The organism is Mycobacterium sp. IS-836 (assembly GCF_001954275.1).
In the GTDB taxonomy this organism is placed as follows: domain Bacteria; phylum Actinomycetota; class Actinomycetes; order Mycobacteriales; family Mycobacteriaceae; genus Mycobacterium.
Genome location: NZ_MBEU01000087.1, coordinates 1 through 56,534 on the forward strand (window position 1 = coordinate 1; position 56,534 = coordinate 56,534).

The window sequence follows — 56,534 nt, forward strand, 5'->3', positions numbered from 1 at the left end:
CCCCCCCCCCCCCCCCCCCCCCCCCCCCCCCCCCCCCCCCCCCCCCCCCCCCCCCCCCCCCCCCCCCCCCCCCCCCGGGCCCCCCCCCCCCCCCCCCCGCCCCCCCCCCACGCCTCAGGAGCAGCCGGTCCACACGCGACGTGGCAAGCCGGTCATTCCCGCGTGGGAGGACGTGCTGCTCGGGGTGCGCTCCGGCGGGCAGCGCTAACTACGACACCGCCAGCGCGAGCAGCGTCAGCCACGCTCCCGTCACACCGACGCCGGCACCCAACACAAACCACCGCAGCACCGGGGTGCGTCGCCATCCCCACAACGTCGGTGCCAGTCCCCCGGCCGCCACGACGTTGAGCCCGACGGCCAACAGCGGATGTACTCGCACCAGCCCGAGGCTGAGCACGACGATCGCGACCGCCGTGACCGCCGCGACAAACCCGGCCACCGTCAACCCCGTTGCCCACGGCACAGACTGGGAGCGCTGGTCGCTCACGGGCCGAGCCTAACCCGCTCGTAGAACGCCAAAGCCGCCGCGGTCGCGACGTTGAGCGAGTCGGTACCCCGCGACATCGGGATGCGTACCCGCACATCGCTCAATCGCAGCGTGGCCGGCGTCAACCCCGGCCACCGGCGCCACCGGCCGCAGCGGACGCTCGAAGTTCGGGTCGATCAGCTCACTGGCCGCGTCGTCGATCGCGGTAACCGTGCCGCCGTGAGCGCCCGGCGTGAAGCAGAAGTGTGCGTTGTTGTCGGAGCGGCCGGCCTTCCACGCGAGCTGCACCGTCCATCGGTTGTCTTCGTTGCGCCAGGCGTCCCAGCTGAGCTTCTCGTGGTCGAGGCCACGCGTCACCAGCGCGGCGCTGACGGTCTCGAGCAGGGTGAGCACCGCGGGCCCGTCGTCGAGCATCGGATGTGCGGCCGTTGCCAGCTCCGCCGCGCGAAAACGCTCCAGCAGCACCGGGTGGGCGAAGCGGCGGATGCGCGCGATGTCGGAACCCGACGCCGCGGCCACTTGCTCGACGGAGGCGCCCGCACGGATCTTGGCCTGAATTTCTTTGGGGCTCAGCATGTTGGTGACGTCGATCTCGAGGTGCGGTTGCTCCGGCTGCGGGGTCTCGCCGTTCAGCGCGGCCCGCAATCGGTCGTCGATCGCCAGCCTGAACTCCTCTGCGGGATCATCGCTCTCGCAGACGATGTATTTGCTGTCGGCATCGAGCCTAACCATTTTGAGTTCTCGCATGGTGTTCTCCTCGCAGGCTCCGTGCAGGTCAGCGACGGACCCGTCACGTGCGCACTCTAGTCCAGCCGACGCCCATCACCTGTGCTGACACGCTGGGCGGTTGCGTGCGGATTGCCGGCGGGTTAAAGCCGTTCGACCACCCAGTCGACGCACTGCGTGAGAGCGCTGACGTCGTCGGGCTCGACCGCGGGGAACATCGCAACCCTGAGCTGGTTGCGGCCGAGTTTGCGGTACGGCTCTGTGTCGACGATGCCGTTGGCCCGCAGAATCGACGCGACCGCCGCGGCGTCGACGTCGTCGACGAAGTCGATCGTGCCCACCACCTGGGAACGCAGCCCGGGATCGGCGACGAACGGCGTCGTGTACGGCCGCTCCTGCGCCCAGGAGTACAACCGCTGCGACGAGTCGGCCGTGCGCTTGACCGCCCAGTCCAGCCCGCCGTTGCCCAACATCCAGTCGAGCTGTTCGGCCAGCAGCGCCAGGGTGCCGATCGCGGGAGTGTTGTACGTCTGGTTCTTCAAGCTGTTCTCCACCGCGATCGGCAGCGACAGGAAGTCGGGAACCCAGCGACCGGACGCGGCGATCGACTCGACCCGGGCCAGCGCGGCTGGGCTCATGATCGCCAGCCACAGGCCGCCGTCGCTGGCGAAGTTCTTCTGCGGCGCGAAGTAGTACGCGTCGGCTTCGGTGATGTCGACGGGCAACCCGCCGGCGCCCGAGGTCGCATCGATGACGACCAACGCGTCGCCCGAATCCGCCGGGCGCTGGACCGGGACCGCGACCCCCGTCGAGGTCTCGTTGTGGGCCCACGCGATCACGTCGACCGACGGATCGCTCCGCGGCTCCGGTGCGCTGCCGGGATCCGCCTTGACGATGATGGGTTCGCCGATGAATGGGTTCTTGACGACGGCGGAGGCGAACTTCGAGCTGAACTCGCCGTAGGAAAGGTGCAGCGAGCGCTTGTCGATCAGCCCGAAGGCCGCGGAATCCCAGAACGCCGTCGCGCCGCCGTTGCCCAGGATGACCTCGTAGCCGTCGGGCACCGAGAAAAGCTCCGCGAGCCCCGACCGAACCCGCCCCACCAGATTCTTGACCGGCGCCTGCCGGTGCGAGGTGCCGAACAGCGCGGCCGCGGTGGTGCTCAGCGCCTGCAATTGCTCGGGTCGGACCTTCGACGGACCCGATCCGAAGCGGCCGTCGCGGGGTTTGAGGTCAGCGGGAATCTGGAGCTCGTCAGCCATGCCAGCCAGCGTAGTGAGCGCCGCGCGACCGGTGGTCGGGCGGCCCGGCCGCCGCGTCGCGGTGTGAGCCAGGACACACAATTTGCCTGACCACTGGTCAGCCCACACTGCTCCGCGGGGTCTGGAACATTCCCGGTACCCGCGGTACTGTCTAGACACAGCACGTCCAAATGTAAACCTCGTTGGGGAGGGCTTGGATATGGCCAGGACGCGAACGGTCCGGCGGTGGCGCCGCAACATGGAAGTCCGCGACGACGTCGACTACGTCAACATGCTTGCCACACTGTCCGAGGGGTCGGTGCGGCGAAACTTCAACCCGTATACCGATATCGATTGGGACTCACCGGAATTCGCGGTCACGGACAACGACCCCCGCTGGATCCTGCCGAAGACCGACCCGCTGGGCCGCCATCCCTGGTATCAGGCCCAGTCCGACGAGCGCAAGATCAAGATCGGAATGTGGCGCCAGGCCAACGTGGCCAAGGTGGGGCTGCACTTCGAGTCCATCCTGATCCGCGGCCTGATGAACTACACGTTCTGGGTGCCCAACGGATCACCCGAATACCGGTACTGCCTGCACGAGTCGGTCGAAGAGTGCAACCACACGATGATGTTCCAGGAGATGGTGAACCGCGTCGGCGCCGACGTGCCGGGGATGCCGCGGATGCTGCGCTGGATCTCGCCCCTGATCCCGCTGGTCGCCGGACCGTTGCCGGTGGCGTTCTTCATCGGCGTGCTGGCCGGCGAGGAGCCGATCGACCACACGCAGAAAAACGTTCTGCGCGAAGGCAAGTCACTGCACCCGATCATGGAGCGGGTGATGGCGATCCACGTGGCCGAGGAGGCCCGGCACATCTCGTTCGCTCACGAGTTCCTGCGAAAGCGGTTGCCGCAGTTGAGCAAACGACAGCGGTTCTGGGTCTCGCTGTACTACCCGCTGACGATGCGGGTGCTGTGCCAGGCGATCACCGTGCCGCCCAAGGCGTTCTGGCGGGAGTTCGACATTCCGCGCGAGGTCAAGAAGGAGCTGTTCTTCCGGTCGCCGGATTCGCGAAAGTGGTTGAGCGACATGTTCGCCGACGTCCGGATGCTGGCCAACGACACCGGGTTGATGGAAACCCGTTCGGCGCGGCTGATGTGGCGCCTGTGCAAGATCAACGGCAAGCCGTCGCGCTACCGCAGCGAACCGCAACGCCAGCACCTGGCCGCGGCGCCGGCCGCCTAGCGTTTCCGGGAGTTCAATGCCGCACGTTATTACCCAGTCGTGCTGTAACGACGGGTCCTGTGTCTTCGCGTGCCCGGTGAATTGCATTCACCCGACACCGGACGAGCCTGGCTTCGCGACCTCGGAGATGCTCTACATCGATCCGGTGGCGTGCGTGGACTGCGGCGCCTGCGTGAGCGCCTGCCCGGTGGGCGCGATCGCACCCGACACCCGGTTGGAGCCCAAACAGCTGCCGTTCGTCGAAATCAACGCGTCCTTCTACCCGCCGCGGCCCGCGGGCGAGAAACTGCCGCCGACCTCGACGCTGGCCCCGGTGATCCCCGCGGCCGAGGTGCGTGTGCGCCGTCATCCGCTGACCGTCGCGATAGTCGGGTCCGGGCCCGCGGCGATGTATGCCGCCGATGAGCTGCTCACCCAACATGGCGTGCGCGTCAACGTCTTTGAGAAGCTGCCCACGCCCTACGGGCTGGTTCGCGCGGGCGTGGCGCCGGATCATCAGAACACCAAGAAAGTCACCCAGCTGTTCGACCGGGTCACCCGTCATCGCCATTTCCGGTTCTACCTCAACGTCGAGATCGGCAAGCACCTGAGCCACGCCGACCTGCTGGCCCATCATCACGCCGTGCTGTACGCCGTCGGTGCGCCCGACGACCGCCGCCTGGACATCGAAGGCATGGGGCTACCGGGCACGGGAACCGCCACCGAATTGGTCGCATGGATCAACGGACATCCCGACTTCACCGAGCTGCCAGTCGATCTCAGCCACGAGCGGGTGGTGATCATCGGCAACGGCAATGTCGCCCTCGATGTGGCCCGCGTGCTCACGGCGGACCCGAACGACTTGGCCCGCACCGACATCTCCGATCATGCGTTGGAGGCATTGCGCGGCTCCGCGGTCCGCGAGGTGGTGATCGCCGCACGGCGCGGCCCGGCGAATTCCGCGTTCACGTTGCCCGAACTGATCGGGCTCACCGGCGCCTCCGAGGTCGTGCTCGATCCGGGCGATCAGCGGTTGGTGGCAAGCGATCTCGCGTCGGCCTCCGACACGTTGACCCGGAACAAGCTGGAGATCGTGAGCAAGCTCGGCGATGCTTCGGCGCCGCGTGCGGGCAGGCGGCCACGAGTCCGGCTGGCCTACCAGCTCACGCCCCAGCGCGTGCTGGGCCAGCAACGCGCCACCGGTGTCGAGTTCTCCGTCACCGGCACCGATGAGGTGCGCCGGCTGGACGCGGGCCTCGTGCTCACGTCGATCGGCTACCGCGGCAAGCCGATTCGCGATCTTCCGTTCGACGAATCCGCGGCCGTCGTGCCGAACGAGGGCGGCCGCGTCGTCGATCCCACCTCAGGACGCCCGGTGCCCGGCGCTTACGTCGCGGGATGGATCAAGCGTGGACCGACCGGCTTCATCGGCACCAACAAGTCCTGCTCCTTGCAGACCGTGCACGCGCTAGTCGCCGACTTCAACGAAGGCAGGCTGGCAGATCCGCTCGCCAAGCCGGACGCACTGGACCGGCTGGTGCACGCCCACCAGCCCGACGCCGTCGACGCCGCGGGGTGGGGCGCCATCGACGCCGCCGAGATCGCCCGCGGCAGCGACGAGAGTCGACCGCGCGTCAAGTTCACCGACGTCGGCGACATGCTCGCCGCTGCGGCCACGGCCCAGCCGGCGCCCCCGAGGCGACGCCGGCTGCTGGCCCGGCTGCGCGACTTCTAGCCGGCCTGCCCGGACATCGCCGCTTGAATGTCCTCGGGGCTGACCTCGCGCACCGGCTGACCCAACGACCAGTGATGCCCGAACGGGTCCTCGACCACGCCGTAGCGGTCGCCCCAGAACTGGTCGTCCAACGGCGTCACCACGGTGGCGCCCGCGTCCAGCGCCTGCTGGAACTTGGCGTCGACGTCGGTAACCGTCAGATGGATGGTGACTGGCGTGCCGCCGAGTGACTTCGGCGTCATCGACTTGCCGCCGCACACTTCCGGGAAGTCGTCGTTGAGCATCACCAGCGAGCCGTTGATGCGCAGCGCGGCGTGGACCAGTTTGCCGTCGGGGCGGGGCACCCGGCCCAGCTCAACGGCACCAAAAGCCTTGACGTAGAAGTCGATCGCCGCTGCGGCGTCGCCAACGACGAGGTGTGGGGAAACTGCGGGTTCGATATCGATTGCCATGGCGGCCTCCTTGGTTGTGGGTGTCCAGGCCAGTCCCGGACCGGCTCACGGATACTGACCCCGGCCGCGACGCTAACTCATCGCGGCGATCGCCATTTAAACGCCGGGCACCGACAACTAGTGGACGCGAGCGTAACGCCAGGGCGAAAAATTGGGCCGAAGTTCGCCGTGACGTTACGCCCGCGAGCGGAAGCTCAGGCCGTGGTGAGGACCCGGTCCCACCCCTGCACGGACTCCGGGCTGCGCGGCCCCGGGCCCACATAGATCGCCGACGGGCGAACCAACTTGCCCAGCCGCTTCTGCTCGAGAATGTGCGCGCACCAACCGGCGGTGCGGCCACAGGTGAACATCGCCGGCATCATGTGGGCCGGCACCTGGGCGAAGTCCAGGATCACCGCGGCCCAGAACTCGACGTTGGTCTCGATCGGGTGGTCCGGACGCCGCTCGCGCAACTCGGCCAGCGCGGCCTGCTCGAGCGCGACCGCCACCTCGTAGCGCGGCGCGCCCAGCCGTTCCGACGCTGCCCGCAGCACCCGCGCCCTGGGGTCTTCGGCGCGGTAGACCCGGTGCCCAAACCCCATCAGCTTGTCGCCGCGGTCCAGGATCCCCTTGACCAGGCCCCGGGCGTCGCCGGTGCGCTCGACCTCCTCGAGCATCGGCAGCACCCGGGCCGGCGCACCACCATGCAGCGGACCGCTCATCGCCCCGATCGCCCCGGACAGGGCCGCCGCGACATCGGCGCCGGTCGAGGCGATCACTCGCGCCGTGAACGTCGAGGCATTCATGCCATGCTCGGCCGCGGACACCCAATAGGCGTCGATGGCCTCGACATGCCGGGGATCGGGCTCGCCCTGCCAGCGGGTCATGAAACGTGCTGTCACCGTGGAGCATTCGTCGATGACTCGCTGCGGGACCGCGGGCTGGTAGATTCCGCGCGCCGACTGCGCGACATAGGACAGCGCCATCACCGATGCCCGGGCCAGTTGCGTGCGCGCGGTGGCATCGTCGACGTCCAGCAAGGGCTTGTATCCCCAGATCGGCGCCAGCATGGCCAGGCCGGCCTGCACGTCGACGCGGACGTCGCCGGTGTGGATCGGCAGCGGGAATGGCTCGGCCGGAGGCAGTCCGCGGCCGAACTCACCATCCACCAACAAGCCCCACACCTCGCCGAACGTGACCCGCTGGCTCACCAGATCCTCGATATCGACGCCGCGATAGCGCAACGCGCCGCCGTCTTTATCCGGTTCGGCGATCTCGGTGGTGAACGCGACCACACCGTTGAGGCCAGGGACGAAATCTTCCGGGACCACAGTCATAGGAAAATTCTCGCACCCCGCTTCCGGGCGGACGCTACCGGCCGGTAGCAAGCGCCGGTAGCGTTGGCGCGATGGCAGGACCAGACGACGACCACCTGCAACGAATGCGAGTCGAGTACGGGTCGGTCGAGCGGGACGGCGGCCCCGACCTCGACGCGGACTGGCTCGATGACGGTTGGCTTGCGTTGCTGCGCAAGTGGATTGACGACGCCGAACACTTCGGGGTGCCCGAACCCAATGCGTTCGTGCTGGCCACCGTGGCCGAGGGTAGGCCGATGAGCCGGTCGGTGCTGTGCAAGGGCGTGGACGAGACCGGGATCACATTCTTCACGAACTATGACTCAGCCAAAGGCATCGAGCTGGCGGCGACGCCGTACGCGTCGGCGACCTTCCCCTGGTACCTGCTGGGGCGACAGGTGCACGTCCGCGGCGCGGTGACCAAGGTCGACCCGCGGATCACCGCGGAGTATTGGTCCAAACGGCCGCGCGGCTCGCAGCTGGGCGCGTGGGCGTCACACCAGTCGCAGCCGATCGCGTCGCGCGCGGCGCTGCTCGACCAGCTGGCCGACGTGACAGCGCGCTTCGCCGACGACGAGCGCATCCCGGTGCCACCGGGGTGGGGTGGCTACGTCATCGCGCCCGAAGTGGTGGAGTTCTGGCAGGGCCGGGAAAACCGGGTGCACAACCGGATCCGAGTCATCGGGTCGCAGGTCGAGCGCCTCCAGCCCTGACCGACGTGAGCCGCGGCCGGGCCATAAAGCGCCCGTTGTGACGGGCCGCCTGATGATTGCCTAAGGAAGATCGTCGAGACCCACCCCGGGCAGGCGCCCCGCCGCGATAACGACTACCTTCAGCTATAAGCACCTAGTCAGGGCAGCCATATCAGCCAGAGCGCAAAGGGGTTCTCGTGGCCGACACCGACGACACCGCAACTCTCAAGTACCCGGGAGGTGAGCTCGACCTCGAGGTCGTCCACGCCACCGAGGGAGCTGACGGCATCGCGCTGGGCTCGCTGTTGTCCAAGACCGGCCACACCACGTTTGACAACGGGTTCGTCAACACCGCCGCCTGCAAGAGCTCCATCACCTATATCGACGGCGACGCCGGGATCCTGCGCTACCGCGGTTACCCCATTGAGCAGCTCGCCGAGAAGTCGACCTTCATCGAGGTCAGCTATCTGCTGATCTACGGCGAGCTGCCGGACAAGGACCAGCTCGCCGAATTCACCACCAAGATCCAGCGGCACACCATGTTGCACGAGGACCTCAAGCGGTTCTTCGACGGCTTCCCGCCCAACGCCCACCCGATGCCGGTGTTGTCCAGCGTGGTGAACGCGTTGAGCTCCTACTATCCGGATTCGCTGGATCCGATGGACAACGGGCAGGTGGAGCTGTCCACGATTCGTCTACTCGCGAAGCTGCCCACCATCGCCGCGTACGCCTACAAGAAGTCGGTCGGGCAGCCGTTCCTCTACCCGGACAATTCGCTTTCGCTGGTGGAGAACTTCCTGTGGATGACCTTCGGGTTGCCCGCCGAGCCGTATCGGGCCGATCCCGAGATCGTGCGGGCGTTGGACATGTTGTTCATCCTGCACGCCGACCACGAACAGAACTGTTCGACCTCGACGGTCCGGCTGGTCGGCTCGTCGCGGGCCAACCTGTTCACCTCGATCTCCGGCGGCATCAACGCGCTCTGGGGCCCGCTGCACGGCGGCGCTAACCAGGCGGTGCTCGAGATGCTGGAGGAGATCCGCGAGAGCGACGACGACGTCAGCGAATTCGTCCGCAAGGTGAAGAACCGCGAGGCCGGCGTCAAATTGATGGGCTTCGGTCACCGCGTCTACAAGAACTACGACCCCCGCGCGCGGATCGTCAAGGAGCAGGCCGACAAGATCCTGTCGAAACTCGGTGGCGACGACGACCTGCTCAGCATCGCGAAGGAGCTCGAGGAGAAGGCGCTCACCGACGACTACTTCATCGAGCGCAAGCTCTACCCCAACGTCGACTTCTACACCGGCCTGATCTACCGGGCACTCGGTTTCCCCACCCGGATGTTCACCGTGCTATTCGCGTTGGGCCGGCTGCCCGGGTGGATCGCGCACTGGCGCGAGATGCACGACGAGGGTGACAGCAAGATCGGCCGCCCGCGCCAGATTTACACCGGGTACACCGAACGCGACTACGCCACGATCGAGCAGCGCTAGGTTGCCGGGCAGGGCCCGGCGAACACTGCGGTAAGTACCGCCATCGCGGCGTTGTGGCCCGCGATGCCCGATACCGCTCCGCCGCGGCGCGCGCCTGACCCGCACAACATGATTCGCTCGTGCGCCGTGGCGACGCCCCATTGCCCCGCCGGTGTGTCTAGCCCGTCGTCGTCGTCCGCGAACGGCCACGACAATGCGCCGTGGAAGATGTTGCCCGCGGTCATCCCCAGTTTGCGGTGTAGGTCCAGGGTGGTCGTCGTCTCGATGCACGGCCGCCCATGCGCGTCGCTCATCAACACGTCCTGGATCGGTTCGGCCAGAACGGAATTCAGCGACGCCAGCACCGAATCGGCCAGCCGGTCACGCAGCGCCCCGGAGTAGGTGCCGTCGAATAGCGAATGCGGGGTGTGCAGGCCGAACACCGTCATCGTGTGAGCGCCCGAGTCACGCAGCCCGGCCGGCAGGATGCTCGGGTCGGTCAGGGAGTGGCAGTAGGCCTCGCACGGCAGCGGGTCCGGTAGGTGTCCGGCGGCCGCGCGCGAATACGCCGTATCCAGCTGTGTCCACGTCTCGTTGACGTGAAAGGTCCCGGCAAATGCTTGTTCGGCGGTGACGCTGTCGTCGCGCAGGCGCGGCAACCGCCGCAGCACCATGTTCACTTTGACCTGCGCGCCCTGGGCCGGGCTCGCCGGCCGTTCTCCGAGCAGCCCGGCCAACACCGTCGGAGTCACGCCGGCCAGAACGAAGCGGCCGCGGATAGTGTGCTCCTCGTCGCCGCTGCGGTAGCGCACCAGACCGTCCGGATCGACGGCGAGAACGTCTGCGCCGGTGGTGATTTCGGCGCCGTGGGCGACGGCCGCCGCGGCCAGGGCGGCCGTCACCGAGCCCATCCCGCCGATGGGGACGTTCCAGTCTCCGGTGCCGCCGCCGAGCACGTGATACAGGAAGCAGACGTTCTGGCTCAGCGACGGCTCGTCGAGGCGGGCGAAGGTGCCGATCAGCGCGTCGGTGGCGATCACGCCGCGAACGAGGTCGTTGCCCACCGCGCCGGCGATCGCGTGCCCTATCGGCTCGTCGACGATGGCCCGCCACGCCGACGCCGCATCGGGATCGCCGCCGTCGAGGACGTGCCGGCGGGCCTGTTCGCGGGTGCGCAGCGGTTCGAGCAGCGTCGGCCACAGGCGTTCCGTGACTACTCGGCAGCGCCGGTAGAACGTCGCGAAACCGTGTTCGTCGTCGGCTGCGCCGATCGCTGCGAACGCGTCGGGGCGCCCAACTAGCAGACCGGTGCGGCCGCCGGAGCCGGGGTCGGGCGTGTACGACGAGAATCGCCGCCGGGCCAGCGGCGCGGCGGCGCCCAGGTCATCGAGGATCCGTGGGGGGAGCAGGCTGACCAGGTACGCGTAGCGCGAGACCCGGACGTCGACGCCGTCGAACGGCTGCGCGGAGACCGCGGCTCCGCCGACGTGTCCTAGCCGCTCCAGCAGCCGCACCCGGAGGCCCGCCCGGGCCAGATAGCCGGCCGCGACCAGGCCATTGTGGCCGCCGCCGACGACGACAACGTCGCAATCCCGGATGCCGTCGACCGCCATATTCCGGATGGTTTCCTAGCCGAGGTATCCCTCGACCTGGCCGGGTGGACGAACGGCCGCTTCCTTTGGGTCGCCACCCGTCTCGCGCAGCGCCCGGCGCTGCCGCAGCAGGTCCCAGCACTGGTCGAGTTCGATCTCCACCTGGCGCAGGCGTTCGTGCTCCTCAGACTCGGTGATGTCCCGGCGCTGCAGCTGCGCGCGCAGGGCTTTCTCCTCGGCGACCAGCTCGCGGATGTGCGCCAAGGCGTCGCTGTCGGTTGGTGTGTTGCCATCGGCCATCGTCCTAGTGTGCCCGAGACCGGCGGCGCGTGACGGCGACGCTAGCTCGGACCGGGCAGGCGCAGCACCAGCCGCGCGCCGCCCAGCGGGCTGTCTTCCAGCGATGCCGTTCCGCCGTGCAGGTGCGCCTGCTGTGCCACCAACGCCAGCCCCAAGCCCGAGCCCGAGTGTGAGGCCGTCGACCCGCGGGAGAATCGCTCGAACACCACCTCGCGCTCGCCTTCGGGCACCCCGGTGCCGTTGTCGTCGACGGCGATCTCCACTCCGGCCCGCGAGCTGACCGCGGACAGCTGGACCTTGGTGGCGCCGCCATGCTTGACGGCGTTCGCGATCGCGTTGTCGACCGCGAGGCGCAACCCTGCCGGCAATCCCACGATGATGCAGGTTGGCGACGGCACCAGCGAGACGTCGACGGTGGGGTAGATCCGTGTCGCGTCGTGGGCGGCGCGGTCGAGCAGGTCGGTGATGTCGACCGGTACGTGATCGTCGGACGTCGACAGTTCGCCCTGGGCCAACCGCTCCAGGGCGCTCAGGGTGGCCTCGATGCGCGACTGGGTGCGGATGACGTCGTTGAGCACCTCTTTGCGTTGGTCGTCGGGCAGATCCAGGGTCGACAGCACCTCGAGGTTGGTGCGCATCGCGGTCAGCGGGGTCCGGAGCTCATGGGAGGAGACCGCGGCGAAGTCGCGCGCCGAAGCCAGCGCCTCTTTGGTCCGGTTCTGCTCGTTCCAGATGCGTTGCAGCATTCCCCGCATCGCCTCGGCGATTTCGACCGCTTCGCTGGCGCCGTGCACTTCGACTCGCGGCGCCTCGTCTCCCGCGTCGATCGACCGGGTCTGCTGGGCGAGCTGCTTGAACGGGCGCACCGCGAAAGCGGCTAGCAGCCAAGCGAATACGGCCGCGGCGCCGATGGCGAAGCCACAGATCAGCATCACCCGTCGATGCAAATTGTTGGTCTCGGCGAGGGTGGCGTCGTAGGTGGCGCCGACGGCGAGCGAGGTCGGCCCCGGCCCGGGAATCTCCACCGTCCGCACCCGGTAGCGCACCCCGTTGATGTAGGTGTCGGCGTAGCCGTCGTCCAGCTTGGGCAGCGTGACATCGGAATTCGACTTGATCAGGTTGCCGCTGCGGATCGTCATGATGGCGTCACGGTCGTTGGGCGAGCGGGGGATTTCACCAAGACCGCGGGGCAGGAACGGGATCGCGAAGCCCGCGGCCTCGTCCAGACGGCGATCCAGCCGCTCCTTGCGGTCGTTGGTGATGCCGACCCAGACCACGGCGCCGACGATGAGCACCGGAATCGCCGCCCCGATGGCCGTCGCGACCACCACCCGGGTCCGCAGCGACGGCGTACGAGCAACGATTCGCGACAGGATGTTCATGGCCTGCTTCGATCCGGTTACTGCATGCGCAGCACGAACCCGACTCCTCGAACGGTGTGCAGCAGCCGGGGCCCGCCGTTGGCCTCGAGCTTGCGGCGCAGGTAGCCGATGAACACGTCGACGACGTTGGTGTCGGCCGCGAAGTCATACCCCCACACCAGCTCCAGCAGCTGCGCGCGTGACAGGACCGCGGTCTTGTGCTCGGCCAGCACCGCCAGCAGGTCGAACTCCCGCTTGGTCAGGTCCACGTCGACGCCGTTGACCCGGGCCCGCCGGCCCGGGATGTCCACCTCCAGCGGCCCGACCGTGATGGTTTCCGAGGACGACGTCGCGGTGGCGCCGCGGCGGCGCAGCAGCGCCTTCACCCGGGCCACCAGTTCGGCCAGCACGAAGGGTTTGACCAGGTAATCGTCGGCGCCGGCCTCCAGCCCGGCCACCCGGTCGTCGACCGAGCTGCGGGCGGACAGCACACAGACGGGCACGTCGTTATCCATGGCGCGCAATGCCGTGACGACGCTGACGCCGTCCAGCACGGGCATGTTGATGTCGAGGACGATCGCGTCGGGCCGGGTCTCGGTCGCGCTGCGCAACGCCTCGGCCCCGTCGACCGCGGTCGATACCTCGAATCCGGAGAGTCGCAGTCCGCGTTCGAGCGAGGCGAGCACGTCGGAGTCGTCGTCGACGACCAAGACGCGAGGTGAGCTCACACCGGTGTCCATGTCGCCCATTTTGCCGGATTGTTCCCTATCGCGGTGGGAGGCGCGACTCTGCTCACCGGCGGTCGAGGCCGCTGAGCTGAACCGCAATCTGCCGGCGCACCGCGGGAACTCCCGCGGCCAGGCGCATGGCCGAGTTGCGGACCGGGCGCACCGGGCGCGGCAGGGTCGCCATCTTGGTCAGGCGTCCGGTCAGTTTCAGAACCTGCGCGGCATATCCGCGCTGCACGGTGGCGTAGGTGTCCAAGGCGGTGTCCGAGCCGCCCCCCACGACCTCGGAGAGCGCGCGGGCAAGCGAAATCGCGTCGAGGATACCGAGATTCATGCCCTGGCCGCCGGCGGGGCTGTGCACGTGGGCGGCGTCACCGGCCAGCAGTAGTCGCCCGGCCCGGTAACTGTCGGCGACACGGTGGTGGATGTGGAACCGCGTTCCCCACAAGAGCTCGGTGACGACCGACTCACCGGGTCCGAACCCGCGGCTGTCAAGCAGCGCCTGCACGAACTCTGCCGAGGGCGCCTTCGGGGCGTCCGCGGCCGGCGCGACGATGCGGAAGATGTCGCCGGGCAACGGCGCCAGCACGGTCAGGCCTTCGTTGGCGTAGAACAGGATCACCTCGTCGCGGGGTGCGGCACCGGCCAGCCGCACGTCGGCGAGTGTGAACGATTCGGCGAATTCGCTTCCGGCAAAGCCGATCCCGGCCTGCTCACGAACCACGCTCTTCATACCGTCGGCACCGACGACATAGCGGGCTCGAATGGTCTCGCCGTCGTCGAAGGTGGCCGTGACGCCGTCCGCGTCCTGGGCCACGCGGCGCAGCGTCTTGGGTCGGATCACCTGACCGCCGAGTTCGTGCAGCCGCTCCAGCAGGAGCTGTTCGGTGTCGGCCTGGGAGAGCATCAGGCTGTACGGATATTTCGTCGGCAGGTCGCTGAAGTCGATCGGGACGAGTACGTGCCGGCCCTCGCGCATGGTGAACCGCGGCGCGATCAGTCCCGCGTCGACCAGCCGCCGGGAGACGTCGATGTCTTCGAGCACTTCCAGCGTGCGGGCGTTCACCACGGCCGCACGGGTGGTGTTCTGGCCCTCGGCCAGCGCGTCCACCAGGACGGTGCGGACCCCGTGGGTGATCAGGGAAGCGGCGGCGGCGAGGCCGGTGGGACCTGCGCCAACGACGAGAACGTCGGTGTCGTGCATGGCTGGCTCCTTTGCTGCGGATAAGTCAACGCTTGTTGGCATAACTCCATGCTGGCGCGTCTTGCGTGCTATGTCAACAGTTGTTGGCCTACAATTGTTGACATGAGGCGATCATCCGAAAAGACAAAAGCGGCGATCCTGGCGGCGGCCCGCGAAAGGTTCGGTGCGGCCGGTTTCCAGGCGGCGACGATCCGGGCGATCGCCGCCGATGCCGGCGTGGATCCGGCGATGGTGATGCGCTACTACGGGAGCAAGGACAAGTTGTTTGCCGCCGCGGCGGAGTTCGACCTCAGGTTTCCCGACTACGCAGCGACCGACCCGGCACAGGTCGGACGCTCGCTCGTCCGGCACTTTCTCGAACGCTGGGAGGGCGACGAGGCGCTGGTGATCCTGCTGCGGTCCAGCGCCACCAACGGCGAAGCGGCGCAACGGATGCAGCGGATCTTCGAAAGCCAGGTGGAGCCGTTGGTTGCGGCCCTGGCGCCGGCGGCCGAACACGAAGTTCGCGCCGGGCTGATCGCTACGCAGATCATCGGTATGGCGTTCTGCCGCTTTGTGCTACGGCTCCCGCCCGTCGTCGAGATGACGCGCGACGAGATTGTCGAGTGGCTCGGCCCGACGATACAGCGCTATTTCGGCCTGCCCTCCGAGGACGCCGTCGCCGAGACATAAACCGTTGCGACGTGTCGCGGGTTGGGCTCAAGGCAATCCGATGCGGCGGTAACGTTGCAACCGCGCGGCCAGGCGCTCGGCATCGGCAATTCCACGCAGTGCGTGCAGTTCGGCAGCGATGGCGCGCGACAGTCGCTGGGAGAACTCAACGGGCTCGTCGGCGGCGTCGGGGTATTCCGGCACGATGACGTCGACGATGCCCGACCGCACCAGCTCGGCCGACCGAATGCCTTGGGCCGCAGCGAGTTCGGGCGCATGCGCGGTGTCGCGGAATACGATGGCGCTGGCTCCCTCCGGCGGGAGCGGCGCCAGCCAGCCGTGCAGCGCGGCCAGCACCCGGTCGGCGGGCACCATCGCGAGCGCGGGGCCGCCGCTGCCCTGGCCCAGCAGTACCGACACCGTCGGGGTCTCCAGCGTCACGAGCTCGGCCAGGCACTGGGCGATCTGGCCGGCCAGCCCGCCCTGCTCGGCGTCGGCCGACAACGCCGGGCCGGCGGTGTCGATCACCAAGACCAGCGGCCGGCGCAATTCGGCGGCCAGCGCCATGCCGCGCCGGGCCTCTCGCAGCGACGCGGGCCCGACCAGCCCGCCGGTGACCCGCTGCTGGCCGAGCACGACCGCGGGCTGACCGCAAAACCGGGCCAACGCCAGCAGCGTCGTCGCCGCCTCGCCCTGACCAGTGCCGGAGAGCAGCACCCGGTCGGTCGTTCCGTGTCTCAGCAAGTGGCCGACGCCCGGCCGGTCGGGTCGCCGCGATGCGACCACCGACTCCCACGCCGGCACGTCGGGGATCGGATCGGCCGGCTGCGGCGAAACGGGCGGCTCGGGCGCATCGGCGATCACCGTCAGCGCGCGATCGACCATGCGCCGCAGCCCATCCAGCGGCACGACGCCGTCGATCACCCCGTGTCGCTGCAGGTTCTCCGCGGTCTGAATCCCAGCCGGGAACGGCTCGCCGTAGAGCAGCTGGTACACCCTCGGCCCGAGGAAGCCGATCATGGCGCCCGGCTCGGCGACCGTGACATGGCCCAGCGAACCCCACGAGGCAAAGACCCCGCCGGTAGTGGGATGGCGCAGGTAGACCAGGTAGGGCAGGCCCGCCTGTTTGTGCAGCCGGACGGCCGCCGCGATCTTCACCATCTGCAGAAATGCGACGGTGCCCTCCTGCATGCGGGTCCCACCGGAGCTCGGCGAGGCCAACAGCGGCAGCCGCTCGGCGGTCGCCCGCTCCACCGCGGCGGTGATCCGCTCCGCTGCCGCCACGCCGATCGAGCCGGCGAGGAAGCCGAACTCGCAAACGACCACCGCCACCCGGCGCCCGTGCACGCGCCCCTCGCCGGTCAGCACCGATTCGTCCAGGCCGGTGGCGGAGCGGGCGCCGGCAAGCTCTCGCGCGTACGAGTCGGTCACCGGCACGGCCAGCGGCTCTCGATCCCAGCTGACGAAGGAGCCCTCGTCCAGGACCGCGTCGCGCAGCTCTTCGGTCGTGATACGACTCACGCGACGAGGCTATATACAAAGCGGCTATATAGGCTGGGCCCCATGATCGGTGTCACACAGGCCGAAGCCGTCATGACGATTGAGCTGCAGCGCCCCGAGCGTCGCAATGCCCTGAACTCCCAGCTCGTCGAGGAGCTGCGGGAGGCCGTGTTGAAGGCGGCGGCGGGGTCAATCCGCGCGATTGTCCTGACCGGTCAGGGCACGGCCTTCTGCGCCGGCGCGGACCTCAGCGGCGACGCGTTCGCCGCCGACTACCCCGACCGGCTCATCGAGCTGCACAAGGTATTGGACGCCGCCCCGATCCCGGTGATCGGCGCTATCAATGGGCCCGCCATCGGTGCCGGCCTGCAGCTAGCCATGCAATGTGACCTCCGGGTCGTCGCGCCGGATGCCTTTTTTCAGTTTCCGACGTCGAAATACGGTCTCGCCCTTGATAACTGGAGCATCCGCCGGCTTGCATCGCTCGTCGGCCACGGCCGGGCCCGAGCGATGCTGCTAGCCGCCGAGAAGCTGACCGCCGAGACGGCGCTGCAGACCGGGATGGCCAACCGCATCGGCAACCTCGAAGACGCCCAGGCCTGGGCCGCCGAGATCGCCGGCCTGGCTCCCTTGGCGATCCAGCACGCCAAGCGGGTGCTCAACGACGACGGCTCCATCGAGGAGGCGTGGCCGGAGCACAAGGAACTGTTCGACAAGGCCTGGGCAAGCCAGGACGTCATCGAGGCGCAGATCGCCCGCGTGGAGAAGCGACCGCCGAAGTTCCAGGGAGCCTGACCGTCATGGTCCGTGCAGCGCTACGACTGGCCGCCGGCACGGCCACACTGGCGGCTGGCGGTTGGGCCCTGCGCGCCCTGCACGGCGCACCGGCGGCGCTGGGCGCCCATCCGGCCTCGATCCGTGCGGTGGTGCAGCGGTCGCCGAACTATCGCGACGGCGTCTTCGTAAACATCGACCCGGCCACGATCAATATGGATCGCGAGCAGCTGGGGATGATCGCGTGGGAGTTCGTGGGGGGACGCAACAGGAGCCGCCCGGCGGCGCCGATCCCGCTGGCCGCGCCGCGACTCTTCGAAGGCGACCCCGGCCCGCTCGCGGTCAGCTGGCTCGGCCACTCCACGGCGTTGCTGGAGATCGACGGTTACCGGGTGCTCACCGATCCGGTATGGAGCGACCGATGCTCCCCGTCCGACGTGGTCGGCCCGCAGCGACTGCATCCACCGCCGATAGCACTCGAAGCGTTGCCCGCCCTCGATGCCATCGTCATCAGCCATGACCACTACGACCACCTCGACATCGACACCGTGCTGGCGCTGGCCCGGACACAGCGGGCCCCGTTCTTCGTCCCCCTCGGCGTCGGCGCCCACCTGCGCTCGTGGGGCATACCCGAGCACCGCATCGTCGAACTCGACTGGAACGAGAGCAGGAAGGTCGACGAGCTGACCCTGATTTGCATGCCGGCGCGCCACTTTTCGGGGCGGTTCATGGACCGCAACACCACGCTGTGGGCGTCGTGGGGCATCATCGGCCCGAGCCATCGCGCCTATTTCGGCGGCGACACCGGCTACACGAAGAGCTTCGCGCAGATCGGCGCCGACCACGGACCGTTCGACCTGACCCTGCTGCCCATCGGGGCCTACAACCCGGCGTGGCCGGACATCCACATGAACCCCGAGGAAGCGGTCCGCGCTCATCTCGATGTGACGGTGTCCGGGTCGGGACTGCTGGTCCCGATCCACTGGGGCACCTTCCGGCTGGCCCCGCACCCGTGGGCCGAACCCGTCGAACGCCTGCTCGCGGCCGCCGAAGCCGCCGATGTCAAGGTGGCCGTCCCCGCGCCGGGGCAGCGCATCGATCCGTCCGGGCTCACCCGATTCAACCCGTGGTGGCGGCTCTGATCCGGTAGCCGCCGGGGCTAAAGTTTGCGGCCATGACGAAACGCGCGGCAACGGCCGCTGTCGTGGTGGCCTTGCTGGCGCTGACGGGATGTGGGCCCGCCCCGGCATCGAGCCCGCTGTCCGACGCGTCGCCCGATGAGTTTTCGGGCTTGGACATCCCCGCGGGCCGTATCGACGGCGCCGTCGCCAAGGTCGACGGCCTGGTGAACGACCTGATGAAGAACTCCGGTGTCCCGGGCATGGCAGTGGCGATCGTTCACAGTGGAAAGACGTTGTACGCCAAGGGATTCGGCGTAAAAGACGCAAGCAAGGGTGACGGCCGAGGCAACAAGGTCGACGCCGACACAGTCTTCCAGCTGGCGTCGATCTCCAAGTCGGTCGGAGCGACGGTAGTGGCGCATGAAGTGACGGACAACGTGATCGGCTGGGACACGCCCGTCGTCTCCAAGCTGCCGTGGTTCGAGCTGTCCGATCCCTACGTCAGTAGCCACGTGACCGTCGCCGACCTGTACTCGCATCGCTCCGGGCTGCCCGACCACGCCGGTGACCGGCTCGAGGATCTGGACTACGACCGCCGCCAGACCCTCGAGCGGCTGCGGTATCTGCCGCTGGAGCCCTTCCGAATCAGCTACGCCTACACCAACTTTGGGCTGACGGCCGCCGCCGAGGAGGTCGCGGCCGCCGCAGCCAAGCCGTGGGCGGACCTGTCCGACGAGGTGCTCTATCGCCCGCTGGGGATGGCATCGACGAGTTCGCGGTTCGCCGACTTCCTGGCCCGGCCCAACCGCGCCGTCAACCACGTCAAAGTCGGCGACAAGTGGGAGCCGCGGTTTCAGCGGGATCCTGATCCGCAGTCTCCCGCCGCCGGGGTGAGTTCGTCGGTCAACGACATGGCCCGCTGGTTGACGATGTTGCTCGCCAACGGGACGTACAACGGGCAGCGGATCACCTCGCCGGAGGCGCTGCTGCCCGCCGTTACCCCGCAGGCCGTCTCGAGGCCCCCGACGACGCCGAAGTCGCGGGCGAGTTTCTACGGCCACGGGTTCGCGGTGTCGGTGAACTCGTCGGGCCGCACGACGTACAGCCATTCGGGCGCGTTCACCTTGGGGGAATCGACGAACTTCGTGGTGATGCCGTCCGAGGACCTCGCCATCATCGCCCTGACCAACGCCGCGCCATTCGGCGTGCCGGAGACGCTGACCGCGCAATTCATGGATCTGGTGCAGTACGGGCAGATTCGCGAAGACTGGGCGTCTGTGTACAAGAACGCGATCGCCCCGATCAACAACCCTGAGGGTTCGCTGGTCGGCGAGAAACCCCCGGCCAACCCCGCACCGGCGAGGCCGCTGAGCGATTACGCGGGAACGTACAGCAATGACTACTGGGGCCCGGCGATCGTGAGCGAACGTGACGGCGCCCTGCAGTTGGAGCTCGGGCCGAAAAACCAGAAGTTCACCCTGACCCACTGGGACGGCGACACCTTCACCTTCGCGCTGACGAACGAAAATGCCCCGCCCGGAACGGTTTCCAAGGCAACCTTCGCCGGAAACACGCTGAACCTCGAGTATTACGACGCAAACAAGCTGGGGACGTTTACCCGATGAGCTCATCCGTGATCGAAGGCCTGACCGCTGCCGAGGTGGCGCAGCGGGTGGCCGAAGGCGCGACCAACGCTGTTCGGCAACGTGCCGCACGAAGCGTCGCGGACATCGTTCGGGCCAATGTCTTCACCCGTATCAACGCCATTCTGGGCGTGCTGCTGGTGATCGTGTTGGCGACGGGCTCGGCGATCAACGGGTTGTTCGGCCTGCTCATCATCGCCAACAGCGTCATCGGCGCGGTGCAGGAGATCCGGGCCAAGCAGACGCTGGACAAGCTGGCGATCATCGGACAGGCGAAACCGTTGGTGCGCAGGCAATCCGGGACACGAGCGCTGCCACCCAGCGACGTGGTGCTCGACGACGTCATCGAGCTCGGTCCCGGGGATCAGATCGTCGTGGACGGCGAGATCCTCGAGAAGGAGAACCTGGAGGTCGACGAATCGCTGCTGACCGGCGAGTCGGACGCTATCGACAAGGACGTCGGCGACGCGGTGATGTCGGGCAGCTTCGTCGTCGCCGGCACCGGGGCATACCGCGCCACCAAGGTCGGCCCGGACGCGTATGCCGCCCAGCTCGCGGAGGAAGCCAGCAAGTTCACCCTGGTTAAATCCGAACTGCGCAACGGCATCAACCGGATTCTGCAGTTCGTCACCTACGTGTTGGTGCCCGCCGGATTGCTGACCATCTACACCCAATTCTTCACCACGCATGCCGGGTGGCGGCAGTCCGTGCTGCGGACGGTGGGCGCGCTGGTGCCCATGGTGCCCGAAGGCCTTGTCCTGCTGACCTCGGTCGCCTTCGCGATGGGCGTCGTCAGGCTCGGTCAGCGCCGGTGCCTGGTGCAGGAATTGCCTGCGATCGAGGGGTTGGCCCGCGTCGACGTGGTCTGTGCCGACAAAACGGGCACGCTGACCGAAAGCGGCATGCGGATCTCCGGCGTCGAGCAATTCGGCCCGGCGGAACAATCCGTCGCCGATGCGCTGGCCTCGCTGGCCGCCGCCGATGCGCGCCCCAACGCGAGCATGCAGGCGATCGCGGAGGCCTATGACCAGCCGCCCGGCTGGATCGCCACCGCGACCGCGCCTTTCAAGTCGGCCACCAAGTGGAGTGGCGTGTCCTATCGCGACCACGGCAACTGGGTGATCGGCGCGCCCGATGTGCTGCTCGAACCGGCGTCGGCAGCCGCGGAGCAGGCGGACCGTATCGGCGCCCAGGGGCTTCGGGTACTTCTCCTGGGTACCTGCGCGGTGGCGGTGAATCATCCGGACGCTCCGGGCAAAGTCACGCCGGTCGCGCTGGTGGTACTTGAGCAGAAGGTGCGGCCGGACGCTCGTAAGACCCTGGATTACTTTGCTGCCGAGGGCGTTTCGGTCAAGGTCATCTCCGGTGACAATGCGGTATCCGTGGGCGCCGTCGCCAACAGCCTCGGGCTACACGGCGAGACGATGGACGCGCGTCGACTGCCGGCGGAGCCCGACGAACTGGCCGATGCGCTGGAGTCGCACACCACCTTCGGCCGAGTGCGGCCAGACCAGAAACGTGCCATCGTCCGTGCCCTGCAATCGCGTGGTCACACGGTGGCGATGACCGGCGATGGCGTCAACGATGTGCTGGCCCTCAAGGACGCCGATATCGGCGTCGCGATGGGCGCCGGGAGCCCGGCGTCGCGAGCGGTGGCGCAAATTGTATTGCTGGACAACCGATTTGCCACACTTCCGCACGTCGTTGGCGAAGGCCGGCGGGTGATCGGCAACATCGAGCGGGTCGCGAACCTGTTCTTGACCAAGACCGTGTATTCGGTGCTGCTGGCGCTGTTCGTGGGCATCGAATGCCTGTTTTCCAAACCGCTCAAAGCGGACCCGCTGCTGTATCCGTTTCAGCCGATCCACGTGACCATCGCGGCATGGTTCACGATCGGAATCCCGTCGTTCATCCTTTCGCTCGCACCCAACACCGAGCGCGCACAACCCGGCTTCGTGCGGCGCGTGTTGACGTCAGCGCTCCCGTCCGGACTCATCGTCGGTGTCGCGACCTTTGTCTCCTACCTGCTGGCCTACCACGGTCGCCATGCCACTTTTGCCCAACAAGAGCAAGCCTCGACCGCGGCGCTGATCACGTTGCTGGTGACGGCGCTGTGGGTGCTGGCGGTGGTCGCGCGTCCCTACCAGTGGTGGCGGATAGGCCTAGTAATTGCCTCCGGACTGGCGTACGTGGCGATCTTCAGCATCCCGCTGGCTCGGGAGAAGTTCCTGCTCGACCCCTCGAATGTGGTGGTGACGTCGACCGCCCTCGGCATCGGGGTGCTGGGTGCCGCCGCGATCGAGGCGACGTGGTGGATCAGGGCCAGGATCCTCGGCGTGCGACCGCAGTTGTGGCGGGAGCCGCCGCGGGCTGCCAAGTAGAATTCCTGGCAATCAGCGGGGAAGGAACGGCGCATGGGATTCTTGGACAAGGCGAAGGACGTGTTGTCGCAGAACGCCGACAAGGTCGGGGAGGCGATCGACAAGGCCGGCGACTTCGTCGACGAAAAGACGCAGGGCAAATACTCCGACACCATCCACAAGGTGCAGGAGGAGGCCAAGAAGGCCGCCGACTCGGCCGCCAAGGGCGACCAACAGAACTGAGCGCATGGCCAAACTCTCCGGATCAATCGACGTACCCCTGGCGCCCGAAGAGGCCTGGAAGCATGCCTCCGATCTCTCCCGGTATCGGGAGTGGCTGACCATCCACCGGGTGTGGCGCAGCACGCTACCCGACCAGATCGAGAAGGGCACGGTCGTCGAGTCGATCGTCGAGGTCAAGGGCATGTACAACCGGATCCGCTGGACGGTCGTGCGCTACAAGCCGCCGGAAGGCATGACCCTCAACGGCGACGGCGTCGGCGGGGTGAAGGTCAAGCTGATGGCCAAAGTCGCGCCGAAGGACGACGGCTCCGTCGTCAGCTTCGACGTGCACCTCGGTGGGCCCGCGCTGTTCGGTCCGATCGGCATGATCGTCGCCGCGGCGCTGCGAAGCGATATCCGCGAATCCCTGGAGAACTTCGTCACCGTGTTCACCGGACCCAATCCGCGCCTGAACGGGGATCGTGGCTCCGGTCGCTAATCGCCTGGCGGATCTGCTTCGAACCACCGCCGGCGTCGACCCGCCCGTCTGCATTCGCGCGTGGGACGGAAGCGAGATCGGCCCGGACGACGGCCCGGTCCTGGTATTGCGGTCGCGGCGCGCCCTGCGCCGATTGCTGTGGCGCCCAGGCGAACTCGGCCTCGCTCGCGCCTATGTGACCGGTGACATCGATGTTGAGGGTGACCTGACCGAGGGATTGCGGCGGGCCTGGCGGCTGGCCCGATCGCGCCCCGGTACCAGCGCGACGCTTCCGCCCCAGGCTCGGGCGCTGGCGGCGCTGCACGCGGTGCGGCTGGGGGTAATCGGCCCGCCGCCCAAGGCGCCGGCCAGCGAGGCGCGGCTGTCGGGCCGGCTGCATGCCCGGCGCCGCGATCGCGCCGTCATCGCGCACCACTACGACCTGTCCAACGATTTCTACCGGCTACTGCTCGACGAGCACATGGCGTACTCGGCGGCGTATTTCACCCGTCCGGGCCAGTCGCTGCACGACGCGCAGACGGCGAAGCTGGACATGATCTGCCGCAAGCTCGACCTCAAATCGGGGATGCGGCTGCTGGACGTCGGCTGTGGTTGGGGATCGCTGATCCTGCACGCGGCGCACCGCCACGGGGTGCGCTCCGTGGGGATCACGCTGTCGGCGCAGCAGCGCGATTTCACCCTCGCCCGCGCCGCCGAGCGTGGTCTGGCCGACCGCGTCGAGGTCCGACTCCAGGACTATCGCGATCTGAGCGATGAGACGTTCGACGCGGTCGCGTCCGTCGAGATGGGCGAGCACGTGGGCGAGCGGCTATATCCCAGTTACATCGCGATCCTCGATCGCGCGCTGCGGCCCGGCGGCAGGCTGTTGCTGCAGCAGATGTCCCGGCGCGCCGATGCCGCGCCGGGCGGAGGAGCGTTCATCGAGGCCTACATCGCGCCCGACATGCACATGCGGCCGCTCTGGCAGACCCTGCGTTACCTGCAGGACGCGGGCCTGGAGATCCGTTCGGTCGCGGCGATGCGCGAGCACTACGCGCGCACCGCCGAACATTGGCTGAACACGCTGGAGAGCCGCTTCGACGAATTCGTGGCGTTGCAGGGTGAAGAGGTCGCCCGGGTGTGGCGGCTGTACCTGGCCGGCGGCGGCCTGGCCTTCGAGGAAGGCCGGATGGGTGTGGATCAGATCTTGGCAGCCAAGCCTCGATGAGTTTCCGGTTTGCCGCGAGTCGATATGTGAGAACCCGCGACCGCGGGGCACTGCGACACCTGATGGAGGAGATCGTGCCCATTCGTGACGGCGCGCCGCTGGGCGCTCCCTGCTGGATCGATTTGACGACGTCGGACCTCGACCGCGCCCAGGACTTTTACGGCACGGTGTTCGGCTGGACCTTCGAGTCCGCCGGTCCCGAGTACGGGGGATACGTCAACGCCGCCAAGGACGGCCACCCCGTGGCCGGGCTGATGGCCAACCGGCCCGAGTTCGGCGCTCCGGACAACTGGGCCACCTACTTCCACACCGCCGACGTCAACGCGACGATGGCGGCCGCGACTGCGGCGGGCGGCATGGCGTGCATGGGGCCGATGGAGATCCCCGCCAAGGGCCACATGGGCCTGGCGAGCGATCCGTCGGGCGCGGTCTTCGGGCTGTGGCAGCCGTTGGAGCACCGCGGGTTCGAGGTGATCGGTGAGGCCGGCTCCCCGGTGTGGCATCAACTGACCACCCGCGATTACCGCGCCGCGGTCGACTTCTACCGCGAGGTCTTCGGGTGGCAGACCGATCAGGTTTCCGACACAGACGAATTCCGGTACGCCACAGCGTCGTTCGGCGATCAGCAGTTGCTCGGAATGATGGATGGCAGCGGCTTCCTCCCCGAGGGGGTGCCGTCGAATTGGAGCATCTTCTTCGGGGCCGAGGATGTCGACAAGACGCTGCGCGTGATCGCCGACAACGGCGGGGCCGTGGTGCGGGGCGCCGAGGACACCCCCTACGGTCGGCTGGCCGCGGCGACCGACCCGACGGGTGTGATCTTCAACTTGTCGTCGCTGGAGAGCTAGCCGCGGTCGTCACGCCGCGTGGCGAGCGACGAGTGGTTCGAGGTCCTATTACTGTCGAAACCATGACTCGCCGCCTGCACCCCGGTTGGCTGGTGGCGTTTTTCGCCTTGTTGATCTCGGTCAGCGCGTGGATGCCGTGGCTGACGACGGCGGTCAACGGCGGCGGCTGGGCCAACGCCATCGGCGGTACCCACGGCAACCTGGAACTCCCGCGGGGGTTCGGGGCGGGGCAGCTCATCGTGTTGCTGTCCTCGACGCTGTTGGTCGCCGGGGCGATGGCGGGCCGCGGGCTGTCGGTGCGGGTCGCTTCGATTGCCGCGCTGGTTATTTCGCTGCTGCTGTTGGCGCTGACGGTGTGGTACTACAAGCTCAACGTCAACCCGCCAGTGTCCGCCGACTACGGGCTTTACGTGGGTGCGGTCAGCGGGGGTTGCGCGGTGGTCTGCTCGCTTTTCTCGGTGATCGCCGCGCTCGCGTCCGGTCGGCTTCCCCGCTGAACCTCAGGCGGGCGGGAAGTCGTGCTTGCCTGAGGCGGAACTGCCGTCGGGTTCGTTGACGCCGAACACGAAGGGCGCGAACACGACTTCGCGTCCGTCGGGGTCGCGGTAGGTGACCGCACCCGTCGCCTCCCAGTACGGGTGCTGCTCGACGGGCTCCTGCCCCGCCTGCTGCAGGCGTGCGATCGCGGCTCGCTGGGCGTGCTTGTCCGGGAAGTACAGGCACAGCTGCTCGTGACCGTCCACCGCGATGTCCTCGTCCGCCTCGACGATTTCCATCGTCAGGTTCCAGCTGGGCAGGCCGAAGATCGCGCCGTTGCTGCCGTAGCTGGCCTCGAACGTCTCGTAGAGCGGCAGCCCCACCAGCTCGCGGTAAAAGCGCACTGTCTCTTCGAAGTTCGACGAGCGCCGGGCGAAGCGAAGGGCGCCGATCGACGCCAATTCCAGTGGCCAATGCGTCGTCCGGCGCTGCTTGTGCTGGTCCACTCCTACTCCGATTCGCCGAGCCTGTAATTTTGCAGGCCGCTACTCGCACTTTTCCTGCCGTATTACAGGCTCGGTGAGCGGCCCGATCGCATCATAGCCCGATGGCGGCCGCCGCCGACTCCGCCGTGTCCCAGCGCCGCAGCTGTTCACCGGGAGCCCATGTCGAATGCGTGCCGCTGGAAATGCGTTCGGGCAGTTGAAGTTTGCACACGGGCCCGTCGCCGATCCGGGCGGCGTCGAAGATCACGCAGTAGGAGGCATCGGCGTTCATGTCGGTGGTCAGAGTGATCAGGTAGCCGTCGTCCTCGCTAGTAGATCCCACGCGTGGCGCCATCGCGGTCTCGCTGCCGTAGACACCGTCGCCGAAGGAGAATCCCTCCTGGCTGCCGGTGCGCACATCGTGTTTGACCAGCCCGTCGAACAGGAACCAGCCGGGCTTGCCGGTGGCGGCGTAGGTGTAGCGGTAATCTGTGGCGGCGTAGGCGGGGTTGATCGTGCCGAATTCGGTGATGGACTCCGACAGCCGCTCTTCCTTGACCTCGCCGGTGACCAGGTTGAAGCGCCAGCGGTGCAGCCGGGCCTGCAGGCGATCCAGCGCCAAAAAGCGAAAGAGCTTCTCCCATTTGGTTCCGCCGGTGTCGAGCGGCTGCGGATCGCCTTCGAAGAAGCCGTCGAGCACGATCTCGTCGCCGTCTTCGTAGGCGTTCGTGAAGTGCAGCACGAACGTCGGGTCCGCCTCGAACCATCGGATGTCGTCGGTGCCGCCGCGGCGCGGAATCACCGCGAAGCGCGACGGAATGTCGGGGTAGAAGCGCGGCAGGTGCACGTCGTGTCCGAGCAGCCTCGGATCCCAGAAAAGCGGGAAATCGTTGAGGATGGCGTAGTTTTCGGTGAACGCCATGTCGTGCGGCAGCCGCGGTCCGGGTAGCGGGATGTCGACGTAGTGGGCCAGGTCGTTGTTCTGGTCGACGACGCCGTAGCGCATGTACGGGTCCTGCTTGCTGTAGCTGAAGAACAACAGTTCGCCGGTCTTGTGGTCGACCTTCGGGTGCGCGGAGACACCCCAGTCGACCGGGAAGCGTCCGTTCCAGGTTTCCTTGCCGAGGGTGTTGGCCGAGTACGGGTCGATCCGGTAGAGGTCGCCGCACTGGTAGAAGCTGGTCAGCGCGATGCCGCGGTGAACGATCACGTCAGTGCTCGACGCGTCCTTCATCCGGGTGCGCGCGCCCCAGCCGTCGTCCCGCTTGGCCAATTGCACCGGCTCGGCCAGCCCCGGCCACAGCGGCTCGCCGGCCTCGTTCTCGGCCAGAAATCCGTCGGTCCGCACAAAGCGGTTGCGGTAGAACGCTTTTCCGTCGCGGAAACCGACCACATGCAGCATCCCGTCGCCGTCGAACGGGTGGTACGTCTTCAACGCCGGGTGCAGCGGGTTCTCGGTGTTGCGGAGGTAGACGCCGTCCAGGTCGCGCGGGATCTCGCCCGCTACGGCGACGAGATCGTCGGCGTCCCACTCGGTGGTCTGCGGCCGCCACGGCCCGGTCCGGTACGGGTGGTCGTCGTCCTCGGGCAGTGTGGACAGGAACTTGCCGACGATCTCAACATCCATGTCACGAGCCTTCGGTGGTGCTGACAACGAAACTGACCGTGGTGGCGGTGCTGCCGCCGAAGTTCAGGGTGCCAAAGGTTTTCGCGTCTTCGACCTGGTACTCGCCGGCCGCGCCGCTGACTTGCTTGGCCGCATCCAGCAGCATCCGCACGCCGGAAGCCCCGACGGGGTGTCCGCCGCCGATCAGGCCCCCGCTGGGGTTGATCGGCAGCCGGCCGCCGATCTCGATCTCGCCGTTTTCGATCGCCTTCCACGATTCGCCGGGACCGGTGAGCCCGATGTGGTCGATGGCCAGGTACTCGCTGGGGGTGAAGCAGTCGTGGACCTCGATCCCGTCTAGGTCGTCGAGGGTCACCCGGGCGCGGCGCAACGCGTCGAGCACCGCGGCCCGCACGTGCGGCAGCACGTAGGGATCGTCTGCGGTGCGGTCGAGTTTTTGTCGCAGGCCGAGCCCGACGGTGCGATGTCCCCAGCCGTCGATGCGGCCGATTGGGCGCGCATCGGGATGATCGCGCAGGTAGTCGTCGTTCACCAGGACCACTCCCGCGCCGCCGTCGGTCATTTGGCTGCAGTCGAAGCGCCTTAGCCGGCCCTCGGTGATCGGGTTGGTCGCGTCGTCGTCGGTGATGGGTTCAGGGACAGTCCAGCCGCGGGTCTGGGCGTTGGGGTTGCGGCGGGCGTTGGCGAAGTTGAGCTGGGCGATGGCCCGCAGATGGGTCTCGTCCAAGCCGTAGCGCCGCTCGTATTCGTCGGCGATCTGCGCGAACATCGACGGCCACAGGTAGCGCGCGCCGGCGCCCTCGTGTCCGGTCCATGCGGCGGCGCCCAGATGCTTGGCGGCGGTGTCGCCGGGCACGGTCTTTTCCAGTTCGATCCCCACCACGAGCGCGCTGTCATAGGAGCCCGAGCGCAGATCGGCCATCGCAGCCAACGCCGCCACGCTGCCGGACGCGCATGCGGCCTCGTGCCGAGCGGCCGGTGTGTCCCAGAGGTCGTCGCAGACCGTGGCCGGCATCGCGCCGAGGTGGCCCTGGCCGGCGAACATCTCGCCGAAGGCATTTCCAACGTGGACCACTCCGATGTCGGCGGCGTCCAGCTTGGCCGAGGCGAGGGTGCATTCGACGACCTCGGCGGTCAAGGCCGCGAAATCGCGGTTTTCTTTGGAGAGGTTGCGGGCGAAATCGCTTTGGTAGCCCCCGAGAATCCACACGTCTGCCGAGCCATCCATACGCCGCACGCTACTCCTGATGGCGCGGCCGAACGGCCGTATGCGAAGCGCTCAGGAGCTCAAATGCGGACCCGTCGGCTCTCGGGCTGAACCGACGGGACCTAGGTGTGCGCGTAGGCCGGCCAACACGCTCACCCGTTTGGGGCATTACCACCCCTGACGAAAGGCAAACACACGAGCCAGCCTGCGAAGCCGGGCTGCCCCTTCCGAATGCGGGCTTTCCACTGCTCAGCGAGGTGTTTGGAGGCTAGACAGCGCCTTCGACAAGGTTGGCGATTCCGGCGCGTCGGCGGCGGTGTCGGATCGATTGGGCTGCAACTCATTACGCATACTCACCTCGGGTCGCCGTCGTTGGCGGACTCGTCTACCCGGAGGTCCCGATCGGGTCCGTCGCAGGTCATAGCGGCGATATCCACCTCGCAGCGAGAAGCTGGTGCAATATCGATATTGATGACCTTGTTGTGGGAGCAGCACACCTGTCTGCCGCTGCAGACCGATGCCGACATCGACCTGCTGGGCCGATACCGGCGCGCCGGGGGAGCGCTCGTATCGGTCAACGCCGGATATGCGCCGCACAGTCTGGGCGATACGACCGCGTTGTTGCGCCACTATCGCGGCGCGGTCAAGCTGCATCCAGGCCTGGAGTTGGCGGGCAGCGTCCAGGAGGTCGACGCGATCGCCGGTAGCGGTCGCATCGCGGTTGTCTTCGACCTGGAGGACTGCGCTCCGCTCGACGGCGACCTCGACAACCTGGCCACTTTGGTCGATCTCGGGGTCCGCACGCTGCTGCCGACGTACAACCACGCCAACCGCGCCGGCAGTGGTTGCTTGGACGGCGTCGACGGTGGCCTGACCGCGTGGGGCCGCTCCCTCGTTTCCGAGATGAACAGCGCCGGAATCGTTCCGGACGGATCGCACTGCAGCACCCGCACCGGACTCGACATGTGTGAGGTTTCTCGAGGTCCGGTGATCTATAGTCATTCCTGCATGCGGGCGGTTTGGGAGCACCCGCGCAATATCACCGACGATCAAGCCCGCGCCTGTGCGGCCACCGGCGGTGTCGTCGGAATCACCGGGGTCGGCATTTTTCTCGGGCCCAACACTCCGACTCTCGAGGCCATGACCCGGCACCTTGAATACGTCATTGAATTGGTCGGTATCGATCACGTCGGTGTTAGCACCGACTTCTCGTTCGATTTCGCCGATTTCAACGAGGAACTCGCGCGCAACCCGCACTTGTTCGACGACAGCTACACCAGTTGGGGCCCAATCCAATGGATGCCGCCCGAAACCTTCCTGGGGCTCGAGGAACACCTGCGCCGGCGCGGGTGGAGTGCCGCCGACCTGCAAGCCGTCCTTGGCGGGAACTTCCGTCGGGTGGCACAACAAGCCTGGCGTAACTAACGATCATAAGAATCTTTCGCGCCTGCTCCGCCCGCCGCATTTCGGCGGTTTCGCATATGACACACACGCTTGTGCATGTGACAAATTGAGGCCAGAGTGGAATGTATGACCGAACAGAAAACAATCGAGCAGTGGCTTGAGGGCTGTGCGGTACAGCGGATCATGTTCCGCGACGGTCTGGTGCTGAATTTCGAGGATTACAACGAGCTTGTGATCACCGTACCGATGCGTCTGACGCTGCCAGCCATCGAAACCTCTCCCGCAGAAGTGGTTGCAATCGACCCGAACGACCCAGCGGACCAGGTGCGTCCGCTCTTCGATTTCGCCGGGGAAAAATGCACGGGCGCTGTCTGGTACGACACCGGAGATCTCCATCTGGAGTTCGCCGACGGTCACAAGATCGACGTGCCGCCCAATGAAAACGTCGCCGCGTGGGAGCTGTATGGCAAGTACCACGGTTACGCCGCCTGCCTGCCGAACGGTGAGATGCGGGTGGTGCGCTATGACGTGGCCGAAACCGGCCGCGCCGAGTGAGCTGACGAGCGGCGCGAGCTGGGCCTAGGCGAAACCGGTTGCGGCGCAGTCTTTCTGTGCGCTTCGGGAGCCGATACCGTGTACGTCATGCCTCGGGTGGACTACGTCATCCAATATGTCGAATCGCTCGGACGCTCAGTGGCGTTTTACCGCGACGTGATAGGGCTCAAGACACGGATCGAGGGTGACGGCTACGTCGAGTTCGAGATGGCGAACACCAAGTTCTCGCTTTTCGAGCGGTCCAAGCTTCCGGAACTCATCGGCCGCGAGGGTGGCAACCCGCCATGCGGCGAGATCGGTTTCCTGATCGACGACGTAGACCAGGAAGCGGAGCGGTTGAAAGGCCTCGGTGTCGAGATCCTCAGCGGACCGGTGGACCGGCCATGGCGCGAGAGGACGCTGCACATCGCCGACCCGGACGGCAACATCATTGAATTCGCGCAGAAGCTGCGATAACCCCGGGTCACCAAAGGTTGGTCATAACGCACTGCACTTCTGCAGTGGCGTCGTGCGGCTTGACTCCCATGGCCGTTAATCTCTGGGCTACTTCGGCAGGGGATAAAGCGCCATTGAGATTGAACTCAATAATGTTGATCGTGGGCGACCAGTCATCTGCGTTTTGCTTCGGCGGAACCCCCGCGCGGTCTATGCAACGAAGGTAGCCGTCCCCGCCCATGCCCAGGTCAGCGCGAGCAGCCGGCGCTCCCAGTACCACCGATGCGATGAACGGGACGGCGACGGCTACGCCGGCCGCCGCAGCGACGTACGTGTTTGTGTGCGCAACGGGCGCGCGACCGCCGTCCCCGGCAGCCACCCCGCGCGCGCGATCGCGATGAAACCTAGTTCGATCTGTTGTTACCCCCGAATTGCGTGACACGGCGGTCCAGTACCCGCAATTTCTAATTATGAAACCGGGTTTTGCCAATCATTTTCTTATTAAACTTTCGTCTAAGTCATTAATTATTTTACTTTCGTCTAAGTCAATAAACTCGGCCTTTTTCGGCAATAAATAGCTAGGGAAGGTCCTTCGCTGAACGGCCGCGCGACGGGCTAACCAGCAGGGCGCTGAGGATTAGTCCGCCGGCCACAGCTAGAGGGATGCTCCAGGCGCGACGCGCCGCTATGGCGCTGCCGCATCGATCGACGAAATGGGTTCCGGTCGAGTCCGCGGTCATGGCCTGGCCTAATGCGTTGTGAAGCCCGCTGCCGCAATTGATTTGGAAACCCCACTGGTCGAAGTCGCCGAGGAATACCGGGGAGCGAAGCGCGAACAGACCGCCGATCAGCAACAAAAGGCCAACCGCGACGATGACCACGCGTCGAGTAGACACATTTGCCTCTGCGTGTGGCGTCGCTGATTTTGCGCCCACTAGCCAGGAACTTGGATCCATCGTTCGCCCGGTCTCAGAGGGATCGAGGAAGTCCAAGCGCGGTGGATAGTGCCGCGGCGGGCGGAGATCTCGCGGTGAAAACCTGACTGCGGGCCTCGTCGCGGGAACAGTTGGGATAACGCCGTCCCGCGAAGGAATGGGCCGCAATGGCACGGCGCCTGCCGTTCGACCGGGTTCGTGGTCGGCGGTGACGTCCGGCGCCAGTGACGGACTGACCTCGACTTCTTCTTCGGATGTGTTGGTTCGTGTGTCGGCTATTACGGACATTTGGGTCCTCCTTGATCGGCCGTCTTCGCAGCACCGGCGGTTCCTAGCTCGGGCGGCTACAACCACCCCGGATGCTACCTATTTTCGAAGTATGCAACATCATTTGTAAGTAATCAAGGATTTCCGGTAGTATCGTCCTCGTGTGGACCGTAAGGTGGGATCGGTGACACGTCGCAGCTATAGCCAGTACTGCGGGCTTGCCCGGGCACTCGACCTGGTGGGCGAGCGGTGGATGCTGTTGATCGTGCGCGATCTGGCGATACGCCCGCGCCGGTTCGGTGAGATCCTCGACGGCTTGCCGGGTTTGGGCACCAGCCTGCTGTCCGAGCGGCTGAAAAACCTCGAGGACGACGGGATCATCGAGCGGGCGATCAGCGGCAAAGGCCGGGGTGGCGTCGTGTATCGCCTCACCGCCCGAGGAAAAGCCTTAGCCCGTGCCCTTCAACCGTTGGCAGCCTGGGGCGCAATGTTTCTGGACCCAACCAAGGCCGACACGTTTTCGCCCGATTGGCTGTTCTTCGCGATCCGGTCCGCCTTCCATCCCGAAGCCGCCGCAGGAGTTCACGGCTGCTACGAGTTTTGCGTGGACAACGAAATTACGTTCTGGATCACCGTCGACGACGGCGACATCCAAATAACCCAAAAGCGTCCGCGGAAGCCGGATTTCACTCTCGAGGTGGCACTTTCGGACCTCGGGGGCATCGCTTCGGGTCAACTCAAACCCAAAGATCTCTTCGAGCAAGGGCGGGCAACGCTCCGCGGCGACCGCCACGCCGCCGATCGCGCACTCGCACTCTTCGGCGCCGGTCGAACCCCGTCCGCCAAGGTGTCGAGTGAGCTCCCGCAACATCAATAGGGAGGTTCGACGTGCCGTTCATTGAGATGTATGTCCCGGAGGGCCTGCTCGACGATGAGACCAAGCAAACCCTCCACAACAACGTCAGCCGCCAGGTGCTCGAGGCCGAGGGCGCAACCTACGACGAATCGCCCTTGGCCCAGGCGATCACCTGGATGCTGATCCACGAAATGCCGGAGGGCAGCTGGTCGGTCGGCAGCCAGGTGCAGTCAAGGAGCGACGAGCCACGCGTTCTCACTCGGATAAGCGTGCCGCATGGGTCGATGGATGACGCGCGCCGGGCGGATATCGCGATGCGGGTGAACCGAGAGCTCGTCGACGCGCTCGGGGACCAGTTCACCGATCCGACGAAAAGCTTCTGTCTTATCTCGGAGCAGACGTTCAGCGGCGGTGGAATCGTGGTCAGCTTCGACGATCTCGTCCAGTGGCTCGGGCTGCCGCACTTGGCGGACCGCGACCAACCTGCGGCCGCGTCCGCTCCTGCCGGAGCTCGCGGCTGATCTGGGTGCCCCTGACGGGACTGGATTGACATCGCGTCCCGTTACTCGCCAAGCTCGATCGGCTCGGAGGCGCGAGCACGCTCAGGCCCGGTTCTCGACAGGGTTGTCGGGTGCTTCTTGACGCGATGACCGCAGTTAATGAGGCCCACCGTCGTGGTTTCGGGGCTGGGGCGATCCCTGCGTCGGTGCACAGGCCGGCTCTGGCAGATCCAAATCTGCTTTGTTGAGGCGATAGATCTCCAGCGTGAGGTTGTAGTACTTGTCGGTCTCGCCAACCCATTCCATGCCCACTCGCCGCGCTGTGGCGGCCCCGCGATGATTGCCTGGCCGCACGACAGCGAAGATCTCACTGACACCGACAGTAGTGAACGCTTGATGGGCCACCGCGTGACCGGCTTCCGCGCCGTAGCCGTGACCCCATAGCGTCGGTGCAACCTGCCATCCGATCTCGAGATCGGCGCAGCCGGGTGGAAGTGGAAGGAGTGCCACTCCGCCGACCAGATCGCCAGAGTCTCGATTGGTGATCGCCCATCGGCCCTGGGGCAGTCCGGCTGCGTCGCTCTGGGCTATCCATGCGCGCAAAAGTTGGCGCATGTGCGCGTGGTCGGGTATCAACGGCAGTGCCGGACATAGCCAACGCGAAACCTCCGGCGCTCCATAGATCCCAAACGCGGCGAGGTCGTCGTCGATTTGCCACGGGCGCAACAGAAGCCGGGTTGTCAGAATGCGTCGCGTACCAGGGTCCCATTCGACGTGGTGATGCTCAACCATGTCGCCGCCTGGAACGTGCACACGAACTGGGACTAGTCACCCAAATTTTAGGGCCCCCTGATCATTACGAATTGATGCCGTTGGCCAACGCCTATGGGGCCATCCCAGAGTTGGAAAGCCTCTCACGTCAGAACCTTCTGCTCGGGTCACCAGGGCTTACCGGCTCAAGACATGGTAGAAGGTGACATGGGGCTTGCCGCCCTCGGCGAACTGGGCCAGGGCTTCCACGCTGAGCGCGAAATGATCGGTTTGGACGTGAAGGTCGAGACCGTGCTGATTGCGGAATCGCTGATAAAGCGCGAAATGTCCTGGCCTATCGCGATCTTCGTGGAGCCGAAAGGTGCTAACGCCTCCTTCCGCCAGCGACTGAGGGATTAACTGAGCAAGCGCATGCCGCAGGTCGTCCCTCCTGCCTGGCAAAGCCGTGGCTTCGGCTATCAGCACAACTTCTTCATCTGAGCCGTACATGGTTGACGCTCCTTCACCGTCAATGCTGTGAGCAATCACGGTATCGAGTAACTACCTGGCGGCGCCGTCATACGTGTACCGCAGCGGCGCATCTGATGGCTGAGTCGCCTGCGCTTCGAACGACATTCGCTACTGCTTTCGTTCTCGTCCCTTGTTCTGAGTATTCAACCCACTTTCCAGGGCGAGCATACACACTCGGTGGTCGCGGCCGAGACGAATTATCAACTGCGCGTGCGCAACTGAGCAAAGTAGCGCTCTTGTCTACCGGTTCCCCCATCCCGGGTGATGTCGGAAGGTGCGCTGCTCACGGCGTGATCGACAACGGAATTCAAGAGGGCACCGCGTATCGGGACATGGCCCGGACCCATTAGAACTCACCCGGGTGAAACAACGCTGGGGTGATGACGGCTCACCCAGCCGGACAGCAGACTGATGACAGTTCAAACGTCGACATGCGCGCGGTATGTCGTCGCCAAGGCTACAAGTCTTCTTGCCCGGGCAAAGGCGGTAATGGCCCAGCAGGAGTCGTCGAGAATGATTAGCAGAAGGGTCTCACCATGCACTTCGATTCAAAGAAGGTCATCGTCGTCGGCGGCAGCGCCGGTATGGGCCGGCAAGTCGCGGTTGATATCGTGCGCCACGGTGGCAGCGCGGTGATCGTCGGCCGGTCAAAAGACCGTGTCGATGACACCGTGACCGAACTGACCGGCGGGGGTGGCGAAGCCTGGGGGATCACTGCCGAGTTGACGGATCGCGCGGCGGTCGCGGATGTGCAGCGTGCGCTTTCCGAGGATCACGGCGATGCGACACTATTGGTCAATGCGGCCGGATTCTTTGTTCCCAAGCCTTTTCTCGAGTACGACGCGCTGACCTATGACTCATACATGGAGCTCAACTATGCCTTGTTCTTCCTGACGCAGACCGTTGTTGCGAGCATGATCGCCAACGGCGAGGGCGGAGCAATCGTCAACATCGGCAGCATGTGGGCACATCAGGCGATCGGTCTGACGCCATCGTCGGGATACTCGATGCAAAAGGCGGGCCTGCATGCGCTGACCCATAATCTCGCCATCGAGCTCGCCGCGCATCAGATTCGGGTCAACGCGGTCGCGCCGGCCGTAGTAAAGACCCCGCTCTACGAGGGGTTCATTCCGAAGGACGAGATCGACGCCACCTTGGCCACATTCGCGCCACTTCATCCACTCGGACGAGTCGGCACACCGGCGGACGTGGCCAACGCCGTGATGTATCTGCTTTCTGATGAGGCCAGTTGGGTTACCGGCGCGATTCTCAACGTCGACGGCGGAATCATGGCTGGCCGCAATTAACCCGACCTACCGAAACGATAAGGGCACGACCATAAAGTCTGCGAACGAAGGAGACCAGGTGTCACACCAATACAGCAAGAACCCTACCGCGGTCGACGCGCTGACCCCCCGGCAATACCACGTCACCCAGGAGAACGGCACGGAGCCCCCGTTCACCGGCGAGTATTGCGACAACCATGAACCCGGTATCTACGTTGACATAGTTTCTGGCGAACCGCTTTTCGCCTCGGTGAACAAGTTCGACAGCGGAAGTGGCTGGCCCAGCTTCACCCAGCCCATCGACGCGGATGGCGTTGTTGAGAGGCGGGACCGCAGCCACTTCATGGAGCGAGTCGAGGTGCGGTCAGCCCACGCCGATAGCCATCTGGGACATGTATTCCCGGACGGCCCTCCAGAAGCCGGCGGGTTGCGCTACTGCATCAACTCGGCATCGCTGCGATTCATCCATCGCGATGATCTGGAGACCCAGGGCTATGGGCAATATCTGCGATTGTTCACGAAAGATGTATCAGAGCAGCTCGAAAGCGACGGCCAGCAGAAATCATGACCGAGCACAACAAGATCGCGGTTCTCGCCGGCGGGTGCTTTTGGGGCATGGAAGACCTGTTCCGCAGGCAGCCCGGAGTGGTGTCCACCCGCGTCGGCTACACCGGTGGCAGCAATACACATCCCACCTATCGCAATCACCCCGGCCACGCCGAGGCACTCGAAATCACTTACGACCCAGACGAGACCGATTACCGGGCACTGCTGGAATTCTTTTTCCAGATCCACGACCCGACCACCAAGAACCGTCAGGGAAACGATGTCGGAACCAGTTACCGGTCAGCAATTTTCTATCTTGATGACGAGCAAAAGAATATTGCATTGCACACCATCGCCGACATCGAGGATTCAGGGCGGTGGCCCGCCACAGTTGTCACAGAGGTCAACCCGGCCGGCGAGTTTTGGGAAGCCGAACTCGAGCACCAGAACTACTTGCAGCGCTACCCATCCGGCTACACCTGCCACTACGTACGCCCCGAGTGGACGTTACCCAACCGAGGCGACGGTGTCGGCGCGGGGGCAGCGGCGGCAGAGCATGCCGAGCCCACTCAATAACGACATGGGCCCGGTGACACAGCACAGCGTCCCGACAACCCCGCCCGATTGGCAGTTGCTGTTGAGCGGGTTCGCGCCGCTGGTGCTCTACGCCGCCGCATGTGTCGCAGGATGGGTTCTACCGCGGCCCAGCGAACGGCGAGCGGCGGTGACGGAATGACTCAGAACCCGAATCTGGCTGCGCTGTCGGCAGCGGGGGTGTCGGTCTGGCTGGATGATCTGTCTCGGACACTGCTGCATTCCGGCAAGCTGCGGCAACTGATCGACACAAGAAGCGTTGTCGGCGTGACCACCAACCCGTCTACCTTTGAGCGCGCACTCACACACGGCCGCGCCTACGACGGCCAGATCGCCGAGCTGACGGGTCGCGGTACCGACATCGACACCGCGGTCCGCACGGCGATCACCGATGACGTCCGGGCGGCCTGCGATGTGCTGCGCCCTCAGTGGGAGACCTCCGACGGCGTCGACGGAAGAGTGTCCATTGAAGTGGACCCGTCGCTGGCGCACGACACCGATGCGACAGTCACGCAGGCCGTGGAGCTGGCCAAGATCGTCGACCGACCTAACGTCTTTATCAAAATACCGGCCACCGCTGCGGGGCTGCCCGCAATCACGGCGGCGCTGGCCAGAGGTGTTTCTGTCAACGTGACGCTGATTTTTTCCGCCGAACGTCACCGGGCGGTGATGAATGCCTACTTGGCCGGTATCGAAGCCGCCCGGCACGCGGGCGCTGACCTTTCCCAAATCCATTCGGTCGCATCACTGTTCGTGTCCCGGGTGGATAACGAAGTCGACAAGCGACTCGAGGCGATCGGCACCGATGAGGCACTCACGCTGCGGGGGCAGGCCGGCCTCGCCAATGCACGATTGGCCTACGCGGCCTACCAGCAGGTCTTCGAAGCCGAGCCACGCTACACCGTACTGCGCGCGGCCGGTGCTCGCGTGCAACGCCTGCTATGGGCCTCCACCGGAGTAAAAAACACCGCTTACCCCGACACGATGTATGTCACCGAACTGGTGGCACCAAACACGGTTAGCACCATTCCCGAGCCGACACTGGAGGCGGTGGCCGACCACGGCGTCATCGTGGGCGACACCGTGACCGGCACGGCGGTGCAGGCGCAGGAAGTGTTCGACCGGCTGACGGCGGTCGGTATCGATCTGTCCAACGTTTTTGATGTGCTCGAACACGACGGGGTGTCCAAGTTCGCGGCGTCCTGGTCGCGCGCACTTCAACGCTAAACACTTCGTGACACTACAGCTTTCATGCATCTAGGAGACCGATCAAATGTCTACGGCGGCGCCCCCGTTGGAGGGGCTTTGCCACTCGCACAGAGTCAGCTCGTAATATATTGCAGTTAAGCCTCTTCCAATGCCTCGCCGAATGATTGAAGGGCCTTGTTATTTTGTCCGTTGACAAGCGTGTGACCCACCACCAACACAACGACGACGGGCCATTCCACGATCCCAAATACCGCCATCGCACCGACGCCGGCATAAAACGCCAGATGTTCCAGTGGCGGCAGAGTCAGGCTGACACACCTGGGCGGCGACGCGGAAACCTTAGACGCACGTTGAACTCTCGCCTTACTCATCAGATATCCTGATCTACCAAACGAGTCGCATGAACTCGATATCCGTGCCCGTTTCCTCCATGCGGGCCTTGCCGGCCGTCCTGGCCGCGTGGTCGGCTCGCGAGTCGGATAGTAAATCCCGCAGTTGTTTCCGTCCGCGATTGAGCCTCGAACCTACGGTTCCTTGCCGGGTGTCCATCATGTCGGCGATCTCCCGATAGGAGTATCCCGCAATGTCGGCAAGATACACGACGATGCGAAACTGCTCGGGCAAGAGCATCATTGCAGCCTTGAGATAGGGGTTTGGCAGCATTTCGAGCGCTTGGTCTTCGGCTGACCGTAGGCCCCCAGGCATGCGTGAGGCACTGGTCACTAGCTGTCGATCGGTAATCTCACAAGTCAGATGCTTTGCGGGACGGCGCTTTTGCTTGCGATAGCTGCTGATAAAGGTGTTGGTCATGATCCGTCGCAGCCATGCTTTGAGGTTCGTTCCAGGCTCGAATGCGCGGAGCCCGGCATAAGCGTTGAGCACTGTTTCTTGCACCAGGTCCTCCGCATCCGCTCGATTGGAGGTCATCCGAAGAGCTTGCCGATAGAGAGGTTCAAGGAGCGGGATGACCGCGCTTTCAAATTGAGCGCTCAACGAGCCGTCCGGTACCGTTCCCTCTTGGGCCGATTCTCGCCTCACACAGCTATCACCGCAGGTACGGTATTTGCTTGCCTCCACAGGACCCTCCGCTCGCCATTCTGGTGCTAGCATCCACCGCCGCGGGGTGAGTGGTCATCACCCGCTGCGGCAATTCGTCCGGGTGAGTGCAGTGCCCGCGGCAGCCACCACATCCGGTCGGCCGTCGCGGCTCTCACTACTTCTGTAGTGCGCCTTTGATGACGAAAACTCTTGGGGTCAAGGCGAATAATTCGCCGCGATCTCACCGAGCGAGGCGTCGATCTGTTCAACCGGCGCGTCGTTGAAGAGCACCATCCACGAACTCAACACCGAATAGCTCGTGCATCGACTGCCAGTGAACTTGCCGCCGACCCGATCGACCGGTCTTGACACTTCGTCTGTCGTGCACCACCCGGGTGAGTGACGGAGGTGGGCGACGACAGTTCACCCCTCTGCACGCCATGATCAAAACGTCTACGGCTACGCAGCTGTGTCCGGTTGTCTCAGCAGAGCAGCGGGCCTGGTAGCGCGAATAAGACCTTGCAGATACGGAATGGAGACGGCGCTGATGGGGATTTCTGAATTCGATGATGTGGAGGCCCATTTGCTCGAACCAGAAGAAAGCCTGGACTCAGAACAGACTGGCATCGACCTCGACGAAGGCTACTCACCCCCAGAACGCCCGCGTGAACTGCAGGCGTGGGGTCTCACCGCGAGGGAAGCACGCACCCACGAAAGTCTGACGCGCCGACTTGCCCGTGAGGTGCCCGACGTGACCGACCAGTGGGATGGCGACGGAATCGGTGATACCGCCGACAGCGATGGTGAGCGAATCGACGATCAGGTCGGCGACAAGCGCGCAGGTCGGCTCGTCGCCTTCGACGTCGACCCTACGGATCCAGGTACGGATTACCTTGCCCACGACGTCGGCGTTGACGGCGGCGCTGCCTCGGCTGAGGAAGCCGCCATGCATATCGTCGTCGATGAAGACACCAGCGCCGGTGAGGGATGGCGTCTTTGATGGCCCGTGCTCCGGCCAGTCGATGAGATTTCAGCTGTGGTGACCCGAATTGTGATCCTCGGCGGCGGCCCGGCCGGATACGAGGCTGCATTGGTTGCAGCCGCACGGGGTCCCGCCGTAGCCCGCGTCACCGTCGTCGATTCGGACGGGGTCGGCGGCGCCGCGGTGTTGTGCGACTGCGTGCCATCGAAGACATTTATCGCATCCACGGGGCTGCGGACTGAACTGCGACGGGCAACCCGCCTGGGTTTCGATATCGACATCGACGACGCCAAGGTCTGTGTGGCAGAAATCCACCAGCGGATCAAGTCGCTAGCCACCGAGCAATCAGTGGATATCACCGCCCAGCTCGTGAGCATGGGTGTCGAGTTGATGGCGGGCCGCGGCGAGCTGGTTGATGCGGCTCCCGGTCTGGCGTGTCACCGCGTCAAGGTGACTGCGCGCGACGGCAGCACCACGATCCGCGATGCCGATGTGGTGTTGATCGCCACCGGCGCGAGCCCCCGGATCCTGCCGTCGGCGCACCCCGATGGCGAGCGCATCCTGACTTGGCGACAGCTCTACAACCTCGACTCGCTGCCCGACCATCTCGTCGTCGTGGGTAGCGGGGTGACCGGCATCGAATTCGCAAATGCCTACACCGAACTGGGTGTGACCGTAACGGTAGTAGCGAGCCGCGACCGCGTGTTGCCGTGCGAGGACGCCGACGCCGCGCAGGTGCTCGAGGAATCGTTCGCCCAACGGGGCGTCAAACTGCTCAAAATGGCCCGTGCACAATCCGTAAGGCGCACCGACAACGGGGTGCTGGTGACAATGACCGACGGCCGCACCGTCGAGGGCAGCCATGCATTGATGTCACTTGGCTCAGTACCCAACACCGGCCGGTTGGGTCTACAGCGCGTGGGTATCGAACCCGAGCCCGGCAACTACATTGGCGTCGACCGGGTATCGCGGACACCGGTCGCGGGCATCTACGCTGCGGGGGACTGCACCGGCCTTCTGCCTTTAGCATCGGTTGCCGCGATGCAGGGCCGGATCGCGATGTATCACGCGCTCGGTGAAGCCGTTAATCCGCTCCGGTTGCACACCGTGGCGGCGACGGTGTTCACCCACCCCGAGCTCGCGTCGGTCGGCGTCTCGCAGTCCGCGATAGACGACGGCTCTATTCCGGCCCGCACGATCATGCTGCCGTTGAAAACCAATGCGCGGGCGAAAATGTCGGAGCTGCGTCATGGCTTTGTCAAACTATTTTGTCGGCAGGACAGCGGCGTGGTAATCGGCGGCGTCGTGGTCGCGCCGATCGCTTCGGAATTGATACTGCCGATCACTATGGCTGTTCAAAACCGGATCACCGTCGACGATTTGGCGCAGACGCTTGCGATCTACCCGTCGCTGTCCGGCTCGGTCACCGAGGCGGCGCGCCGGCTCATAGCCCGCGATGATCTGAACTGATGCACGGACTAATCAGGCTGACGAGGGCTGTGTGGTTCTGTTGGTGGTTGATGCCGCATCGCGTCGATCGACGAGCGATCGCTCTCGTCGGACTGCCTGTGGTCCTGTGGTGGCTGCAGCCGTGGAAGTTGTTGATCAGGGCTACCGCGGATGAAAGGCCGCCGCCAGGAGCACAGACCACCTGTTGTGGCGAATTTACCGGTCACACCCACCGAACCAGCGGAGTTGCACGCCTCATGACCGTGGGTGATGGGGCACAGATTCTGTGGCTGGAAAATCTGCGCACCACTTTGGGGCCTCGACTGCGCGTATGGCTTAGCGACACACCAGTCGACCACGCCAGGTTCCCATGGCGAAAGTTTGCACACAGCACCCACATAGACCTCGGCCGCTTGCGCGCCAATCGGGGTAACGCCGGTTACGCCGTGCCCAACGACGCCGACACCGACATGCTCAGCAGCGTTGTCCTATGGTGCGAGCGCTTCAGTGTGTCCTTCGGTGCGGCGCAATTGCACCCCGCGAGAGCATGATTCATCGCACGACACGGCTCAGCTGCTGAGGGTTCCCGAAGCATGCGACGGTCAGGGCGCGGGCAGCGCATCCGATGGTGCGGTAGCAGCTTGAGACTTATCACCCGGGTGAATCGTATTGAGGGGCGATGACAGATGGACCAGGGTCGGGCGATGCTCTCCACAGCTGTCTACCACGCCGCAATCCAGGACGCCGTGGCCACCAAGGGATACCACGACCTCGTGTAACCGATTCCAGACACCATGTGAATACCCGAATGCCAAACAGGAGATGAGATATGAAGGCGGTCCCACTTCACCGTCAACCGGAGGAGGCGGAATCGGCCAGCTCGGTGGTGATCGTCGGCAGCGGGTTCGCCGCTTTCGAATGCGCGCGGCGGCTGGCACGACGGTTAGACAAGGCGCGCGCCTCGGATGTCAAGGTGATCGTTGTTTCGCCGGTCGATTACCTGCAGTACACGCCATTGCTGGCGGACGTTGCCGGCGGGCTAGTCGACCCGCGGTTTGTCTGTGTTCCTTTGGCCGGAACGCTCAAGGGCGTGCAGGCGGTGCGCGGCCGGGTCGACAGCGTTGACTTCGACCGGCGTGTCCTCTCGTTCACCGATCCAGAGGGCCACATAGGGACGCTGTCATGGGATCGGCTGGTCTTAACACCCGGCTCGGTGACCCGGCTGTTCGATACGCCCGGTTTGGCCAAATACGCGCACGGGCTGAAGTCGACGGCCGAGGCGCTGTATTTGCGTGATCGTGTGATCGAGCAGTTGGAGCTGGCATGCGTCGACGAAAACAAAGCGCGTGCGGCCGCGCGACGCACGATTGTCGTTGTCGGTGCGTCGTACTCCGGTTCCGAATTGACGGCGCAGCTGCGTGCGCTCGCCGATGCGGCGGCGAAGCAGATGGGCTTCGATCGGGCTTTGGTGCGGTTTGTGCTACTGGACTTGGCCGACCATGTCATGCCCGAGCTGGGGCAGAAGCTCGGCGACGCGGCGATGCGTGTGCTGCGCTCTCGCGGAATCGAGGTCCGGCTGGGCACTACCCTCAAGGAGGTTCACGCCGATCATGTTGTGCTTACTGATGATTCGCGGATCGATACTTATACGTTAGCGTGGGTGGCTGGCGTGACCCCGTCACCAATGATCGCGACACTGGGATTGGAAACCGAGCGGGGCCGGCTGAAGGTGCAGACCGATCTGCAGGTACCAGGTCACCCTGACGTGTTTGCGGCTGGCGATGCCGCCGCCGTTCCAGACCTAACCCAGCCCGGCAAGATCGCGCCGCCCACCGCCCAGCACGCGATCCGACAAGGTAAGACGTTGGCCCACAACGTCGCCGCAAGTCTCGGCTACGGTGAGCGGAGGGACTACCGTCACAGCGACAAGGGTATGGTCGTCGATTTGGGTCCGCGCTACGCCGTAGCCAACCCGCTAGGCGTGCAGCTATCGGGCTATCCCGCCAAGATTGTCGCCCGCGCCTACCACATTTACGCGCTTCCGCGCCTCGTCAACCGCTGGGCGGTCGCACTCGCATATCTTACCGACGTCGTCTTCCCCCGCACGGTGTTGTCGATGGGATTCGCTTGCGATGCCGATACCCAATTCACGGCAAGCGAAGCCGTCCACCTGCCGAAGGCAGCAGGGGCAGAATGATATTCACGACACCATTGTCGTTCCGGCCAGCGCAATGCCTGGGCTGTTCCCCGCCGGAAAGCATATCGCGTGTTCGCTTGGGTGGGTCCGTCATCCTTGATCCCGACGGTCCTTCAGTCGGACATACAACGCTGGCTTTGTTGCAATGATCAGGACCACGAAACGGAGCACCAATGACTATCGCTAACAAAGGGTTCCGCGGGCGCCGCACTGAATCGGCCCGCGAGCTGCCACCCGGTCAACATCTGACCGCGGACTTTCCAGTCCTGCAGGCAGGACCGACTCCGCGGATCGATATCGACAATTGGCGGTTCACGATCCGCGACGAGCGTGGCGTCGAACACGTATGGACCTGGGCTCAACTCAAGCTATTGCCCAGCGAGCGGCTCACTGTCGACATTCACTGCGTCACCACGTGGTCCAAGCTGGATACCGCTTGGGAAGGCGTTTCGCTGGGCACGCTTTTCGAATCGGTTAACACCACAGCCGAATTCGCACTGGTCCGTTCCTACGGCGGCTACACCACCAACATCCCGGTGGCATCTTCTTGGTGGGAAGGCTTGGATCGTCTACGCCTACCAGGGCGCACCGCTTAACGCGGTCCACGGTGGCCCGGCGCGACTGCTGGTGCCGCATCTGTATTTTTGGAAGTCTGCGAAGTGGGTGCGATCCATTGAGCTGCGCGACAGCGACACACCCGGATTCTGGGAGCGTTTCGGTTATCACAGCTACGGTGACCCGTGGCGAGAACAACGCTACGCCGGAGATTGATCCGTGAACGATGGTTTGACAGCCAAGTTGCGGTGGCGGGTTGCGCGGGTGGTGAACTCAACGCCGGAGACCGAATCTGCGCAAACGATCGGGCTGGCCGTGGCGGGCTGGGGCGGCCACTTGGCCGGCCAGCACATTGATCTGAAGCTGACCGCTGAGGACGGGTACAGCGCACAACGCAGCTATTCGCTGAGCAGACCGGCCGACTGCGAGCGCATCGAACTCACCGTGCAGCGCATAGCCGACGGAGAGGTCTCGCCCTATCTCACGACAGTGCCCCCGGCGAGGAGATCGAACTTCGCGGACCCATCGGCGGCTGGTTCGTTTGGCGGCCGGCCGAGGAGGTGCGGATTCTGTTGATCGCTGGCGGGTCGGGCATTGTGCCGTTGATGGCGATGCTGCGCCAGCGGATATTAATGGGCAGCACCGACTTTCGGCTCGTCTACTCGGTGCGCAGTCCCGCCGACGTCTACTACGCCCAAGAGTTGGCACAGCTCGAGCGCGACTGTGACTGGTTGCAGGTCGCGTTGGTCTACACCCGGGCAGCCGACCAGCAGACCGGCCGGCCGCCCGGCCGGGTTGGCCACCGTGATCTCGCAGTGCCCGGGTGGACGCCCGACGACGCCTTGCGCGTCTACGTCTGCGGCCCAACGGGATTCGTGGAATCCGTGACGACAATGTTGATCGGACAGGGCCATTCGCCATCGGCCATCCGGACCGAGCGGTTCGGGCCGAGCGGCTAATGAGGAAGGAATGATGGCAGAAGCGACGCATTTCGACGGGAACGCCGCCGCGGGCGCCTTCGCGGACGTGCTCGGATGCGATGTGACCACCGCGACGCTGACTTGTGCGGGATGTGGTCGCGTCGGGGTCTTCGCCGAGACTCATGTCTATCACCGTGCCCCAGGCATCGTCGTGCGCTGCCCGGACTGCGACAACGTCGTGGCCCGGCTGGTGCGAACGCCGACCGATGTGTGGCTCGACTTGCGCGGGGCGCAGTATTGGCGTATCCCGATACCGGTTCAGTGATGGAGTCGCTCGACGAACTCGCTCGTCATGTCCGTACCGCTGATGTGGTGGACGCGATGGGGCGACTACATCAACATCGCTGCGATCTACTCGATCTGGTGAGTCCCACGCCCGGCCGCGTGCTTTTTGGGCCGGCTGTGACAGTCTCGTACTTCCCGAGTTGTCGAACCGCGCTGGCTCCCGAACGCTACAACTTCAAGCGGCTCTTCTATGAGGCTGTCGCTGATGGCGCTGAACGACGTGTCCTCGTGTTGGCGAGCAACGGATACACTGACACATCACTTGGCGGCGGAACGAAGCTGTCGCGTGTCCAAAACCATAGGCTTGCAGGCATTCTGACGGACGGTCGGCTTCGTGACTTCGCTGAGCTCTCACAATATGACCTAGCCATCTATTGCCGCGGCGAGGCAACGCGCTGGGGTGGTGACGTGGTCACCCCGTACGAGGCAAACCGCTCGGTAGTACTGGCGGGGGTGGGGATCCATCCGGGCGACTACATCTTCGCCGACCCCTCGGGCGCGGTCGCCATACCTGCCAACGAGGTGCGAAGCGTTCTCCAAGGCGCGTGCCAGATCATCATGGAGGACGCACAATCGGTCGCGGCCATCCGGAACGAAACGCCATTCACGTCGTCCGGGAACACTGAACACTGACGTGTTGGTGTGGCTTGACGCCCGACGCGAGTAACAGATACGTCGAGCACCAGTTTGTCTAGATGTAGTCGCGAAGCTCGCGGAGCAGGGCCGACTTTGAGCGGGTGTGGGGCTTTCGAGGACATCGGTGGTGAACGAAGCATCGCTCACGGTGATGGGCCGCGGTGGGATCATGAGGGGATCTTTCCTTTTCTGGCAATGGAATCTGATAGGGGAGAGTGCAGTTGGCTCAGCCAGCGCTGGGCATCGAGTGCGGCCGCACAGCCGCTGGCCGCCGCGGTGACTGCTTGGCGGTAGCGAGGGTCGATCAGGTCGCCGGCAGCGAATACGCCCTCGGCGGAGGTATGGGTCGTATCGCCTTTGGTCAGGATGTGGCCATCGGCATCCAGCTCGACGAGTCCTATCAAGAGATCTGAGCACGGCGCCTGGCCGACAGCGACGAAGACAGCGGCGACCTCGATGGTGGATTCGCCGCCGTGGCGCGTGTCGCATACGCGCACCCCGCTGACGTGTTGGCCACCGTTTACGGCCCGCACTTCGGTAGATGTCAGGATCGCGACGTTGGGATGTGCCTGCAGGCGGGCAACGGCGATGGCTGATGCCCGCAGTCGGTGACGATGGTGGATTACGGTAACGGATCGGGCCAGCTGCGCAAGGTGAAGCGCCTCTTCAACGGCACCGTCGCCGCCGCCGATGACGGCGACGTCACGTCCAGTGAACTCTGCGCCGTCGCGTTTGGCGCTGGTGCTTACGCCGCGGCCGAATAGATCGCGTTCGCCCGGCACGTTGAGGGGCCGGGGCGCCGAGCCCATGGCAAGGATCACGGTACGGCCGCGGTACTGGGCATCGCTCGTGCCGAGCGTCTTGGATTCGTCGCCGAGATCGAATCTGTCGACGTAGCCCGGACGTAACTCGGCGCCAAAGTCCTGGGCTTGTCGCCGCATCGCGTCAGCCAGCGCGGGCCCCGAGACGAATGGGCCGAACCCCGGGTAGTTGTCGACGTTCCCGGCGACCCCGAGGGCGCCGCCGGGCTCATGGCCTTCGATGACAAGGGTGTCCAGCCCGGCGCGAGCCGCGTAGATCGCCGCGGTATATCCGGCTGCGCCCGACCCGACGATGATGACATCACGAATCTGGGTTTTGCCGGCCATCAGTCAGCGGCGACACGCTGGCTCGACCGCCGACCGGCGCCGAGCGCACGCCGGATGACTGTTGCGGTGTGGGCCAGTTCTAGAGCGTCGTGTGGCAAAGGATGCCTGCCTTCCGTGTTGTCAGAGGTTGATGGCGTGGCCGGTCAGAGCGTGGAAGCATTCCTGCAGACCCTCGCCGAGCGTGGGGTGGGTGTGCACGTTGCGGGCCAGCTCGGCGGCGGTCAGGTCCCAGAGTTGGGCTGCGGTCAGTTCGGGGAGTAGCTCGCTGACTTCTGCACCGACGAGGTGGGCTCCGAGCAGCTCGCCGTGGGCAGCATCGGCGATGAGTTTCATAAAGCCGGCCCGTTCGCCCAGTCCGTGCGCTTTGGCGCTGGCCTGCATGGGAAACATGGCGACTCGGATATCGCGGCCGCTGGCGCGCGCCTGGTGTTCGGTGTAGCCGAAGCTGGCGATTTGCGGTTGGCAGAACGTCACGCGTGGCATCATGCGGTAGTCCAAGGGCATGGTCGCGGCGCCGGCGATGGTTTCGGCGGCGACGACTCCCTGGGCTGAGGCGACATGGGCGAGTTGCACTTTGGCGGTGACGTCGCCAATGGCGAAGATGTGGGGAGCCGAGGTGCGCATGTAGTCGTCGATGTCGATTGCCCCGCCTGTTGTAAGTTGCACGCCCACCGTGTCGAGGCCGAGGTTTTCGACGTTGGGGCAAAACCCGATACAGATGAACGCGCGGGCGGCGTCGGCCGACGTGGTGTGACCGTTGCGGTCAGTGTGGGTGACGGTGACATGGTCGCCATGATCGATCACCGAGTCCACCCGAGTGTTGGTCTGAATGGGAATGCCGCGGCGTCGATACTGGCGGGTCAGTTCCTTGGAGACGTCGGCGTCTTCGTTGGGTAGGGCGCGGTCGGCATACTCGAGGATCTGGACGTCGACGCCGTAGCTGTTGAGGATGTAGGCGAATTCCATGCCGATTCCGCCGGCGCCGATGATGATGATGGACTCGGGTAATGCTGCGTCGAGGATCTGCTGTTCGTAGGTCACGATGTTGTCGCTGAGAGTGACCCGGGGCAGCATCTTCACCCGCGAGCCGGTGGCGATTATGGCGTTGTCGAAGCGGAGGCTGGTGGTGCCGCCGTTACGTAGCTGTACGTCCAGCATGTGGGAGCCACTGAAGCGGCCGCGACCGTCGATTTCGGTGATCTTGTTTTTGCGCATCAGGTAGTGCACTCCGCGGACCCGGGCCTCGGCGACTTCGCGGCTGCGTGACACGGCACGGGTGTAGTCGAGGTGGATGTCACCGCTGATACCGAACTCGTCCGCCTGATGGGTCAGGATGGAGGCGATCTCGGCGTTGCGTAGCAAGGCTTTTGACGGAACGCACCCGGTGTTGAGGCAGACACCGCCCCAGTAACGTTCTTCGATGATCGCGACCGTCATGCCGAGTTGTGCCGCCCGAATGCCTGCGACGTATCCGCCCGAGCCGGCGCCCACGACCACGAGGTCATACTGGCGGCGGACTGGTGGGCTCATCGGGGCGACATCACGCGCGCCTCGTTCCATGGATTCGATGCGGTGCCTGGCGCTGTTGGGTCGCACCGATGGAGTCCGCCAACAGCCACAGGGCCAACCCCAGCAAGGCGATGTCTTTCATGAGGAATTCGCCATTGGCCGACAGGACGGGAAAGCCACCCGCGGTAGGTTCGCCAATCCCGGGCGTGCTGACCATAAAAGTCAGCGTGCCAAGTAAGAACGCCGTCGCCAACACACCGCCGATTACCGAGACCTTCGGATACCACGGCTTCAGGGCCAGCAATGCTGCGGTCACCAACTCGACCGTACCTAGCACCCGGCCGAACGCACTGATCGACATGATGTGATAGACCCAGCTCAAAAACGGGCTGTAGGCCACGAACGGCGAAACACCGTGGGATTCGTAGTAGGTGAATTTCATTGCGCCGAACCAGGCAAGGACGACAACCAGGCCATAGCGCGCGATGAGCGGTGCGGCTCCGATCGGTCGTAATACGCGTTTTGTCCGCCGACTGTCCTCGGTGGTCTCGCCCACGGCCATCTGACTCGTCTCCCTTCATTGAATTGCTTGGTCTTACGCCAGGTTCGTCAGTTCTGCACGCACAGTCGCTCGAACGGATTGTTCAACCCATGGCATTGACCATCGTTGCGAGTGACTTCAGCAACTACGAGCGTCCTGCCGGGCCGGGTGAGATGTCATCACCCTCGAGACCGGCTCACCCGGGTGAAGACCCACTGGCGGCGGTTAGGGCCGCGTCCGAGATGCGTTCTCAGGCACGATGATTCGTGACCGGCCACATCTGCCGGGGCACCGGAAGGCGAATTACAAAAGGCCGAGTTCTCGCGCCCGGCTGACCGCCGCGCCGCGGTGCTCAACTTGGAGCTTGCGGTACACGGCGCGCTGGTGGGTCTTCACGGTGTTAAGCGATACGTATAGCCGCGCACCGATCTCACGTCGCGATAACCGGGTAGCGAGCAGGCGAAGAACCTCAAGCTCCTTGGGAGTCAACTCCTCACCGACTGCGCACCCCTCGTTGCGCGAAGTCACTGCGACGCTGGCGCTCCGTCGGGGCCAAGCAAGCACCGTCGAGACGATGCCAGCGTCCGGGCAGCCGCGCGCCAGGGTGCCGACCTCTTCGAGGATGGCCTTTGCGGTTTGGTGGTCGCCGACCTGCTCGAAGATCTCCGCTCTGACCCACAGCGTCTTGACCACCTCGAGGATCGCTCCGCCTTGGCGGGCCGACATGACGGCCATGTCGGCCGCGGCCGCAGCTGCATCCCCGTCACCGCGCATAGTGAGGAGTTCGGCCGTGGCAAGCGACACCATCACGCCCACAAGGTGTTCCGCATCCGTCAAGTCGCGGGAGCTGCCGGACGCCCGGCGGATTTGGCGTTCGGCATCTGCGATGTGACCCTGTTCGGCCGAAATTAGCGCCAGATAGCCCAACGCGTCGATGCGGGTGCGACGATCGCCCGCCTTCGCGGCCAACTGCACGGCACGTCGGAAGGCGGCTTGCGCCTCGTCGGTACTGCCCGAAAAGTACAGCGCGGATCCATAGATGCAGTAGGCGCTTGGTCGGCCGAGCGGCGCGTCGCCGAGATCGAGGGTGATTGCCCGGTGAGCCGTCTCAAGCGCCGCGGCGACTCCAGCCGTCTTGAACGAGTGAACGGCGCGCAACACGATAACTTGAGCGCGGATGGCGCCATCGTCTGCAGTGTCGGCTGCGGATCGGGTCTCGACTGCCTCGATCCACTCGGCGGCCTCGTCGAGTTGACCAACGCTTAGGGCGATCCAGGCGCGGGCCACGCTCAGTCGCGGATCCTGCAGAACGGTCTCCTCGGGTAGTAGATCAAGGTAGCCGGAGACGGTCGACGCGCCGCCCCCGTTGAATTCGTCGACCCAGTCCGCGGCGATCAGATCAGCGCTGCGGGCGATGTCACCGCCGGCGACCAGGTGGCGCACCGCCTCATCGATGAGGCCCTCGGCCTCGAACCAGGTGGCGGCTCGTCGGTGCAGATCAGCGATCAGATCGGGGTCGGTGCGACGCAGCTCGGTGCGCAGCAACTCTCCGAACAGCTGGTGATAGCGATACCAGTGACGCGACGTGTCCAGTGGCACTACAAACAGGTTTTCGCGTTCGATCTTCTCCAGGACCGAGGCCGAGCCGGAAGTTTCCAGCATCGCATCGCAGAGCGCACCGCTGAGTCGTCCCAAGACCGAGGTGCGTAGCAAAAAGCTGCGCAGGTCCGGTGGCTGACCGTCGAGCACCTCGGCCATCAAATAGTCGACGATATGACGGTTATCGCCCGCGAACGTCCTCATGAACGCGGCGGTGTCGGTACGCCTCGCAAGCGAGAGGGCGGCAAGGTAGAGGCCGGCAGCCCACCCTTCGGTGCGTCGGTGCAATAGCTGAATATCTGCATCAGTCAAGTCCAGCCCGAGGACATCGTTGAGCAGATGGCCCGCCTCAATAGCCCCGAAACGTAAGTCGTCTGTTCGCAGCTCGGCAAGCTCGCCGCTGGCCCTCAGGCGCGCCAACGGCAACATCGGATCCGATCGGGTGGCCAACACCAGGTGAAGATTCGCTGGCAACCGGCTGATGAAGAATGCCAGCTGCTCATGAACCGCTCGACTTACCACCAGGTTGTAGTCATCAAGAATGAGCACCATCGGGCTGGCGATCGTGTCCAGATCATTCAGCAGGGTTGGCAAAACGACCTGCACCGGGTCGGCGCCCATGCCGAGGAGTTCGACCGCACGGATCCCCACCCCGGGACTGATCTTCTGCAGCGCGGCGACCACGTACATCCAAAACCACACCGGGTCGTTGTCAGAGGAATCAAGCGACAGCCAGCCGAATCGCTGGTCCTCGTCCGCACCCAGGGCCCACTGCGCCAGCAATGTCGTCTTGCCCCAGCCCGCCGGCGCACTCAGTAGGGTCAGCTTGCAGCGTCCCGCCGACAGTACGTCGAGTAAGGCGGCCCGGTGAACAAGCTGGGCCCCGATGGCTGGGACGTGCAGCTTGGTGGCGAGCAGAACTGCTCGCGCAGCGGCTTCTCCGACGCCGTTGTCGCCGCGTCGATTTGCGCCCGTCAAGCCCGAACTCCGCGAACCCAGCCGCCGGGCGGGAACGCTCGGCGTTGACGCGCCATCGCTGGGCGCTGGCGTCTCGGCATCGCAGTTGTTTTCTGCAGGGTCGGGCGGGCTCGTTCCGCCCGGCAATCGCGGTGACGCTATTGAATCAGATGCGTTCTCCGCGATTACCTCCGGCACACGCGGTCGGTGGCCGTTTGAGCTGGCAGGCCCGCGGCCCGCCGTCGGCCTAATGATTTTCTCCTGAGCCGCGCTCACGCTGTGCCCGCTCACCGTATTTCTCCTCTTTCCCGTCGATGGGATGACTCCTACAACTCATGACACCGCGGCGCGCGGATGGTGACCGTCTCAACATGAGGTGAGTGAACGTCTCAAAGTGAGACGCCGTAGGGATGCCAGCGAGTGGCCAGTCGCTCTCTTCGTGTGGTTCACGGTTGGCGGTTCACCAACACGTACCCGCCGACGCCGAACACCACCGGGATCATCATCAACATTCCCAACAATGTGCTCATCATCGTTTTCTCAATTCGCTTTGTCGTTGCTCTCCGGCGCCGGTGCCTGGTTGAGGGGCGGCGGTCGCGGCGATCCGGAGCTCAATGACTACGTTCGCAGTGCGGGCGGCGCCGGCACCATCGCCCAATGGGTGATCTTTAGCGCTGGGTGGGTGTATACCTAGTGGCCTTGATATTTGACGAACTGGTCAATACGAGTGGCCGCATGCGTTGCGATCACGCCGTTCCCGCGGTCGTAAGCGTGCCCAAATGCGCAGGAAATCTCATTCGAGAGATGAATGCGTGGGCACTTGCCAATGACTGTTGAGGGCAGAGCAGATCGCAGCGAGTGACATGATCAGAGTCGTTGCCGGCCAAGAATTCTCGTTTAGAAGAACACGACCAACGAAAGAAACGGTGCGAATCTCGTGAGATCCACGGAGCCAGCATGGTATTCGGCGGGCTGGGACGCGCTCACCGCAGCCCCAGCCCGCCGAACGGTCAGGTCGCAGCCGCGAGAGCCGGGCCGGCGGCGGCGATAGCGGAGCTGATGGCTCCGGTGACCACCTGCGGGACTTCATGCAAGAGCGTGTGCCCTGCGGCCGGCCGGTGGATGAGCATCGCGTCGGGAATACCGGCGGCCAGCTTGTGGGCATGCCACATCGGTGTGAGCTTGTCCGCTCCTCCACTGATGATGGTTGTCTTGGCCGTGATAGAGCTGAGGATCTGTGAGCAGTCGTAGTCTTTTAAACCGCGCAGGAAACCGACTTTGGTCGTCGACGGGGTGGCGGTGATGGCAGCCGCGGACCTAGCTACCGAATTGGGGGCGGCTTCACGGTATCCGCCATGTCTAGTCAGTGCCGCGCACACCGCTCGGGCGAGGAATTGAACTATCTCATCTGTACCCGCACGAGGCATGCGGCGGACGAGGTGGTAGAGCACGCTTGTCGCGGGGGTGTTCAGCAGCCGGCCGAGGCCGTGCGAGCCGAGATTTCCCGCAGCGGTCGCGACGAGAATAAGGCTCTCCGGCTCAACGGGACGCGCGCTGGCCGGCCGGCGAAGATAGGCCAAGGCCGTCATGCCGCCCATCGAGTGCCCTACCAGAGTGAGCGGGCCCGTAACGCCAAGCGCGACCAGCAATTCGGCGAGGTCGCCGGCGAGTCGGTCGATCCGATAAGTGTGCATTGACGCATTGCCAGAGTCGCCGTGACCGCGGTGGTCGTAACTGATGATCCGGATGTTGTTGCCCCAGTGACCGGTCAGCTGCGTCATCTGGATGTTCCAGGACTCTTTGTTCGAGCAGAAGCCGTGGAGAAGTACGACTGTATGGCCAGCGGCGAGAGGTCCCGCGTCACGAACCGACAGCGGGACGCCATCGCTCGTGGTGACTATGCGGTTGCAGACCCGCGTTCGGCATGCGCCAGGTATTCTCCTGTGACTGCATCGCGTTGGCGACGTCGGTGGCGTCATCGCATTGTTACCAGGCATAGCCATCGAGATCTAAAGTCTTGCTTGCTGTTTCGGCGAGCGCGGTGACGCGACCGGCGGTCATCGGGATACCATTACGTACCCGGCGACACCGAACGCGACTGGTACCATCGCCAGCATTCCAAGCGCCGCATTCAACATCGTTAGCTCTTTTCCTTGTGCGCTCACCGGCACGGTGTGGTCTGGCTGGGCCGTCGCTTTGGGTGAGAACGTGATTAGTTGTCGAGTACTACGGTCGTCGGACGGGCAGTGGAAAACCATCGCCCGAGGATTGATGTTTAGGGGCGGATAGGTCTAGCACTAGGCCGACGCGGGGAGCCGTCGCGGTGGAAACCGCACAGCCGACAGTCCAAAGTCACGGACTGAGACGACAGGCCCGAACACTCCCGAGAGATTCGACGACCAAGCCGAACCCGGCATGAGACCAGCGGCATAATCGCGAAGCTTGATCGCACTCGGGAGCGGTCGCCCAATGTGAATTAGGCCGCTCGTGTTAGAGCGTGATTGATTGTCTGACTACTAGTCTCGCAACTGAATTCACTCATAACGTCGGCTGGCCATCAAGATGGCCAACAGCCTTTACCAAAGTGGGTCGGCGGTTATCTGTAGCCATACCTTGAATTCCATTTGCGTGCGGCGTTTTTGCGCCCGTTTGGCACGCAGTCGTTGGATCATGGTTACTCGTTCGCCATTGCCGGCTCGTCGCACCCGCGCGTCGGTATCGACAGTGCGGCTTTCTGATCCGGCGATCGGGTCGCGCCAGCTTGCGGTCATCGCGACACCATCGCGTGGCGGGCAGCCCAGAAGGTCACCGGCAGCATTTCCAGCATTCCGTTGGCTGCGTTCAGCATTGTCCTCCCTTCCGTTGCGCGCTCACTGGCGGGTTTATGGCTGCGCCGCGACCGTCGCGGGTGAGTACGCGATTAGTCCTCGACTCCTACGGTCGTCGTGCGGGCAGCGCAAAACCATCGCCCATGGGTTGATGTTTAGGGCCGGATGGATGCAGTACTAGGCGGCCTCGTATCTGACGTGTCAGTCAATCACGGCTGCGCATGAGCTGCGCCAGCTGGGCGCGGGAGGCAATGCCGAGCTTGGCAAATGCGTTGTGGACGTGGGTCTTTACCGTGTGGGGGGAGAGGTGTAGATGGGTGGCGACGTCGCGGTTGGTCGCGCCCTGTGCGATGAGGTTGACGACCTTGAGTTCGGAGTCGGTGAGGCTGTCCCAGCCAGTTTTCGCCCGCGGCTGGGCGACAATGCGCCGTTCGACGCCTAGTCGGCGCAGTGCGCGGCCGACCCGGCGGGCATCGGCAATCGCTCCGCACTCGATGTAGGTGTCGAATGCCGCGTTCAGTTGATCGAGCGCCTCAGGGTTGCGCCGTGCGCGAGCCAGCTCGCCGCCGGCATCCTCGGCAGCGCCTGCGTAGAGAAGCGGCCGCGAAGACGAACGAAGCACGTCCGCAGCAGCCCCCAATACTGCGGCGTCACGACCGAGTATGCCGCGGGCGTATCCGGCAACCCCTGAAAACAGTGCCACCGCAGGCTGCTCGCACTCCAGCATCTCCGTGGCCTGCAGGACCCGTGCGCGCAAGCCGGCGTCACCGGCGGCCGAGGCCACTCGCGCAC

At 65.2% G+C, this 56,534-nt stretch carries 54 protein-coding genes and 5 pseudogenes (1 of these 59 running past the window's edge); 32 read left to right on the top strand and 27 right to left on the bottom strand.

The window, feature by feature from the left end; translation table 11 throughout:
* Positions 1-208, top strand: a pseudogene (locus A5747_RS25825) (DUF3071 domain-containing protein); the annotation flags it as partial.
* Here A5747_RS25825 and A5747_RS23190 read toward each other — a convergent pair.
* From A5747_RS23190 to serC, 4 genes and pseudogenes are all read right to left on the bottom strand, one after another.
* The gene (locus A5747_RS23190) at positions 209-487 is read right to left on the bottom strand and encodes a DUF2537 domain-containing protein (protein ID WP_076057895.1); all 279 of its coding nucleotides are present in this window, start codon (positions 485-487) and stop codon (positions 209-211) included.
* Positions 484-618 (bottom strand): annotated as a pseudogene (locus A5747_RS23195) (TrmH family RNA methyltransferase); the annotation flags it as partial. The pseudogene A5747_RS23195 and the gene A5747_RS23190, both read right to left, overlap by 4 nt.
* Positions 608-1,234 (bottom strand): annotated as a pseudogene (sepH, locus tag A5747_RS23200) (septation protein SepH); the annotation flags it as partial. The pseudogenes A5747_RS23195 and sepH, both read right to left, overlap by 11 nt.
* A 122-nt stretch (positions 1,235-1,356) precedes the next feature.
* Positions 1,357-2,475, bottom strand: a complete 1,119-nt coding sequence (serC, locus tag A5747_RS23205; RefSeq protein ID WP_076128693.1) for a phosphoserine transaminase — start codon at positions 2,473-2,475, stop codon at positions 1,357-1,359.
* A 199-nt stretch (positions 2,476-2,674) separates the two neighbouring features.
* On the opposite strand from serC, the gene A5747_RS23210 reads away from it, so the two are divergent.
* Entirely contained in the window at positions 2,675-3,700 is a 1,026-nt protein-coding gene (locus A5747_RS23210; protein ID WP_076128695.1) for a diiron oxygenase, read from the top strand.
* Positions 3,701-3,716: 16 nt separating this feature from the next.
* Positions 3,717-5,414 (top strand): FAD-dependent oxidoreductase, encoded by a 1,698-nt coding sequence (locus A5747_RS23215; protein WP_076128697.1) that lies wholly within the window; start codon positions 3,717-3,719, stop codon positions 5,412-5,414.
* Here A5747_RS23215 and A5747_RS23220 read toward each other — a convergent pair.
* Both A5747_RS23220 and A5747_RS23225 read right to left on the bottom strand, forming a co-directional pair.
* Positions 5,411-5,866: a VOC family protein gene (locus tag A5747_RS23220; protein WP_076119280.1), complete on the bottom strand. Its 456-nt coding sequence runs from the start codon at positions 5,864-5,866 to the stop codon at positions 5,411-5,413. The genes A5747_RS23215 and A5747_RS23220 overlap by 4 nt on opposite strands.
* 194 nt (positions 5,867-6,060) lie before the next feature.
* Positions 6,061-7,182, bottom strand: a complete 1,122-nt coding sequence (locus A5747_RS23225) for a citrate synthase 2 (RefSeq protein WP_076119278.1) — start codon at positions 7,180-7,182, stop codon at positions 6,061-6,063.
* Positions 7,183-7,253: 71 nt separating this feature from the next.
* Between A5747_RS23225 and pdxH the strand changes: the two genes are divergently transcribed.
* Together pdxH and A5747_RS23235 are read left to right on the top strand one after the other, a co-directional pair.
* Entirely contained in the window at positions 7,254-7,913 is a 660-nt protein-coding gene (gene pdxH, locus A5747_RS23230) for a pyridoxamine 5'-phosphate oxidase (RefSeq protein ID WP_076128699.1), read from the top strand.
* 176 nt (positions 7,914-8,089) lie between these two features.
* A complete protein-coding gene (locus A5747_RS23235) occupies positions 8,090-9,385 on the top strand; it encodes a citrate synthase (protein ID WP_076128701.1) in 1,296 nt (431 codons plus the stop codon).
* Here A5747_RS23235 and A5747_RS23240 read toward each other — a convergent pair.
* Genes A5747_RS23240 through A5747_RS23260 form a run of 5 tightly spaced genes read right to left on the bottom strand, consistent with a single transcriptional unit; the run spans position 9,382 to position 14,549 of the window.
* Positions 9,382-10,977, bottom strand: coding sequence for an NAD(P)/FAD-dependent oxidoreductase (locus tag A5747_RS23240; RefSeq protein WP_076128703.1), 1,596 nt, complete (start codon positions 10,975-10,977; stop codon positions 9,382-9,384). The genes A5747_RS23235 and A5747_RS23240 overlap by 4 nt on opposite strands.
* A 15-nt stretch (positions 10,978-10,992) precedes the next feature.
* Positions 10,993-11,256, bottom strand: a complete 264-nt coding sequence (locus A5747_RS23245; RefSeq protein ID WP_076128705.1) for a DUF2630 family protein — start codon at positions 11,254-11,256, stop codon at positions 10,993-10,995.
* Positions 11,257-11,297: 41 nt separating this feature from the next.
* A complete protein-coding gene (locus A5747_RS23250; protein ID WP_076128707.1) occupies positions 11,298-12,638 on the bottom strand; it encodes a HAMP domain-containing sensor histidine kinase in 1,341 nt (446 codons plus the stop codon).
* 17 nt (positions 12,639-12,655) lie between these two features.
* Positions 12,656-13,366, bottom strand: a complete 711-nt coding sequence (prrA, locus tag A5747_RS23255) for a two-component system response regulator PrrA (RefSeq protein WP_139333458.1) — start codon at positions 13,364-13,366, stop codon at positions 12,656-12,658.
* A 43-nt stretch (positions 13,367-13,409) separates the two neighbouring features.
* The gene (locus tag A5747_RS23260; protein WP_076128709.1) at positions 13,410-14,549 is read right to left on the bottom strand and encodes an NAD(P)/FAD-dependent oxidoreductase; all 1,140 of its coding nucleotides are present in this window, start codon (positions 14,547-14,549) and stop codon (positions 13,410-13,412) included.
* A gap of 102 nt (positions 14,550-14,651) precedes the next feature.
* Between A5747_RS23260 and A5747_RS23265 the strand changes: the two genes are divergently transcribed.
* A complete protein-coding gene (locus A5747_RS23265; protein WP_076128711.1) occupies positions 14,652-15,221 on the top strand; it encodes a TetR/AcrR family transcriptional regulator in 570 nt (189 codons plus the stop codon).
* A gap of 27 nt (positions 15,222-15,248) precedes the next feature.
* On the opposite strand, the gene A5747_RS23270 is transcribed toward A5747_RS23265, so the two are convergent.
* Complete coding sequence (locus tag A5747_RS23270) at positions 15,249-16,721, bottom strand: carboxyl transferase domain-containing protein (protein ID WP_076128713.1); 1,473 nt, start codon at positions 16,719-16,721, stop codon at positions 15,249-15,251.
* A 42-nt stretch (positions 16,722-16,763) separates the two neighbouring features.
* Here A5747_RS23270 and A5747_RS23275 point away from each other — a divergent pair, with 42 nt between their 5' ends.
* The 9 genes from A5747_RS23275 to A5747_RS23315 all read left to right on the top strand — a co-directional run bounded on the left by A5747_RS23275 (position 16,764) and on the right by A5747_RS23315 (position 25,871).
* Entirely contained in the window at positions 16,764-17,495 is a 732-nt protein-coding gene (locus A5747_RS23275) for an enoyl-CoA hydratase (RefSeq protein ID WP_076119265.1), read from the top strand.
* A gap of 5 nt (positions 17,496-17,500) precedes the next feature.
* The gene (locus A5747_RS23280; protein ID WP_076128715.1) at positions 17,501-18,616 is read left to right on the top strand and encodes an MBL fold metallo-hydrolase; all 1,116 of its coding nucleotides are present in this window, start codon (positions 17,501-17,503) and stop codon (positions 18,614-18,616) included.
* Positions 18,617-18,648: 32 nt separating this feature from the next.
* Entirely contained in the window at positions 18,649-20,220 is a 1,572-nt protein-coding gene (locus A5747_RS23285; protein WP_076128717.1) for a serine hydrolase, read from the top strand.
* Positions 20,217-22,619: a cation-translocating P-type ATPase gene (locus A5747_RS23290; protein ID WP_076128719.1), complete on the top strand. Its 2,403-nt coding sequence runs from the start codon at positions 20,217-20,219 to the stop codon at positions 22,617-22,619. Before A5747_RS23285 ends, A5747_RS23290 begins: the two co-directional genes overlap by 4 nt.
* A gap of 33 nt (positions 22,620-22,652) precedes the next feature.
* Positions 22,653-22,841, top strand: coding sequence for an antitoxin (locus tag A5747_RS23295; RefSeq protein WP_076128721.1), 189 nt, complete (start codon positions 22,653-22,655; stop codon positions 22,839-22,841).
* A 4-nt stretch (positions 22,842-22,845) separates the two neighbouring features.
* The gene (locus tag A5747_RS23300; RefSeq protein ID WP_076128723.1) at positions 22,846-23,319 is read left to right on the top strand and encodes an SRPBCC family protein; all 474 of its coding nucleotides are present in this window, start codon (positions 22,846-22,848) and stop codon (positions 23,317-23,319) included.
* A complete protein-coding gene (locus A5747_RS23305; protein ID WP_083700601.1) occupies positions 23,303-24,526 on the top strand; it encodes a cyclopropane-fatty-acyl-phospholipid synthase family protein in 1,224 nt (407 codons plus the stop codon). The genes A5747_RS23300 and A5747_RS23305 overlap by 17 nt, the downstream gene beginning before the upstream one ends.
* Before the next feature lie 74 nt (positions 24,527-24,600).
* The gene (locus tag A5747_RS23310; protein WP_076128814.1) at positions 24,601-25,374 is read left to right on the top strand and encodes a VOC family protein; all 774 of its coding nucleotides are present in this window, start codon (positions 24,601-24,603) and stop codon (positions 25,372-25,374) included.
* A gap of 62 nt (positions 25,375-25,436) precedes the next feature.
* On the top strand, positions 25,437-25,871 hold the full coding sequence (locus tag A5747_RS23315; protein WP_076128724.1) for a hypothetical protein: 435 nt from the start codon (positions 25,437-25,439) through the stop codon (positions 25,869-25,871).
* 3 nt (positions 25,872-25,874) lie between these two features.
* Here A5747_RS23315 and A5747_RS23320 read toward each other — a convergent pair whose 3' ends face one another.
* The 3 genes from A5747_RS23320 to A5747_RS23330 all read right to left on the bottom strand — a co-directional run bounded on the left by A5747_RS23320 (position 25,875) and on the right by A5747_RS23330 (position 29,191).
* On the bottom strand, positions 25,875-26,357 hold the full coding sequence (locus A5747_RS23320) for a VOC family protein (RefSeq protein WP_076128726.1): 483 nt from the start codon (positions 26,355-26,357) through the stop codon (positions 25,875-25,877).
* 91 nt (positions 26,358-26,448) lie between these two features.
* Entirely contained in the window at positions 26,449-27,963 is a 1,515-nt protein-coding gene (locus A5747_RS23325; RefSeq protein WP_076128727.1) for a carotenoid oxygenase family protein, read from the bottom strand.
* Position 27,964: 1 nt separating this feature from the next.
* Positions 27,965-29,191: an acetyl-CoA acetyltransferase gene (locus tag A5747_RS23330; RefSeq protein ID WP_076128729.1), complete on the bottom strand. Its 1,227-nt coding sequence runs from the start codon at positions 29,189-29,191 to the stop codon at positions 27,965-27,967.
* 450 nt (positions 29,192-29,641) lie between these two features.
* Between A5747_RS23330 and A5747_RS23335 the strand changes: the two genes are divergently transcribed.
* The 3 genes from A5747_RS23335 (at position 29,642) to A5747_RS23345 (ending at position 31,585) form a co-directional block, all read left to right on the top strand.
* The gene (locus tag A5747_RS23335; protein WP_076128730.1) at positions 29,642-30,595 is read left to right on the top strand and encodes a dipeptidase; all 954 of its coding nucleotides are present in this window, start codon (positions 29,642-29,644) and stop codon (positions 30,593-30,595) included.
* Positions 30,596-30,700: 105 nt separating this feature from the next.
* On the top strand, positions 30,701-31,129 hold the full coding sequence (locus A5747_RS23340) for a DUF6188 family protein (RefSeq protein WP_076128732.1): 429 nt from the start codon (positions 30,701-30,703) through the stop codon (positions 31,127-31,129).
* A gap of 87 nt (positions 31,130-31,216) precedes the next feature.
* Positions 31,217-31,585, top strand: coding sequence for a VOC family protein (locus A5747_RS23345; RefSeq protein WP_076128734.1), 369 nt, complete (start codon positions 31,217-31,219; stop codon positions 31,583-31,585).
* Between the two features lie 557 nt (positions 31,586-32,142).
* Here A5747_RS23345 and A5747_RS23355 read toward each other — a convergent pair.
* Positions 32,143-32,445: a hypothetical protein gene (locus A5747_RS23355; protein ID WP_233148124.1), complete on the bottom strand. Its 303-nt coding sequence runs from the start codon at positions 32,443-32,445 to the stop codon at positions 32,143-32,145.
* Between the two features lie 505 nt (positions 32,446-32,950).
* On the opposite strand from A5747_RS23355, the gene A5747_RS23360 reads away from it, so the two are divergent.
* The gene (locus tag A5747_RS23360) at positions 32,951-33,643 is read left to right on the top strand and encodes a winged helix-turn-helix transcriptional regulator (RefSeq protein ID WP_142245706.1); all 693 of its coding nucleotides are present in this window, start codon (positions 32,951-32,953) and stop codon (positions 33,641-33,643) included.
* A gap of 11 nt (positions 33,644-33,654) precedes the next feature.
* A complete protein-coding gene (locus A5747_RS23365; protein ID WP_076128740.1) occupies positions 33,655-34,143 on the top strand; it encodes a hypothetical protein in 489 nt (162 codons plus the stop codon).
* Between the two features lie 135 nt (positions 34,144-34,278).
* Here the strand turns inward: A5747_RS23365 and A5747_RS23370 are convergent, their stop codons facing one another.
* Together A5747_RS23370 and A5747_RS25830 are read right to left on the bottom strand one after the other, a co-directional pair.
* The gene (locus A5747_RS23370; protein ID WP_076128742.1) at positions 34,279-34,914 is read right to left on the bottom strand and encodes a GNAT family N-acetyltransferase; all 636 of its coding nucleotides are present in this window, start codon (positions 34,912-34,914) and stop codon (positions 34,279-34,281) included.
* Between the two features lie 156 nt (positions 34,915-35,070).
* Positions 35,071-35,382: an antibiotic biosynthesis monooxygenase gene (locus A5747_RS25830; protein ID WP_076128744.1), complete on the bottom strand. Its 312-nt coding sequence runs from the start codon at positions 35,380-35,382 to the stop codon at positions 35,071-35,073.
* Positions 35,383-35,939: 557 nt separating this feature from the next.
* Between A5747_RS25830 and A5747_RS23380 the strand changes: the two genes are divergently transcribed.
* From A5747_RS23380 to tal, 4 genes are all read left to right on the top strand, one after another.
* The gene (locus A5747_RS23380) at positions 35,940-36,710 is read left to right on the top strand and encodes an SDR family NAD(P)-dependent oxidoreductase (protein ID WP_076128747.1); all 771 of its coding nucleotides are present in this window, start codon (positions 35,940-35,942) and stop codon (positions 36,708-36,710) included.
* 58 nt (positions 36,711-36,768) lie between these two features.
* On the top strand, positions 36,769-37,257 hold the full coding sequence (msrB, locus tag A5747_RS23385) for a peptide-methionine (R)-S-oxide reductase MsrB (RefSeq protein ID WP_076128749.1): 489 nt from the start codon (positions 36,769-36,771) through the stop codon (positions 37,255-37,257).
* Complete coding sequence (gene msrA, locus A5747_RS23390) at positions 37,254-37,811, top strand: peptide-methionine (S)-S-oxide reductase MsrA (protein ID WP_076128752.1); 558 nt, start codon at positions 37,254-37,256, stop codon at positions 37,809-37,811. Before msrB ends, msrA begins: the two co-directional genes overlap by 4 nt.
* A gap of 156 nt (positions 37,812-37,967) precedes the next feature.
* Positions 37,968-39,056: a transaldolase gene (tal, locus tag A5747_RS23395; protein WP_076128754.1), complete on the top strand. Its 1,089-nt coding sequence runs from the start codon at positions 37,968-37,970 to the stop codon at positions 39,054-39,056.
* A gap of 116 nt (positions 39,057-39,172) precedes the next feature.
* On the opposite strand, the gene A5747_RS24990 is transcribed toward tal, so the two are convergent.
* Positions 39,173-39,409: a hypothetical protein gene (locus tag A5747_RS24990; RefSeq protein ID WP_076128756.1), complete on the bottom strand. Its 237-nt coding sequence runs from the start codon at positions 39,407-39,409 to the stop codon at positions 39,173-39,175.
* A gap of 13 nt (positions 39,410-39,422) precedes the next feature.
* Complete coding sequence (locus A5747_RS23405) at positions 39,423-40,115, bottom strand: sigma-70 family RNA polymerase sigma factor (RefSeq protein WP_369805183.1); 693 nt, start codon at positions 40,113-40,115, stop codon at positions 39,423-39,425.
* A gap of 493 nt (positions 40,116-40,608) precedes the next feature.
* On the opposite strand from A5747_RS23405, the gene A5747_RS23410 reads away from it, so the two are divergent.
* The 8 genes and pseudogenes from A5747_RS23410 to A5747_RS23445 all read left to right on the top strand — a co-directional run bounded on the left by A5747_RS23410 (position 40,609) and on the right by A5747_RS23445 (position 47,157).
* Complete coding sequence (locus A5747_RS23410) at positions 40,609-41,076, top strand: DUF5709 domain-containing protein (protein WP_083700604.1); 468 nt, start codon at positions 40,609-40,611, stop codon at positions 41,074-41,076.
* A gap of 36 nt (positions 41,077-41,112) precedes the next feature.
* Positions 41,113-42,528, top strand: a complete 1,416-nt coding sequence (locus tag A5747_RS23415) for an NAD(P)H-quinone dehydrogenase (RefSeq protein ID WP_076057857.1) — start codon at positions 41,113-41,115, stop codon at positions 42,526-42,528.
* Between the two features lie 50 nt (positions 42,529-42,578).
* Positions 42,579-43,058: a DM13 domain-containing protein gene (locus tag A5747_RS25835; protein WP_076128820.1), complete on the top strand. Its 480-nt coding sequence runs from the start codon at positions 42,579-42,581 to the stop codon at positions 43,056-43,058.
* Positions 43,059-43,336: 278 nt separating this feature from the next.
* Entirely contained in the window at positions 43,337-44,704 is a 1,368-nt protein-coding gene (locus tag A5747_RS23425) for an NAD(P)/FAD-dependent oxidoreductase (protein ID WP_076128761.1), read from the top strand.
* 173 nt (positions 44,705-44,877) lie between these two features.
* Positions 44,878-45,475: pseudogene (locus A5747_RS23430) on the top strand (molybdopterin-dependent oxidoreductase).
* Positions 45,476-45,478: 3 nt separating this feature from the next.
* Positions 45,479-46,218: pseudogene (locus A5747_RS23435) on the top strand (ferredoxin reductase).
* Between the two features lie 10 nt (positions 46,219-46,228).
* Entirely contained in the window at positions 46,229-46,504 is a 276-nt protein-coding gene (locus A5747_RS23440; RefSeq protein ID WP_076128763.1) for a DUF6510 family protein, read from the top strand.
* A complete protein-coding gene (locus A5747_RS23445; protein ID WP_076128766.1) occupies positions 46,504-47,157 on the top strand; it encodes an RraA family protein in 654 nt (217 codons plus the stop codon). The genes A5747_RS23440 and A5747_RS23445 overlap by 1 nt, the downstream gene beginning before the upstream one ends.
* 170 nt (positions 47,158-47,327) lie before the next feature.
* On the opposite strand, the gene A5747_RS23450 is transcribed toward A5747_RS23445, so the two are convergent.
* The 7 genes from A5747_RS23450 to A5747_RS23475 form a co-directional block, all read right to left on the bottom strand.
* Positions 47,328-48,308, bottom strand: a complete 981-nt coding sequence (locus A5747_RS23450) for an NAD(P)/FAD-dependent oxidoreductase (RefSeq protein ID WP_076128768.1) — start codon at positions 48,306-48,308, stop codon at positions 47,328-47,330.
* 120 nt (positions 48,309-48,428) lie between these two features.
* Positions 48,429-49,838 carry a dihydrolipoyl dehydrogenase gene (gene lpdA, locus A5747_RS23455; protein WP_076128821.1) on the bottom strand — a complete coding sequence of 470 codons (1,410 nt, stop codon included), beginning with the start codon at positions 49,836-49,838 and terminating at the stop codon, positions 48,429-48,431.
* A 10-nt stretch (positions 49,839-49,848) separates the two neighbouring features.
* On the bottom strand, positions 49,849-50,379 hold the full coding sequence (locus tag A5747_RS23460) for a YkgB family protein (RefSeq protein ID WP_076128770.1): 531 nt from the start codon (positions 50,377-50,379) through the stop codon (positions 49,849-49,851).
* Between the two features lie 282 nt (positions 50,380-50,661).
* The gene (locus tag A5747_RS23465; RefSeq protein ID WP_076128772.1) at positions 50,662-52,935 is read right to left on the bottom strand and encodes a LuxR C-terminal-related transcriptional regulator; all 2,274 of its coding nucleotides are present in this window, start codon (positions 52,933-52,935) and stop codon (positions 50,662-50,664) included.
* Between the two features lie 989 nt (positions 52,936-53,924).
* Positions 53,925-54,917 (bottom strand): alpha/beta fold hydrolase, encoded by a 993-nt coding sequence (locus A5747_RS23470; RefSeq protein ID WP_083700606.1) that lies wholly within the window; start codon positions 54,915-54,917, stop codon positions 53,925-53,927.
* 573 nt (positions 54,918-55,490) lie between these two features.
* Positions 55,491-55,685, bottom strand: coding sequence for a hypothetical protein (locus A5747_RS25000; RefSeq protein WP_142245710.1), 195 nt, complete (start codon positions 55,683-55,685; stop codon positions 55,491-55,493).
* A gap of 262 nt (positions 55,686-55,947) precedes the next feature.
* Positions 55,948-56,534: the 3' portion of a LuxR family transcriptional regulator gene (locus A5747_RS23475; RefSeq protein WP_076128776.1), read on the bottom strand. Its footprint extends 2,227 nt past the window's final position; 587 of the gene's 2,814 nt are visible here — the last part of the coding sequence; its start codon lies off the right edge, out of view; it ends in the stop codon at positions 55,948-55,950.

Bases quoted from the DNA above. Each gene is read 5' to 3' on its own strand.
- A5747_RS23425 (WP_076128761.1), top strand. From the start codon at position 43,337: ATGAAGGCGGTCCCACTTCACCGTCAACCGGAGGAGGCGGAATCGGCC.
- A5747_RS23340 (WP_076128732.1), top strand. From the start codon at position 30,701: ATGACCGAACAGAAAACAATCGAGCAGTGGCTTGAGGGCTGTGCGGTA.
- A5747_RS23300 (WP_076128723.1), top strand. From the start codon at position 22,846: ATGGCCAAACTCTCCGGATCAATCGACGTACCCCTGGCGCCCGAAGAG.
- lpdA (WP_076128821.1), bottom strand. From the start codon at position 49,838: ATGAGCCCACCAGTCCGCCGCCAGTATGACCTCGTGGTCGTGGGCGCC.
- A5747_RS23460 (WP_076128770.1), bottom strand. From the start codon at position 50,379: ATGGCCGTGGGCGAGACCACCGAGGACAGTCGGCGGACAAAACGCGTA.
- A5747_RS23335 (WP_076128730.1), top strand. From the start codon at position 29,642: ATGACCTTGTTGTGGGAGCAGCACACCTGTCTGCCGCTGCAGACCGAT.
- A5747_RS23450 (WP_076128768.1), bottom strand. From the start codon at position 48,308: ATGGCCGGCAAAACCCAGATTCGTGATGTCATCATCGTCGGGTCGGGC.
- A5747_RS23225 (WP_076119278.1), bottom strand. From the start codon at position 7,182: ATGACTGTGGTCCCGGAAGATTTCGTCCCTGGCCTCAACGGTGTGGTC.
- A5747_RS23240 (WP_076128703.1), bottom strand. From the start codon at position 10,977: ATGGCGGTCGACGGCATCCGGGATTGCGACGTTGTCGTCGTCGGCGGC.
- A5747_RS23315 (WP_076128724.1), top strand. From the start codon at position 25,437: ATGACTCGCCGCCTGCACCCCGGTTGGCTGGTGGCGTTTTTCGCCTTG.
- A5747_RS23280 (WP_076128715.1), top strand. From the start codon at position 17,501: ATGGTCCGTGCAGCGCTACGACTGGCCGCCGGCACGGCCACACTGGCG.
- A5747_RS23285 (WP_076128717.1), top strand. From the start codon at position 18,649: ATGACGAAACGCGCGGCAACGGCCGCTGTCGTGGTGGCCTTGCTGGCG.
- A5747_RS23260 (WP_076128709.1), bottom strand. From the start codon at position 14,549: ATGCACGACACCGACGTTCTCGTCGTTGGCGCAGGTCCCACCGGCCTC.
- A5747_RS23250 (WP_076128707.1), bottom strand. From the start codon at position 12,638: ATGAACATCCTGTCGCGAATCGTTGCTCGTACGCCGTCGCTGCGGACC.
- A5747_RS23380 (WP_076128747.1), top strand. From the start codon at position 35,940: ATGCACTTCGATTCAAAGAAGGTCATCGTCGTCGGCGGCAGCGCCGGT.
- A5747_RS25835 (WP_076128820.1), top strand. From the start codon at position 42,579: ATGCCGCATCGCGTCGATCGACGAGCGATCGCTCTCGTCGGACTGCCT.
- msrA (WP_076128752.1), top strand. From the start codon at position 37,254: ATGACCGAGCACAACAAGATCGCGGTTCTCGCCGGCGGGTGCTTTTGG.
- pdxH (WP_076128699.1), top strand. From the start codon at position 7,254: ATGGCAGGACCAGACGACGACCACCTGCAACGAATGCGAGTCGAGTAC.
- A5747_RS23215 (WP_076128697.1), top strand. From the start codon at position 3,717: ATGCCGCACGTTATTACCCAGTCGTGCTGTAACGACGGGTCCTGTGTC.
- A5747_RS23410 (WP_083700604.1), top strand. From the start codon at position 40,609: ATGGAGACGGCGCTGATGGGGATTTCTGAATTCGATGATGTGGAGGCC.
- A5747_RS25000 (WP_142245710.1), bottom strand. From the start codon at position 55,685: ATGACCGCAAGCTGGCGCGACCCGATCGCCGGATCAGAAAGCCGCACT.
- A5747_RS23210 (WP_076128695.1), top strand. From the start codon at position 2,675: ATGGCCAGGACGCGAACGGTCCGGCGGTGGCGCCGCAACATGGAAGTC.
- A5747_RS23445 (WP_076128766.1), top strand. From the start codon at position 46,504: ATGGAGTCGCTCGACGAACTCGCTCGTCATGTCCGTACCGCTGATGTG.
- A5747_RS23275 (WP_076119265.1), top strand. From the start codon at position 16,764: ATGATCGGTGTCACACAGGCCGAAGCCGTCATGACGATTGAGCTGCAG.
- A5747_RS23440 (WP_076128763.1), top strand. From the start codon at position 46,229: ATGATGGCAGAAGCGACGCATTTCGACGGGAACGCCGCCGCGGGCGCC.
- A5747_RS23470 (WP_083700606.1), bottom strand. From the start codon at position 54,917: ATGGCTATGCCTGGTAACAATGCGATGACGCCACCGACGTCGCCAACG.
- A5747_RS23325 (WP_076128727.1), bottom strand. From the start codon at position 27,963: ATGGATGTTGAGATCGTCGGCAAGTTCCTGTCCACACTGCCCGAGGAC.
- A5747_RS23330 (WP_076128729.1), bottom strand. From the start codon at position 29,191: ATGGATGGCTCGGCAGACGTGTGGATTCTCGGGGGCTACCAAAGCGAT.
- tal (WP_076128754.1), top strand. From the start codon at position 37,968: ATGACTCAGAACCCGAATCTGGCTGCGCTGTCGGCAGCGGGGGTGTCG.
- A5747_RS23290 (WP_076128719.1), top strand. From the start codon at position 20,217: ATGAGCTCATCCGTGATCGAAGGCCTGACCGCTGCCGAGGTGGCGCAG.
- A5747_RS25830 (WP_076128744.1), bottom strand. From the start codon at position 35,382: ATGTACGGCTCAGATGAAGAAGTTGTGCTGATAGCCGAAGCCACGGCT.
- A5747_RS23370 (WP_076128742.1), bottom strand. From the start codon at position 34,914: ATGGTTGAGCATCACCACGTCGAATGGGACCCTGGTACGCGACGCATT.
- A5747_RS24990 (WP_076128756.1), bottom strand. From the start codon at position 39,409: ATGAGTAAGGCGAGAGTTCAACGTGCGTCTAAGGTTTCCGCGTCGCCG.
- prrA (WP_139333458.1), bottom strand. From the start codon at position 13,366: ATGGGCGACATGGACACCGGTGTGAGCTCACCTCGCGTCTTGGTCGTC.
- A5747_RS23345 (WP_076128734.1), top strand. From the start codon at position 31,217: ATGCCTCGGGTGGACTACGTCATCCAATATGTCGAATCGCTCGGACGC.
- serC (WP_076128693.1), bottom strand. From the start codon at position 2,475: ATGGCTGACGAGCTCCAGATTCCCGCTGACCTCAAACCCCGCGACGGC.
- A5747_RS23265 (WP_076128711.1), top strand. From the start codon at position 14,652: ATGAGGCGATCATCCGAAAAGACAAAAGCGGCGATCCTGGCGGCGGCC.
- A5747_RS23295 (WP_076128721.1), top strand. From the start codon at position 22,653: ATGGGATTCTTGGACAAGGCGAAGGACGTGTTGTCGCAGAACGCCGAC.
- A5747_RS23220 (WP_076119280.1), bottom strand. From the start codon at position 5,866: ATGGCAATCGATATCGAACCCGCAGTTTCCCCACACCTCGTCGTTGGC.
- A5747_RS23245 (WP_076128705.1), bottom strand. From the start codon at position 11,256: ATGGCCGATGGCAACACACCAACCGACAGCGACGCCTTGGCGCACATC.